The following is a 57,671-nucleotide window of genomic DNA, read 5'->3' as shown; positions in this document are numbered from 1 at the left end:
ATGACGTCCGAGAAGACCTTCGAATACGCCTTCTCTGCCGCCTCAGACTCATCTGGGGTCTCTGCTAAGGCCATCGCCTCAGCTGCCTCTTCCAACTCCGCTAGACGACGTTTCGAGGGGCCGAGGGCCTCATCGATAAGCATTTGCACCGTGGAGTCGAAAGGCGCTTCCAGCTCCTGAGAGCCGAGCACACGCGTGCCAATATGAGTCACCGTACCGCTCGTGGGCCGACGACGACCCGACAGCAGCCAAAGAAGAGTGGATTTTCCGGCTCCGTTGTCTCCGACCAATCCGAGGACATCGCCGTCGGAAAGCGTGAGCGAGACATCGCGCAGAACAGGCGTGGCCTCGTAGTCGAAGTTGACACCGTTGGCGACAAGCTGTGTGGCGTTGTTCGAAAGATCGGTGGTGGGGGAGGGACTCGTAGACATATGTCCATTTTAGTACTGGTAAACAGCAGATTTGGTATCCGACATATGCGGGAGTCAAGGCGAGTTCGGAAGAACCTGGGTAATAAAAACCACCCCGGTCGACATCCGAAGTGGATGCGGACCGGGGTGGTCTTATTTGAGCGCAGTAGAAAACCTACCGCGGAGTTTTACTGCTCGAGCTGGCGACGCTCTTCAGCGTTCTGAGCTTCGAGGTCACGGAACATCTGAGCCTGCTGCTCGTGGTTCTCGTGCTCGATACGAGCTGCCTCTTCGGCGATCTCCGGGGAGTCCGGGGAGAAGAAGCTACCGCGACCCGGGTTACCAGCGGCGCCCAGTTCGTTCATGGTCTTCGGGACGTAAGCACCCTGGTACTCGAGCGGAACGGCGTGGCCGTGCTCATCGACCGGACCCAGTGGCTGGTGGACCTCGATGAAGGAACCATCAGGCAGCTGGTTGATGATGCCCGTCTCAATGCCGTGCTCCAGGACAGCGCGGTCAGAGCGCTGCAGGCCGATGCAGATTCGGTAAGTGACGAAGTAAGCGATCGGAGGCAGGATAATCAGACCGATACGGCCAACCCAGGTCATCACGTTCAGCGAGATCTGGAAGTGGTATGCAATCAGGTCGTTACCACCGGACAGCGTCAGCAGGGTGTAGAAGACCAGAGCCATGGCACCCAGGCCGGAGCGAACCGGCACGTCGCGCGGACGCTGCAGCAGGTTGTGGTGGGCGTTGTCGCCGGTGATCTTCGCCTCGATGAACGGGTAAGCGAAGAGCAGGACAACCAAAATACCACAGAGCAGGGCGACCCAGAAGACTGCCGGGATCGTGTAGGAGCCCAGGTAGAGCTCCCACGGCGGCATGACACGGGCAGCACCGTCAGTCCACAGCATGTAGATATCCGGCTGGGAACCGGCGGAAACCTGCGCTGGGTTGTACGGTCCAAGGTTCCAAATTGCGTTGATCTGGAAGATACCAGCGAACAGCGCCAGGAAGCCGAAGGTAATCAGACCGAAGGAAACGGACTTGACCGCGAAGATCGGGAGGATACGAACGCCGACGACGTTGTTCTCGGTACGACCTGCGCCGGGGAACTGGGTGTGCTTCTGGTACCAGACCAGAGCCAGGTGAGCGGCAATCAGACCCAGCAGCAGAGCAGGGAGAATCAGCACGTGTGCAATGTACAGGCGTGGGATGATCATGTCACCCGGGAAGTCGCCGTTGAACATCATCCAGTGCAGCCAGGTGCCGATAATCGGCAGACCGATGATGATTGCGGACATAATACGCAGACCAACACCGGAAAGCAGGTCGTCCGGCAGGGAGTAGCCCATGAAGCCCTCTGCCACGGACAGCAGCAGGAGGATGGAACCGATGACCCAGTTAGCTTCACGCGGCTTGCGGAATGCGCCGGTGAAGAAGATGCGGAACATGTGCGCCATGATGGACACGGCGAACAGAAGAGCACCCCAGTGGTGGATCTGGCGAATGAACAGACCACCGCGAACCTCGAAGGAGATCTGCAGGGCGGTCTCGTAGGCGCGAGACATCTCGACACCGTTGAGTGGCGCGTAGGCACCGTCGTAAATGACCTTCGACATCGACGGGTCGAAGAACAGAGTCAGGTAAACACCCGAGAAGAGCAGGACTACGAAGGAGTAGAGTGCAATCTCACCCAGCAGGAAGGACCAGTGGGTAGGGAATACCTTATTGAGCTGCTTACGCATGCCGCCAGACAGGGTGTAGCGGTCATCCATATTTTTAGCAGCGGTTGCTAGTTTCGTTGGATTACTCATGATTGACGCTCCCAGAATGCCGGACCGACGGGCTCAACGAAGTTGCCCTCTGCGTACATGTAGCCTTCTTCATCAACGCTGATCGGCAGCTGCGGAAGAGCGCGAGCAGCTGGACCGAAGACCGGCTTGCCGTAGTGCAGTGCATCGAACTGCGACTGGTGGCATGGGCAGAGAATACGGTTCGTCTGCTGTTCGTACAGAGAAGTCGGGCAACCAATGTGTGTACAAATCTTCGAGTAGGCGAAGTAGTCGCCGTAGTGGAAGTCTTCCTGATCCTTGCGCAGGATTGCCTTTTCAGCGTCCTGGGAACGCAGACGAATCAGCATGACCGAGTTGCGGGAGCCGTGAATCGAGTGCATGTGTGCCTCGTAGACATCGGCATCCTTGGAGTACTTGTCGCCGTCGTTGACGTCCTCTTCCGGAAGCGGGAAGACAGTCTCCATAGAACCTGCGGACAGGTCCTCCGGGCGGAGGCGAACCAGACGGGAAACGCCCTTGGTGGTGTAGCCGTGTGCACCCTCTTCAGCGATAGCACCGGTGTCGCGACCCAGGTAAACCTTGTGGCCCTGCTCAACGAGAGTCCAACCGGTGGTCCACAGAGTTCCGTCACCAGTGACGTCAACGTCGTGGCGTGGCTTCCACGGGTTTTTAATCATGCCGCCAAGAGGAAGAATCATGCCGATACCAGCCAGGACGGCACCGGTACCGAGGAGGCCCTTGATAGCGGAGCGACGGCCCAGGGTGGAGGTCTGCCAAGAATCGTTCAGCAGGGCAACGATAGTCTTCTGGTCGACCTCTTCGGACGGACCATCGTGGCGGCGCTGAACCGAAATCTCTTCCGGGATGAAGCGCTTGGTGAATTTAACTGCACCAATACCCAGGGTGACGATGCAGCCACCGATGGTGATACCCAGCAGCGGGGTGTACATGGTGTACAGCCACAGCCCTTCTTCGCCGTGACCCTTGTAGTGCCACGGGTAGAACAGGTAGATGGCGATGAATGCCAGGCCAAGAATGACCGACAGAGCCAGCCAGATGGCGACGCCACGGGCCGCGCGCTTTTCAGCCGGGTCGTTGGCAATCGGGAAGCGTTCCTTGCGGTAAGCAATGGTCACGTCGTCGAGCTCAGCGCCCAGACGAGCGAGATCCGCATTGCTCATCTTCGACAGCTCTTCGGAGCTGTACTTCTTGTTTTCGTTATTACTCATCGGCGGGATCCAATCCAAAGAGCGGCCGCTACGAGAGCGACGATGCCTACAATCCACATGACAAGACCCTCAGCAACCGGGCCGATGCCACCAATACCCCAACCACCCTGGGTCGGAGTTTCCTTGGAGTTCTTGATGTAGGCGATGATGTCCTTCTTCTCGTCAGCAGACAGCTGGCGGTCAGAGAACTTCGGCATATTCTGCGGGCCGGTCAGCATGGCCTGGTAGATTTCCTGCTCATTTGCAGGATCCAGGACCGGTGCGTACTTACCGCTGGACAGTGCGCCGCCACGACCGGTGAAGTTGTGGCAGGATGCACAGTTCAGGCGGAACAGTTCGGAACCGCGAGCAACGTCAGCCTTGTCAAGCTCACCGTTCGGGCCGGCGTTCTTACCGCGCAGCGACTCCATAGCAATGGAGCCGTCTTCGTCGCGGACAATGCCTGCGCCGCCACCATTAGCCTGGACGTAGGCTGCGATAGCCAGCGTCTGCTCTTCGGAGTAACGCGGGGTCTTACGTGCTGCCTGAGCTTCATTGCGAAGCATCGGCATACGACCGGAGTGAACCTGGAAGTAAACCGAACCCTCGCCGACGCCAATCAGTGACTTACCGCGGTCCTTAACGCCCTGGAGGTTGGCGCCGTGGCAAGTAATACAAGCAACGTCATAAAGTTCCTTACCCTGCTTAATCATTGCGGCTTCATCCTGCTGAGCAGTAGCCGTCTGTGCATCAGGGGTCAGAGCATTAGCGAGGAAGCCCGCGCCGGTGAGGGCGAGAGCCATAGCCATAATGCCGGAGGCAGTACGGCGCATCTTGCGGCGGCCCTTTGACTTCGGAGCCGCAGCCAAGGACGTGGTGTCCTTGGTTTCGGAGGTAGTGTTTTCCATCTTTTTCCCTTTAAGACTGTTCGTGGAAAGTGGATGGGCTGTAGGCCGTACTAAACAAAGGACGGCCAATACGGCCTACTGGATGAAGTAGATGGTGATGAACAGGCCAATCCACACGACGTCGACGAAGTGCCAGTAGTACGAGACCACAATGGCAGCAGTGGCCTGTGCCGGGGTGAACTTCGCCTTGGAGGTACGGATAAGCACCACAACGAAAGCCAGCACACCCGCGAGAACGTGGGCTGCGTGGAATCCGGTTGTGATGAAGAAGACCGAACCGTAAATGGAGTTCTGAATGGTCAGACCGTGGCTAACCAGGGTGAAGTACTCGTAAGCCTGGCCAACGAGGAAGATTGCACCCAGGGCGGTAGACAGTGCGTACCACTTACGGAGTGCGAAAACGTCGCCACGCTCGGCCGCGAACACGCCCCACTGGGCAGTGAACGAAGACGACACTAGGATCACGGTGATCACTAGTGCGTACGGGACGTTGAGGTGGCCGGTACCCCAATCCCACGAATCGCCCTGGCCGTTCGCGCGTGACACGAAGTACATCGCGAACAGACCGGCGAAGAACATTAATTCCTGAGACAGGAACACAATCGTGCCGACACTGACCATATTCGGTCGGTTCAGTGTCGCAGCACGACGTGGTGCTGTCATACCTTGATTTTCAACTGCGCTCGTCACATCTAACAGTATGTACTGTTCTTAAGGAGTAGTCACGTTGCAACCCCCGTTTTTGTATAAAAATTCCTAAAATCCCAGGTCGTGAGGAAAGGTTTCTGAGAATTTCACTAATTTTCACCCTGTTGGGAACTTTCCGGTGTTTTTATCCGACGCGGGTGAATTCGAGGGTTTTGTTGTGCCGAGGTGCGCGGTGTCCATCCCCCTGGACTGTCAGGTTCACCTCCAGCGAACCTGAGTTGGCGATACTGCGGCATCAGCTGTCGGCTAGTTTATCGCAGGTTTGGCTCTGTTTAATATCGTATTTTTCCAGTTGCCCCAATGGGGGTGAGATTTTCGGTGAACGCAAAAGGCGGACCTGGTGATGCGCCGGATATATGGGGGAGGTATCTTGTCTTATTACGTACACCACGGTGGGATTTTCCAGAAGCCCGTGATGTGGTGCACCTGGTGGGCGGGGTAACTAGCAGTACCTAGGTGCAGTTGTATTAATAAAGTACGAGTACAGACTTGACTATCTAGTGGAAGGGAGTGGCGATGAGCGAGATCGGCGATAAGAGGGCGGTCGAAAACTGGCGCCACGTTCTCTCCACTATTGGTGCTGGCCGCGAGGTTTCCGGTGAGGGCATTCGATTCGCCATGAATCAGATAATGTCCGGTGCTTCTGGGGACGTGCAGACCGCAACGTTTGCGTTCGGTCTCCTCGCCAAGGGAATCACGGCTGCCGAGCTCGATGCTGCGGCTGAGGGCATGCTTTCATTTGCCCGCCCAGTTCATGACCCACAGCTCGCCGGTGTTATTGAGCGCGGAGCAGTCGATATCGTCGGCACCGGTGGTGATGGCGCAAATACCGTCAACATCTCCACGATGTCCATGATTGTTATCGCTGCCAGCGGTGTGCCTGTGCTCAAGCACGGTAACCGCGCGGCTTCTTCGAAGTCGGGTGGCGCTGACATGCTGGAGGCCTTCGGCGTCGACATTGAGGACGGTCTCGTTACTTCTCCGGAACATCCGGATTTCTACGTGCGCTTCCTCTTTGCCGCTCGCTTTCATCCGGCCATGCGCTTCGCTGGACCGGTGCGCAAGGAGCTAGCGGTTCCTACCGTCTTCAACCTGTTGGGGCCGCTGACGAATCCAGCACGCCCGCAGGCGAGCTTGATTGGCTGTGCCTTCGAAGATCAGATGGAGACGATGGCGAACACCTTCGCCCGCCGTGGTCAGCGCGCGCTGGTGGTTCGCGGAAGCGATGGTCTCGACGAGATTACCGTTACTGGCCCCACCAAGGCCTTTATTGTGGAAAACGGTGAGGTTGCCGAAGATGTCATCGATCCACATGACTATGGCATGGAGTACTCCGAAATTGACGCGCTGCGTGGCGGTGACCCTGCTTACAACGCTGATGTTGCACGTCGCATTTGGGCTGGCGAGCTCGAAGGTCCGATTCGCGATGCAGTCATCCTTAACTCCGCCGCTGCAATCGCCATTTCGCGTGGTCTGGGTGGCCGTCCACTAAAGGAAGCTATGGCCGACTCCATTGAAGAGGTCAAGGAAACACTCCAGTCGGGGCTGTGCTTGGACATCCTTACCGCGGCGATGAAGGGTTAAGGTTCGCGTCGCGCTTCACGACGTGCTTGCTGCGCGTCAATTGCCCACTGAAGGTATTTTCCTGCGCCCAGCCTAGGGTAGGAAAACTCGCCTCCGGTGGGCTTTATTCGTACCTCCGGGCGCTGCAGCCATTTCCAGATAATACTGAGTTCATCAATTGATGCTCCTTTATATAAGGAGTCATCTGGAGTGACTGTTTGGGCCGAACTCTCCATGAGGTCGATGATGTAGTTCATATCCGCGCCACGTGGTGCGGTGCTGGCGCCGGCCAACCTGCCATAGCGAATTTCCGCTAGATGCCAGCCGCCATTGCCGTTGGGGAAGGCGGCTTGCAGAGATGGGATGGCGGCAAGCATGCTCAGGCGCTGCTGCTTGTCCAAGCTGATAATGAACTCCGCAGTGCGGTCACGCTGCACTGCCGCGCGTTGGAAGCGGTGTGCTTCGGCAAGTGCTGATATCTCTGCAATCATGTCTGCGATCTCGTCGGCACCGGTGGTAGAGATCTGGGTGGTTGTTATCGCAAAGTCGTCGTTAAGCGCGGAGAACCTGTCGCGGATGGCAGTAGCGGTGTCGCGCGTGCGGAAAGGACCTAGGCTGCGGGCGTCGGTGACTGTCCGGCTAATCTTGGCAGGCCGACCGGGGCTAGCGGGGACGATGTACCAGCCGCGGGTTGGTTCGGTGCGTTGTCGGTTGTAGGGCGGACGGAGTGCAGAGATCAGGCGAGCCTCGCGGATTTCTGCAGCGAAGCCGTGCGGGCACTCGATGATCTCGACGCGTTCGGCTAGAGAGACCATTTCCGTAATCTTGCGACGAGAATCAGTGCCGTTGAAATACTGCAGAAGTCTACGTCGCAAATCGAGAGCTGTACCTATATATAAGGGGTCGTCATTTCTTGACCGAAAAACATAGACACCAGGGGTGTGCGGAGCTTCATCGGCAAGGTGCCGTTTAGCACGAACCTCTGGAGCGACGGTGGGCGAGTAGTGCACTAGCTCGGACGCTGTTTGTACTTCATCGCCAGCTAGTCTCTCCATGAGGTAGTGAAGAACGTCGACGGTTGCGATTGCGTCGTCAAGCGCCCGGTGGGTGGGGCGATTCGGAGAACCGACGTACCGTGCGAGCTGTGAGAGCTTGAAACTGCCAACTTGTGAGCGGTCGAGGACGCGACGCGCCAACGTGAGAGTGTCTACGACACTGGGGCTTGGCCAGTCTAGGCCCAGGTCGGTGCAAGCTTGGCGGAGGAATCCAATATCGAACTTGGCATTATGAGCAACCCACACGCTTCCCCGGGCAAATTCGAGGAACTGAGTAATAACTGTGCCGAGCTGTGGGGCAGTTTCAACATCGGCGGTAGTGATGCCGGTGAGAGATGTGATGTGGTCCGGGATTTCCATGCCGGGGTCGATGAAGCTGGAAAAGGTGCCAATTGTCTTACCGCCACGGGTTTTGATGGCCCCAATTTCAATGATGTGGTCGTTCTTGGCCTTCAACCCGGTCGTTTCTAGGTCTACGACGACAAAGGTGGTGTTGAAAAGAGAATCATCGACGGAGCCTTCGAGGTGGAAGTGCTGTTGTCCTGAATTCACGTCAATAATCCTATTCTGAGCGCTCCTAGTGGTGTTAAAACTGTGAAACTTGAGCAAATTGGGCTTCCGAAGACCGAAGTGTGATGCAAAACACATTCTGGGTTCGTGGTAAAAATGCGTCGACTTCGAAGTGGTAAGTGTAAAGTCTCCTGCGAACTTCAAAACACCAGGTAGTGATAGATTTATCAAACCGTTATCATTCTGTTGCGGGGGAAGTGTCTAGTTGTAACGGGTTGGTAACGGTTTAGTTCTATTGATGGTAACAACGCGCCCTAGGGCGGTTTTCTTGACGGATGGCTAGACAAAACTTGATGCCATTTCGTAACCTTATCGAGACATTGAAACGGGGCCACTGAGTTGGTGCCGGTCATTGATAAGAAAACACAGAGCCTTATCGAAGGTCCTGAGGGTCTAAGTAGTGAGAGCCTCAGGGGATTCGAGCCGGGGACCCACCTCGAACCATGGGGTGAATCCCAAAGGGAGATCCCGGAGGGTAGGAAGTCTTCCATTCTTCCGAACCCGTCAGCTAACCCGGTCGGCTAAACAGGAAGATTTTGGAGTTTCAAAACAATGGGCAAGCACCACCGCCGTTCTAACTTTGCACGCAACGCAGTTGCATTTGGCGCAACCGTCGCCGGCGTTACCGCTCTCGCAGTTCCGACCGCTAACGCTAACCCGCTGAACGACATCCAGGGCGCGCTGAACGGTTTCGATACCCCGCAGGTTGCAGGTCTGCAGGATGTTGTTGGCAAGTTCAACGATGTCGCAGGTGAGGTTACCTCCGGCAGCGTTGCAAACGTTGCAGCACCGTCCACTGGCTCGGCTATCGTCTCCGCTGCACGTTCCAAGATTGGTTCCCCGTACGTGTGGGGCGCTACCGGTCCGAACTCTTTCGACTGCTCCGGTCTGACCTCCTGGGCATACCAGCAGGTCGGTAAGTCGATCCCGCGTACTTCCCAGGCGCAGGCTTCCCAGGGCACCCCGGTCTCCAGCCCGGCACTGGGTGACATCGTTTCCTTCTACTCTGGCGCTACCCACGTTGGCATCTTCTCTGGCAATGGCAACGTGATTCACGCTCCGCAGTCCGGCGATGTCGTCAAGGAAGCTCCGATGAACTACATGCCGGTTCACAACTTCGTCCGCTTCTAATCTGTTTGAACGGATGACAACCTGCGGGGCCTAGGTGCCCTGTAGGGCCTTGGCTCTTTTTAGTGAGGGGCACTGAGGTGAGCGCCCGAGTGCTGACGCTATGCGCGTCGTAAAGCACTTTGGGGCGCTCGCCTCATTTTTGTTTTAGTACTGCGGTTACGCAATGCGTGAAGCCAGAGGGCTATCCTGGTTGCTCCCTTTGGATACCCCTTTATGCTGGCGGTTTGTCGGTGTGTTGTTCCGCGGCAAGGCTGCTACAATTTGCTCGAATGCGTCAAGTGGTTTGATGTTTTGTTTTTCGGGGAAGAAATTTGAATACACAACTTGAAAAGGGTTTGGATTTGTCGCGTCACCGTGCCTCTCGCCGTCGCCACAACTCTCGTCGCGGTGTAGTCGGGCTGACGGTCGTGACTGGGCTAACCTTTGGCTCCGTAGGTTTGGCGCCAATTGCGTCTGCGCAAGATGAACAGCCAGCCCCGGATCTGGCTACTGCAGACGGCATTATTGCAGAGCTGGAGAAGATTTCTCGGGATACCGAAGCGGTTTCTGAGGAAGTTACCGAGCTGGATTCCCAGGTTCAGGCTAAGGAAGAGGAACTCCGGCACGCCGAGGGGGAGCTGAAGCACTCTGAGGATCAGGTTCTCCGAGCACAGGATGACCTCAAGGCGCTCTCTGGTGAGATTTCGTACTTCGCGAAGAAGCGGATGCGTGGTGAAATCGTCGACCCGTTGTCGGCCGCCCTGGGATCTGCCAGTGCTCAGGACGCTATCGACCGTGCCGGTTACATCAATAAGATGTTCCGCGACAACGATGAAGTTGTCAGCCGTGCGGTGCAAGCTCGTAAGGATGCCGAGGATGGTAAGGCCAATGCGCTGCGTCTGCAGGGCGATATTCGCAAGCAGCTCGATGATTTGGCTAAGCGTCGCGATGATTTGGACAAGCGCAGCGCCGAATTTGATGAGCGCGCCGAGCATGTCAAGTCCATGGTTGATTCGCTGAGCCCAGAGCAGCGGGACATTTGGATTTCCAAGAACAATCCAATCACCGAAGGGCTGGACAAACTGCTCGGATCTTCCGCCGCAGTTGATGCCGCGATGTCGAAGCTGGGTTCCCCGTACTCGTGGGGAGCTGCTGGTCCCTCTGAGTTCGATTGCTCCGGTCTGATGTACTGGGCGTACCAGCAGATTGGTAAGTCCATTCCGCGTACTTCGCAGGCTCAGCTCGCCGGTGGTACCCCGGTAAGCCGTGACCAGCTGCAGCCAGGTGACATCATCGGTTACTACCCGGGCATTACCCACGTAGGCATGTACATTGGCAACGGCCAGATTGTCCATGCTTCCGACTACGGCATTCCAGTCCAGGTCGTTTCCATTGACCAGGGTGGCCCGTACCAAGGCGCTGTCCGCTTTTAACTAGCGGCAGGTGGCTTCGCGTCTTTTTTAGTCAAGGTAGATAAACTCGACCCCATGTCTGCGCGCGTACTGCTCATTACGAATGACTTCCCGCCTCGTGATGGTGGAATCGAGTCCTACCTGCGTGATTTCTGTGCTCGCTTGGATCCGGAGAACCTCGTAGTCCTCGCGTCCTCGCGAGCTCCTAAAGAAAAGCTCCGCGCCTACGATGAGTCGCTACCGTACCGTGTTTATCGCATGCGTGATTCCGTGCTGCTGCCACTGCCGCACGTAGCTCGTCGCGCCGCTCAGATTATTCGCACCGAACGCATTGACACCGTCTGGTTTGGTGCCGCCGCGCCACTTGGTTTGCTTGGCGACGCATGCCGTCGCGCAGGTGCCACCCGCATCGTCGCTACCACTCACGGACATGAAGTGGGCTGGTCGATGCTTCCATTGGCCCGCCAGATGCTGGGGCGCATTGGTAAGAGCTCCGATGTTGTGACCTATATTTCCCGCTACACCCGTGGTCGATTTGCGGCAGCCTTTGGCCCGCAAACAGCCTTTGAACGCCTGCCTTCCGGTGTCGATGTCGAGCGATTTTCCCCGGCCCCTGAGGCGGGACAGAAGATCCGGCAGTACCACGGAATCGATGAGTCCCAGCCGCTTATCGTCTGTATTTCTCGGCTAGTGCGCCGAAAAGGCCAAGATATGCTGATTCGCAGCATGCCTAAGGTTCTTGAGCAGCACCCGGGTGCCAGGTTGCTGATTGTGGGCGTTGGTCCGTTGAATCGAGAGTTGGAAAAGCTGGCAGCAAAGCTTGGGGTCTCCGAGCAGGTCATTTTTGCCGGCAAGGTCTCCTATGAGGATCTCCCCGCCTATTACAATGCGGCCAGCGTCTTCGCCATGCCCGCCCGAACCCGCGGACGTGGCCTCGATGTAGAAGGCCTCGGCATTGTCTACCTGGAAGCACAGGCCTGCGGTGTCCCTGTCTTAGCTGGCAAGTCTGGTGGCGCCCCGGAGACAGTTATCGATGGCGAAACGGGCATCGTTGTCGATGGGGCCTCGCAGCGCAGCGTCGCCACCGGGCTGGTTGAGATTTTGGATGATCCGGAGCGCGCGGCGGCGATGGGAGCCTGTGGTCGGGAGCATGTTGTGCAGTCGTGGACCTGGGAGGTCATGGCTGCTCGGGCTCGCCGAATTCTCCGAACCTGCGCAATCCCTTTATAATCAACTGTTATGTCCACCGATATTCCGATTCATCCGAGCTCAGACGAGTCCGCCGCCGCTGAACGCCCGGCTATCGGTTTTGATATTGGTGGAACAAACCTGCGCGCTGCAGTGGTCAGCGCTGATGGGCAGGTGTTGTATCGAGTTCAGACTAGTTCTGATGGCAGCGTGGATGCCATTGAACGTGGCATTGTCCAGACGTCCGAGCGCTTGGTTGAACGTTTTCCAGATGTCAGCGCCATCGGTTTAGCTGTAGCTGGTTTTTTGGATTCTGACCGCCAGACGGTTCGTTTCGCCCCGCATCTGCCATGGCGCGATGCGAACGTCGTCAAGCGTTTATCCTTGCTTCTCCCATGCCCTCTGCAGCTTGAGCACGATGCCAACTCGGCCGCCTGGGGCGAGTATCGCTTTGGTGCGGCCCGCGGTGCGGATAATTGGGTGCTGTTTGCGCTGGGTACGGGAATCGGTGGCGCGATGATGCAGGGTGGTGAGATTTACCGTGGCGCGTACGGCACGGCGCCGGAATTCGGCCACCTCACCGTTGTGCCGGATGGTCGTCCCTGCTCCTGCGGAAAGCGTGGATGCTTGGAGCGTTACTGCTCGGGTACGGCGTTGGTAACCACAGCTCAGGAACTCTCTCAATCCGGGCGCTACTTCTCGCGGCTTACCGACGGGCTCGTGGCCGGCTCGGTAACTGGTACCGATGTCGTCTCGGCCGCTCGGCAGGGGGATGAATTGGCTCTAGCTGCGATTGATGACTTCGCTACCTGGCTCGGGCGTGGCCTGTCGATGGTGGGCGATGTCTTTGATCCGGAATTGATTGTCATCGGTGGCGGTGTTGCCTCGGCATCTGATCTATACCTGGAAAAGGCCAAGGCCGAGTTTGCCCGCAATCTCACCGGTGCTGGCTATCGTCCGGTGGCGGATGTGCGGGTCGCTGAATTGGGTGCCGATGCCGGGTTGATTGGTGCGGCGGATATTGCGCGCAGCGTTGTGGCTGCCGAGGGTGCGGCATCGTCGTAAAGCGTCGATTGGGGGATTGTAGGGGAATTCGCCCGCGAAAAGGTGGGGGAATGGCTGCGGAGATGGATCGCCGGACCACGTGAACCTGTATAGTTTTAAACTGTGAATAATCGCTGGTACAAGTTCTTTAAGTACATCCTCATTGGCCCTTGGCTGCGAATCTATAATCGCCCGTACTACATCGGTGGTGAGAAGATTCCTCAGGAAGGTCCAGCGCTGATGGCGTCGAACCACCTTGCTGTGATGGATCACTTTTTCTTCCCACTGGTCTGCCGTCGTCAGTTGACGTTCCTGGCGAAGGCGGAGTACTTCACTACGCCCGGCTTTGTCGGCGGTATCCAGAAGTTCTTCTTCTCCTCGGTGGGGCAGGTGCCGATTGATCGTACCTCTGGTGATGCAGCTCGCGATGCGCTGAACGCCGGCTTGAAGGTGCTGTCACGCGGTGACCTGCTGGGCATTTCCCTGGAGGGCACCCGTAGTCCCGATGGTCGACTGTACCGCGGTAAAACCGGTGCGGCACGTGTAGCGCTGGAGGCCGGTGTGCCGGTGTTCCCAATGGCAATGATTGATACGGAAAAGGCCAACCCGATTGGTTCGTGGATTCCTCGTCCGGTGAAGGTCGGCACGATTATCGGCGATCCGATTGATCCGTCGGAGTACAAAGCCAAGTACAGCGATGAGTATGAAGCGGCCAGGGCACTGACGGATGACCTGATTAAGGAAATTCAGAAGCTTTCTGGTCAGGAATATGTCGATGCTTATGCGACTGATGTGAAGAAGTCCTTGGAGGCCGGCAACGGTTATCCAGCGGGAACCGAGCCGGGGGGAGAGCTGACCACTCCGGCTCCGGGGCCGAAGCCGACCCCTCGTCGCTGGTTCCGACGCGCTCGCTAGAATAATAAGGCGCAGATAGTTTTCGCGACAGTGGGGCTGCACACTTCCTAGGGCGATTCGGTGCATGGGGAAGATTTGCTCGGTAGGGCTCCACGGTCTTTTGGTCGCGAGGTAGCCGACGCGAGGCCGAGGCTGGAGAGGATTCCACACCGTGCGTTATTTTTATGACACCGAGTTTATTGAAGACGGCAAGACTATTGATCTTGTCTCCATCGGTGTCGTAGCTGAGGACGGCCGCGAGTACTACGCGGTGTCTACCGAGTTCAATGAGAGCAAGGCCGGGCCGTGGGTGCGGGCCAATGTGCTCAATCAGCTGCCCAACCCCTCATCTCCGCTGTGGAAGAACCGGGACACGATCCGCGAGGAACTGCTGGCATTTTTCACCGAACCCGGTACGGGCAGCCCAGAGCTGTGGGCCTGGGTAGGCGCCTACGACCACATTGCGTTGGTGCAGCTTTGGGGCGATATGACCAAGCTGCCGCAGTTCATGCCACGCTATACCCGCGAACTCAAGCAGTACTGGGAGATGGCGGGCAAGCCACGATTGCCAAAACAGACTGCAGGTAAGCACGACGCGTTGGCAGATGCCCAGCATAATCTGCTGAAGTTTCAAAAGATTGCACAGAAGTTGCCGCTTGATTAAGCAGCGGAACTCTCACATTTGGTGACCTGACTAACACCCTTCTGGCAGGGGCACTACAATGAACTTCTGTGAGTTGGACTATTGATCTCCCTGTAGATGACCTGCCCGATCTGCCACCGCTTCCCGGAGACATGGCTGAGCGCTTTGCTGATGTCGTATCCCGCCAAGCCCTACAGCAGCCAAGCTGGGATGCCCGCGCCGCTGCAAACGTGCGTCGCATTCTCGAATCGGTGCCGCCAATTGTGGTCGCGCCTGAGGTTCGTAAGCTTCGTCAGGAGCTTGCCGACGTCGCTAATGGTAAGGCCTTCCTCCTACAGGGCGGTGATTGTGCGGAAACCTTTGAATCCAATACCGAACCGCACATTCGCGCCAATGTGAAGACCTTGCTGCAGATGGCCGTTGTGCTGACCTACGGCGCATCCACCCCGGTCGTAAAGATGGCTCGTATCGCTGGTCAGTACGCCAAGCCGCGCTCGAAGGACATCGACGGCGACGGTTTGCTTAGCTACCGCGGCGACATGGTCAACGGCGTTGAGCCGACCGAAGAAGCTCGAGTTCACGACCCAGCTCGAATGGTGCGTGCTTACGCCAATGCCTCCGCGGCAATGAATCTGGTACGTGCACTGACCGGCTCGGGCACTGCTGACCTGCACCGTCTGCACGAGTGGAACCGTGAGTTCGTCGGCAACTCGCCGGCTGGCGCCCGCTACGAGGACCTGGCACGCGAGATTGATCACGCACTGCAGTTCATGGCTGCCTGTGGTGTTGCGGATTCCAACCTGCAGACCGCGCAGATTTACTGCTCGCATGAGGCGCTGGTCGTTGACTACGAGCGCGCTATGCTGCGCCTGTCCGAAAACGATGGCAACCAGGAGCTGTTCAATCTCTCGGCGCACCAGCTGTGGATTGGTGAGCGCACCCGTGGCATTGAGGACTTCCACATCAACCTGGCTGCAATGATTGGCAACCCCGTCGGTGTGAAGATTGGCCCGACCACCACGCCGGAGGAAGCCGTCGCTTACGCCGACAAGCTCGACCCGTTCTTCCAGCCTGGTCGCCTGACCCTGACTTCGCGTCTGGGCAATGACAAAGTTCGCTCCGTGCTGCCTCCCATCGTTGAGGCTGTGGAAGCTTCTGGTCACAAGGTCATTTGGCAGTGCGATCCGATGCACGGCAACACTTACTCGGCCTCCAATGGTTACAAGACCCGCCACTTCGACCGTATTGTCGACGAGGTTCAGGGCTTCTTCGAGGTGCACCGCTCAATCGGTTCGCACCCGGGCGGTATCCACGTGGAGCTGACCGGCGAAGATGTCACTGAGTGCCTCGGTGGTGCGCAGGACATTTCCGATGTCGACCTGCCAGGCCGTTACGCATCCGCCTGTGACCCGCGTTTGAACACTCAGCAGTCGCTGGAGCTGGCCTTCCTGGTTGCCGAGATGCTGCGCAACTAGTTGCATCCAGCTCAGCTAGATAAAACTAGCCCAGCTAGTGCAGCGCCGCACTCATTAGCGCGCCGTACTTTTTTACAGAGTGCTGACCGAAATGCTGTCACCCGCCGTGGCCTTGGCGCCCGGTCGGGGTGACTGCAATACGATGCGATCGTCCTCGTTCGCAGAGCCGTCAATGTCGAGCTGAAGATGCTGTTTCTCCGCTTCACGACGTGCCTGCGCAACAGTTTTACCCAGCAACTGCGGAACCTTCACTGCTCTGGATACGGTCAGCGTGACAGTCGCATCATTGGGGTTAACCAGACGACCTGCACTCGGTGAGACTGCGTCGACACGGCCGTAGTCGCGCGAGGAGGAGGACGCGTCCTTTACTTCGCTTACCTCAAGGCCTTCGCGCTGCAGAATTTGGCGAGCAGTATCCTCCGACTTGCCCACTACATTGGGCACTTCGATGCCGTTGTTAATGGTCAACGTCACAGAACTACCGCGTTCGAGGCCAGTGCCTTCCTCAGGGGACACGGAAAGAACCTCTTCCGGCTCAGCAGAGGAGGAGAACTCCGCCGATACTTCTCGGACTTCCAGACCGGCCTTCCTCAACAGCTCACGAGCTTCATCCTCTTGAAGCCCCACGATCTTTGGCACCTTCACCGGTGCTGGCCCCTTGGAGTAATGCACGGTCACAACTGAGCCAACTTCGACGGTCTGGCCTGGAGCAGGAACCGCAAAGACTAAGCCGCCGTTGGAGACATCATCGGAAAAGACGGGGTCTCCGACCTCTTCTTTCAACGTCCGCTTAGCTAGGGCAGCGCTGAACACTTCCTTTGAATGGTTTGCGGGATATGCGGGCACAGTCGGGCGGCCGAGGCTGACCAGTACGCGAACATCATCACCGCGGACAACCCGCGCTCCAGCCAGGGGGTCCGAGCCAATAATCTGCGACACTGCGACATCGTTGTCGTAGCGCTCATCAACCACCGGTTCAAAGCCCGCCTCACTGATTGCGGTCATCGCCTGTGGTTGCGATAGCCCAGTGATAGAGGGCACTTCGCCGTAACGGCCAGAGCCCAGCCACCATGCGCCAAGCCCCATGCCCAATGTGGCAACCAGGGCGATAATCAGCCACAATGCACATCCGCGGCGAGTCCGCTGTCGGGTAGCTCGACGGCTCTTCGGCGTCTGAGTCTGAGCAGATCGCGGCTGCGGATGCTGCGGGCCCTGAGTGTCCGGCGGCAGCGGATATTCCGGAGCATTCGGGTCGTCGAAATCATCGAAAATATTCGGGGGTCCCGGTGGTCGGGAAGAAACGGGGCTGCCGGGTGCGTCCGTCGAGAAGCCATAGCCGTCGTGACCGAAGCGCTCGGGTGCCGTCTCTGCGGTGCCGTGTCTGTCATCGAAATGGTCGTTGCCCGGTCGGCGGAAGTCCTCTGTGAGCCCCTCCATGGCGGCAGCGTTGGCGGCTGCTGAATTTACAGGAGATGGCACGCGGAATGGTGGCAGCGCGAGTTTGTCCGCTATGTCTTCGAGTGCGTCACCGAATTCCTCGGCAGTCTCAAACCGATCCTCCGGCCTGCGGGAACAAGCGCGGGCGACCAACTCGTCGAACTCCTCGGGAACGCCGTCGATGAGCTCCGAGGGTGGCGGGACATCTGCGTTCAATCGCTTCATGGCAACGCCCAGCGAAGAATCGGCGATGAATGGAGTGGTGCCGGTAAGCAGCTCAAAGAGCAGAATACCCGCCGCATATACATCGGAGGCAGGGGAGATGGATTCACCCGTGACCTGCTCCGGAGCTAGATAAGCGACGGTGCCGACGATGACCGAGTTAGAGGTCACCTTGGCATCAGCCGCCGCGCGCACTAGACCGAAGTCCGCCAGCTTCACTCGCCCGTCCGAAGCAATCAGCACATTTTCCGGCTTGATATCTCGGTGCACCATGCCGCGGGAATGCGCTACAGATAGGGCACGCAGAACCGATCGCATCACGACGGTAGCCGCATGCGGAGGCATCGGACCGCGCTGACGGAGCAGCTCACGGAGGGTCCCACCGTCGACGAATTCCATGATGAGGAACACATGCCCCGCCGGATCCGTGCCCTGGTCGTAGACGTTGACGAGCGACTCGTCATTGAGATGCGCGACCGCGCGGGCCTCACGTTCGAAGCGGATGCGGAAAGACTCGTCGTCGACAAAACGCGGATCCATGACCTTTGCGGCCACCCTGCGATCGAGCCGCAAATCGGTGGCGCAGTACACGGTGCTCATGCCACCGTGGGCGATGGTGGCTCCGATACGGTAGCGACCATCGAGAATCTGCCCCTCGACAAGCTGCGACATAAACCAGCCTTCCCTGTTCCAATCAGTTGCTTCTAATAAGTATATGGGGACGTACCTACTGCAAGGCCAACGCGCTAAAGTGACCAGTGTGAGAAAGATTCCAACTTGCCACGATGTCCTGAGCGCCGACGAACCCACTCTCGCGCTGCCCGATGCCGCTGACCTCATTGGCGTCACCGTCACCCGAATTCACGCGTTGCTGCAGGAGGGGCGCCTTATTGCAGTCCACCGCGACGGCATTGCACAAATTCCTGCCCGCTTCTTTGAAAATGACGAGGTCGCGCGTTTTGTACCTGGCGCACTCGCATTGCTTGCCGACGGCGGCTATACGCGAGAAGAAACGCTGGAGTGGCTATTCACCGAAGATGAATCCCTGCCTGGGCGTCCGGTGGACGCCCTGCACGGTCACCTCGCACGCGAAGTAATGCGCCGCGCACAGGCTATGGCGTTGTAAACCCGGACGGCGTCCTAGGCCTTCCGTCCTACGCCCTCGATAGCTCCTGTCGTAATCGCCCGGCCACTGCTGTGAAAAGCAGCGGGAGGGCGATTTTTGCTTTTCGAGCGCGCCCGACGTGAGCGCGCTGCGCAAAGACGTTGTAGTTCAAGTGCTCAATTTCGCCGAGAATATCAGAGTAGAGAATTTCCGCGGCACGGATAGCTTGACGCCCTGGCACCTCCAACATGTCCACGCCGCTGCTGGCTTCGGCATAGAGTGCGCGGTTGCGAGCGATGAAGTAGGCCAATGCCTGACGTACCGCCGGGGTCGTCTGTCCCGTGGTGGCACAGTAGCCGATCTCTTCGGTCCCCACTCCGAAGGCCTCCCACTCATTCAGTGGTAGGTAAATACGGCCACGGCGAAAATCCTCGGCGATGTCGCGGAGGAAATTTGTCACTTGAAAGGCTTTTCCAAGGAGCTCTGCGTAGGGGGCGGCTTCCTCACAGGAGACCCCTGCGCGGGTGCCTAGGATGGGCATCATCTCAAGGCCGATGACTGCTGCGGAGCCCCACATGTACGAGTCGAGCTGCTCCCATGTTTCAAAATGCGCAATATGGCAGGATGTGTCGGGCACGTCCATCAGCATGGAGTGAACAAAGTCTGCAGAGAGCTGTGGATCGATGTCGTAGTCGCGAAAAGTCTGTGCGGCAGCCGAGATGACGGCACGGTCGCGGTCGCGGTGGACGTCGTCAAGCGAACCGCTGGCGACAGCTGAGTGGAAAAGCTCGCTTAATCGTGTGACCGTGGCTTCGATGCGCGTGGGCGAGCGGTCGGCATCGGCGGGGCAGTCGACGTAGTCATCGACAATGCGCGCCCAGGCGTAGAGAGACCACACCGCACGCTGTTGGCGGGGTGCCAACAGTCGCGTGGCCAGGGAATACGTGCGACCGTGGGAGGCCATAATATCGCGGCAGAGCTCGTAGGACTGTGGCAGCGCGATGGTCGAGAGAGGCTGTGGGGCGGGCATGGACAACTATGCGACCTCGGTTGACCGCGGCAGGGGCGCCACCGTGGAATCCGGGTTTGCGCCGTTATCGTCGCGCCACGGGTACTTCCAGCTGAATTTTCCTGTGGTCAGCCAGCCGACGGCCAACCAGCCGAGAACGGTGATGATAACCATCCAGGGCACGTCGTAGAAGCGGTGATTGCCACCGCCGGCGAACGACAGCGACAGGATGAATGTGAACAACACGGTGCCTTGAATCACCCATCGTGGCGGGCGAATCGTTCCCATGGGAGTCAACAAGCTGGCGTAGTACCAGGGCAGTGCCACGGCATTAAAAACGCAGGCCACCACATAGGCGGCAATCATGCCAGCGACATTGTTACGAGGGGTGGCCCGGAAGTAGAACCAGGAAATCACGAGCCCCACCAGCATGATGACGGAGGAGACCACGCGTGTGTGGCTGACGATGACGTTGAAACCGATGTCGTCGTTGAACCACGCCATGACGCCGGAGATCACACCAGCGACCGCCGACGGTGCTGCCAGTGGGTTAATCACCTTGGTGTTGCCACTGATCTCGGAGATCCAGCCCCAGCTCGAGCCGGTCAGCCACGTCACCACTGCAAGCGTGCCGACGCAGACTGCGACCAACACGATGCCCACACCGGCAATCGCCGGAATCTTGCGCAGCATCTCATAAACCGTGGTGATGGGCTCGCGCCTGGTCAACACAATCCACACGACGAAGGGCAGCGCCAGGACAGCGGTGGCTTTCAGCGCGACGCCGATTCCGATGAGGACAGCAGCGACCAGGCCACCCCGCATGTGCTCCATGCGCAGTGCGGCGACTAGTGCCAGGCTGACCAACCCGACCATCAGTGCCTCGTTGTGCATACCCGCAATCAGGTGCAGTAGCACCAGTGGATTGAGCACACCGAGCCACTGTGCGAAAGCCGGATTTGCTCCAAGCGCCCGGGCGATTCGCGGGATCGACCAGACAATGGCGGCGAAGCCAAGCAGGCACACAATGCGGTAGAGAATCACGCCGACGGTGATATTGTCGCCGACAATCCGCGTGATGACCTCGCCAATTCCCAGATGCAGCGGGCCATACGGAGTGGTGGTATTCCGCCAATCTGCGGATACCTCCAGCAGCATCGGCCCAGGATTAGCTGCAGCTCCCTCGGTGTAGGGATCAAACCCATCGCGGACCATCGCGCCCTGCATGAGATACGAATACACATCGCGAGAGAACAGCGGTGCGGCCAGCGCGAGGGGAATTGCCCAGGCCAACAGGATTGAATTAAACCGACGCAACGTGGACTCATCGCCGCCAGCGTTCGCTGGCGCGAGAGCGTCTGCTGCGTCGCCAGAATCGGCAGAACCGGCCACGATGTCCCGGATAGTCCCCTTCGAGAACAGCAGTTCCCGCCCGATGCGCAGCCACGAGATCAACAGCAGGGCGATGCCTACCCAAATCACAATCTCACAGAAAATCTGACCGTGACCGTAGGTAATCCAGTCGAGTCCCAGAGCGTGGACAAGGCCGCCACGGTAGCGGTTCGCGCCGGAACCGTAGGAGCCCAGAGCAATGAGGATGCCACCGTAGACACCCAGCTGAGCACTCCGCGATAAATTCATGTCAACCTAAACAATCGATACATTGCTGATGCATTAATCCTAGTTGGTCAGTGACCACCGGCAGACATCCGGGAGACATTCAGGAGCTAAGGCGTTTCAAACCGCTGCGCTGCAAGTCGTCCTGAAATCATGACCGTCGGCACGCCAACCCCCGGCACCGTCGTCGATCCCGCCAGCGTCAGGTTCTTTGGCATCTTCGGAGAGAAGTTGCGGGGACGGAACGGCCCCGTCTGTCGGAACAGATGTGCCAGCCCAAACGGGGAGCCAACGCCCATGCCGCGTTCTTGCCAGTGCTGAGGGGTATCGATCCGGCCGACTCGCCACTTCGTAGAGATCCCGGTCAGTCCGCGCCGCTCCAGCTCAGCGGTTATTTTCGCAACGTAGTCCCCACTGATTCGCGACCAGATTAGATTGGCCGACTGCAAGTTGGGGCACGGCGCGAGCACACTGACGGGTTCCCACTGCACGCCGTTCGCATCTGTGACAATACGCTCCGGCGCACTCACCGCAGGCCGGGTGACCAGCAATGACGGGTCTGACATTAGCTTTCCACGGCGCGGCGACGAGATCTCTTCAAAGGTCTCATTCCACTTTTCGCCAAACGAAATCAGGTGATGCCGCTTCGGCCACGTCGCAGTCGCCGAAACCGGAATCAGTCCGTGCGCCACCACCGCCGATGGGGAAAATCGAACTGGGAACAGCCGTCGCGCTCCCGTCCGCTTTACGACGCTCCGAAGGCCTCGCCGCTTCGATGAGCTACTGGCGGCAGAGGTAGTCGCGTCGTGAAGCCAGCTCTGCACCACAGGTAAATCGGTAGTAGCGATGACGGCATCGGTGGGACGCTCGCCAGTTGCCGTGGTGATGGCGGAGACAAAGCCCGTCTCGTCGAGTTTCAGCCCAGTGACATCAACGCCGAAGTCGATGGTTCCGCCAGCTCGGCGGACGGCCTCGGCGAGCAACTCGCCGACGGCGCCTATACCCGAACCGAATGCGGGGGAGTGCGGATAGTAAACCCCCATCGAAGTATCCATGTGGGAAATGCAGCCGTAGACCGCACGGGCTTTAGCAGGAGGTACACCTGCGTAAAGCGCCTGGAAGCTGAAAACGCGAGCGAGATCATTATCTCCGAGGAAGGCACGAATTTTAGGTTCGAGGGCGCCGAAGGCACCGAGTCGGAGGAGCGTAGTGAGGTCGCGAAGCGCGCCGGGCCCGGTTAATAGGTCCGTAACGCGGTCAAAGCTGCGGGACATGAAGTTGTCGAAGCAGGCATTGAAGAGAGTTTGCAGCCACATGCGGAGTTTGCGGTAACCGGCGACGGTGGAGTCAGAGGCACCGAAGCGGGCGAGCTCATCGGCCATCATGTCTTCGTTGGAAAACACGTCGAGTCCGCCGCGAGTGGCAAATTCCGCACGGTAGGTGGGCGTGATTGGGGAGGCCGAAAAACCCGGGTCGATATCGCGCGCGTAGAGGCCGACGGCGGCGAGGGCATCGTCGACAAGCGAGGGCATGGTCCATACAGTTGCGCCAGTGTCGAAGACTGCGGTGAGCGATTGCCCGTCGATGTCGACTGGGACGGGTTCACTGGCGCAGCGTCCGCCGACGAAGCTTTTCCTCTCGACAACGGTGACATCGTAGCCATCAGCGATGGCGTAGAGTGCGGCGGTAAGTCCGGACAGGCCTGCGCCGATGATGGTCAGTCGTGGTTTGGCGCCCTTATGAGGGCGAGTGACCGCACGTCGCAGACGCGGGGAACTACTGGGAGCACGAGTGGGGGAAGCAGCAGACATGACTACGCAACACCTGGTCTAGTGCTGACGAGCGGTGGCGCGAACGCCCATAGCAATGAGGTTCTCGCGCGAGGTTGCAGGTAGGTCGGCATTCTCGATAGTGGAGAAAGCGCGGCTGGTCAGACGGTCAATTTCACGTTCGACGGCATCGGCAGCGCCGGAATCAGCGATGAGATTGCGTAGCTCATCAATATCTGCAGCAGACGAGACCGCTCCCAGGCGTTCATCGATAAAGCGGGCCTTTTCAGGTGCGGATTCTCGGTAGAGGCTCAAAGCCTGGCCGACCAGGACGGTTCGCTTGCCTTCGCGGAGGTCATCGCCGGCGGGCTTGCCCGTGACCTCGGGATCGCCGAAAACGCCCAGCTGATCGTCGCGGAGCTGGAATGCCGCACCGATGTCGCGGCCGAAGCTGCGGTAGGCCTCAACCAATTCCGCTGGGGCGCCGGCAATCGCGGCACCAATGTGGAGCGGCCGCTCGATGGTGTAGGCGGCGGTCTTGAACAGATTGATTTTCTCAGCGGTCTCGACGCGACTGTCCCGGCTGGCTTCGGCCGTGATATCGAGCAGCTGGCCGCCAAGTACTTCAGTGCGCATAGCCCGCCAGGGGACAAGTGCTCGGGTTAGTGCCTCCGAGCTGAGGCCTGAAGAGTGCATCATGTCATCAGCCCAGGTCAGGGCGACATCGCCAATGAGAATCGCGGCGGAAATACCGAAGCGGTCGGCGGCTCCATTCCAGCTATTGGCCTCGTGCTTGGCCTCGAATACCTTGTGGATAGTCGGTGCGCCACGGCGCGTATCAGCGTCATCGATGATGTCGTCATGAATGAGTGCGCAGGCTTGAATGAGTTCCAGGGCACTCACCGCGTTCATCACAGCCAGGGAATCCTCGGCTGGGGAGAAACGGCCTTCGAGGCCGCCTGCTCCCAACCACCCCTGCCAGGCGAAGGCTGGACGCACGCGCTTGCCCCCATTGAGGACGAAGGAGCGGAGCGAGTCTATGGCCTCGGTGTACACCGCATCGACCGACGCGACATCGTCGCCACGGCTCTTGAGGTAATTCTCCAGCGTTTTGGTAACAGCAGCTGGTACTTCGCGGGGCTGCATCGCGGCCAAATCCAGTTCTTCGCTCATGTGAGCCTCTCGTCGATGACGGGTAATGCTGACTCAAGAATAGGACACCGCTTAGTATGAGTGACTATGTCCTCATCAATGCCACTGTCGCCAGGCCGTCAAGTGTCAATCCGCCAGGCGCTTTCAATGCCGAGCGCGGGCAGTATTCCCTTCTCGGTCGAGTTCATGCCCCCGCGTGACGACGCGGCCGAGGAACGTCTTCTCCGAGCAGCTGAGGCTTTCCATGATCTTGGCGCCTCCTTCGCATCGGTGACCTACGGCGCCGGTGGTTCTAGCCGCGACCGCACCCTGCGAATCGCCCAGCGCGTTTCGAAGCAGCCGCTGACAACGCTTGTGCATCTGACATTGGTAGAGCACACCGTTGACGAGCTGCGGGAAATCCTGCGTTCTTACCTCATCGCGGGGCTGACAAATCTGCTTGTTCTGCGCGGTGATCCGCCGGGAGACCCGCTTGGCCCTTGGGTGGAGACCGAAGGGGGTCTGCACTACGCCAGCGAATTGATTGAGCTGATTAAGGCCGAGCCGGAGTTCGAAAAATTTGAAGTCGGCATTGCGTCGTTCCCGGAAGGACACTATCGTTCGCCGGATTTGGACCATGACACGCAGTACACGCTGGCCAAGCTGCGCGCGGGAGCTGAGTACTCGATTACGCAGATGTTCTTCGATATCGAGCACTACTTGCGCCTTCGAGACCGTCTGGTGGAAGCCGACCCAGTGCACGGCGCCAAGCCCATCATTCCGGGGCTGATGCCGATTACGTCGCTGCGCTCAGTGCGCAGGCAGGTTGAGCTCTCCGGGGCGCAGTTGCCATCCGATTTGGAGGAACGCCTGATTAAGGCAGCGGATGGTGACGAGCAGGCCAATAAGGATGAGATTCGCAAGATTGGTATCGAGTTTTCGACCAACATGGCAGAGCGTCTCATCGCCGAAGGCGTGCCGGGGCTGCACTTTATGACTATGAACTTCGCTCGCGCCTCCCAGGAGGTTTTGCACAACCTCGGAATGGCGCCCGCATGGGGCACCGGCCAAGATATGCTGCGCGGTGGTTTTTAATTGCTAAAAGTCCTGCATGTCGCGGATTCTTCGCGCCCACAGGACACCTAGCACTGAGGCCAGGACACCGGCGGCTGTGGTCACACCGGCAAATAGTAGGAATTGATTCCGCTTGGTGGATCCAGCCGGCGACGAAGCCCATACATTGTGGTTCTCGCCACTGGCGAGCTGCCATTCCACCTTGTTCGGTTCGGTCTGGCGGCCATTGGAGTCAGTAACCTGCTCCGGGAACGCGACGACGAAATCAACCTTCGCGCCGGGCAGGTGAGTCAAATCCATGTGGCCGTTCATCGAAATCTTGCCGCCACCGGTACGGTCTAGGTCGATGTCTATGCGATCGTCGGAAAGCTGTCGGAGCGTATCGGTGAGTTCAATGAAGTGCAGCTCGTTGAACGAGACTTCCATCTTTCCCGTGGAGGAGTCGATTTCTCCCTGTGAGACGCGGTCGGAGAGATCTTCCGGCACTTGCCACTGCTCAAATTGGGAACGGACTTCCTCCGTGGGCGTTACGTGAATTGTGCCCGAGACCCTGTCGTCGCCGGAAATGGTAATGCCAGCCTGTGCGTCAAAGCAGCCGCTGAGCGGCAAGATGGCGGCAATCCCTGCCATTGCTGTGGCAATGCGCAGAGGCGAAAGCCGTCGACGTGGTGTGGAAGGTTCACTCGGTGATGATGTCACGGGGAAGATCTACTCCTAGAACTGCAAAGGGACGGGAGTCCCCTGTGAAATAAAAGTTCCTTAAAACATCCTTGAAACCAAATTGGCGGTAGAGCTGCCATGCCCTATTGGCCTCATTCGGGTATTCCGGGGTTGACAACAGAACTCGCGTCTCTGGGCGGGAATCGACCAACTCGCGGAGCAGCCGTTTACCGAGTCCCCGCCCCTGAAAGCTGGGGTGTATGTGAATCTCAGACAGTTCGGCGTAGTTGCCCAAGAGCTTGACGACGTCCGGTAGCGAGCGCCCGTCCATGAGCAGTCCATCTCTTACCTGGCGATACCACCAGTGCGTGTCCAATCCTGTACGGCAGTAGCCGATGCCAACCAACCTGCAGCGCGGGTCGCGGAGAGCCTGGGCGGGGGAGAGCTCTTCGGGGTGAGCTATGGCTGCAGCAGCCATGAAACCGGGTTGAGTGGTTTGCTTCTGCCACTCATGGAGACGACCGGGCAAGATCGCGGGGTTGTACTGCATCGCGGTGATGTAGAGAGCCACTGCTTCTTGCAGGCGGAGATTGAAGTCTCCTGCTGTCATCGGAACCACGCTGTATTTCACAGTGACCAGATTAGCGACATAGACGAACTTAGTTGTGAGATTACTGCAATAACATCGAGTCGAACAGGTGTGCGAAAGTATGTCTGGCGTAGTCCGGGGTTGGGGATAGATTGCAGTCAATCCCGCTAAGGGGAAGCGGAAAATCTGTGCTCATGTGAATGCTGTGTGAAAGGAGAAGCAGGGCGGTGGCAAGGTCGAACGTGGTGGAGTTTAGGGCGATTTCGCAGTCGGGTTCGGTCGCCCCGGTCGGTGTCTCAAAGCAATCGCTGGAGCTGCTGGGGCGGGCAGAGGCTCTGCTAGTGAATGCTCGGAATGCCGGCTCTGATGAGATGCTGGAGCTTTCCTACTGTGCGGCACTGCGCTGCGCAGGCGCGCTGTTGAATCGCGACGATGCATCGGCGGCTGGGGGTTCTGGCTCGGGCTCTCGTTCGGGCTCGGCAGTTAAGCGTCGTCGTTCGGCAACACAGAGTGCCTGGTTGCGTTTAAAGAAAGAGCAGCCCGAATTTGATAGCTGGGTCACCAAATTCGAGCAGTTCACCGCGCTGCGTGAGGAAGTCCGGTTGGGTATTTCGCGTCGCATTGACTCGCGGCGGGCGCAGGAGTTGTGGGATTTAAGTTGTGCATTCTTGGGGGCTGTCCGGGCCGAGCTGGGTGTTCTGCCCGCGGCTGCGTAAGCCGGTGGGAGCGTGTTAGAGCGTTGCTTTCCTAAATAAATGGGGGATTGTTCGGATTCATGGAACAATAGAGGTGAGTCGCCCGTTGAAGGGGTAAGAATGAAGCTAACGGACGCCGCGTTAGCAGCAGGTGGCCTGTGATTAACTTTGTTGTATCGGCATTGTTAGTTGAAGGGTCGAGGCTCGCCAGTATCGCGGTGGGCAATGCTCAAGTAGGCGATGGAGGAATTGTGGGACTATCTGAGCACGAACAGCGGATGCTCGACGAAATCGAGTCTGCACTCTACGCTGAGGATCCTAAATTTAGTTCGACGATGGCCGGAAATGCGTTCAGCTTTCCGGAGGAAAACGGCGCACCCCGTGGGTTTTCGATTCAGGTTTTTGCGCTCATGCTCCTTGGTCTGCTGATGCTGATTGGCGGCGTCGCTCTTTTCTCTGTCAGCAATTGGTTCATTGCGTTGTCGGTAGCTGGCTTTGGTCTTATGTTCGGTTCCGGCGTTTGGGCTCTGACTGGCGCCGGTAAGCAGGAGAAGTCTAGTTCTGCTTCGGGGCTGAACTTTGGAAAGTCTAAGTCTGGAGCGGCAAAGAGTCGTCGAGGAGCCTCGGGTGGTCGTGGTTCCTCTGGTGATTCCACGTTGGAATCACGTTTCCGTGGCCGCTTCGAGGGGCGTTAGGGGATAGGCCTCAAAGATAAAAAGTGAGGGCAAGCCAGTGATGGCTTGCCCTCACTTTTTGTTTTTCTAGACGCGAATCGTCTCCACAAGATCTCACCCACTTTGCCCCACCGCGAGTCCCCACTTTCCCCCACTTAGCTATTGGGGTGGAGGAATTCTTATCTGCAGTCGTTGCTGGCATTCCTGAAAGTTTGGCTCCGGCGATACAAAGTTGCAGTTCAACGCGCTAAGTCTGGCGACCAGGTTGAATCTGGATAGTTTTTAGTAGGTAAGTGGTGTGTAGTGGGGTGCAGACCGCCTGTTGTTAACTGTGTGGTTGGTGTGACGTCGTTATCGGTGGGGTTGCGGGTGGGTGCCCCACTTTTTGTTCGCACTTTAATTGTCGAGGGGATTCGTTAAAAGCCCATGTCAAATGGGTTAAATCAGATGTCGCGGCGGTGGGGTTGCGCTGATATTGCGGCTATTTTTCTCCTTCTTGTGTTGATAGTGGCAGATAGTGGGGTAAAGTGGGGCGTGATGTTGATTGAGGTTGGTCAACATCGCAGAAGTGAATATCCGATTTGCGCTTAAAGTTTGGCGAGATTTTGGCACGGCGGGAAAAGCACAACCCTCCGGCTCTGCTTGAGGGCAACGCCTAAATCCCTGAATTCGGTAAGCGTTTGTGCGTTGACATTGAGGTTGACACGGGGATAGGAGGCCAGTGACGCATGTTTCTGGGCACCTATACTCCGAAGCTTGATGACAAAGGGCGCCTGACGTTGCCGGCGAAGTTCCGCGAGGATCTCGCAGGTGGCCTGATGGTCACTAAAGGGCAGGATCATTCTCTGGCGGTGTATCCGAAAGAGGAGTTCGTCAAACTAGCTCAGCGGGCCACTAAGGCCTCTCGTACGAATGCCAAGGCGCGAGCTTTCATCCGAAATCTTGCGGCGAGCACCGATGAGCAGCGCCCCGATGGTTCCGGACGAATCACGTTATCGATGGATCACCGTCGGTACGCGAATCTCTCCAAGGAGTGCGTGGTTATCGGTTCTATTGACTTTCTGGAGATCTGGGACAAAGAGTCCTGGGAGGCCTACCAGGCGGAGCATGAAGCTGATTTCTCCGACGGTGAGGATGACTCGCTGTTCGGCGTTTTATAAACCGCTTGAAATAACCGAAAAGAGGGAATGTCCGCATGGACTCTGCCTGATAGCCCCTGGTGTACTTCCCCGATACCAGGTTCTGTCAGGCGGGGCCCTGTGAACATCCCCGCTTTTTGTCTTAGTGCCGATAGCAGCATTCCCGGTAGTGCTCATGAGGTGCGGTCTGGTTGCTGGCGCGGCACTCGTCGTTAAGCAAACCGGGAATACACTCAATAGATTGTCTGACCAGTGCAAACATACCCGGTGAGGAGGGGAAATGAACGGATCGGCGCCTGCGGATGATCGCAAGTCCGGCGAGTTTGGTCATGTCCCCGTTTTGCTTCATCGAGTAACTGATTTGTTGCGCCCGGGCATCGAGGCGCTGGGTGACGACGCAGTTGTTGTCGACGGCACTCTTGGTGCCGGTGGGCACACGGAATATCTGTTGGAGCAGTTCCCGAAGCTCTGCGTTGTTGGACTCGATCGCGATGACAATGCATTGCGCGGGGCAGAAGAACGTCTCGCGCGTTTCGGTGATCGCTTTGTAGGGTTCCGTGTGCGTTTCGATTCGCTCGCCGAGGTGCTCAGTGGTGAGATTCCTGCAGCCGCTGGTGGAAGTGGCGCGGAGAACATTCTTGCCCGCGCCGCTGAGAAGGGCATCGCAGGTGCGCTTTTCGATCTCGGTGTTTCCTCGATGCAGCTTGACCAGGTCAATCGTGGGTTTGCCTACCGAGTCGACGCCCCGCTGGACATGCGCATGGATGCAAGCCAGGGGATTACCGCAGCGGATGTGCTCAATACCTATTCGCACGGTGATATCGCGCGCATCCTATCGACTTACGGCGACGAGCGCTTCGCTGGCAAGATCGCCTCGGCAATCCTGCGTGAGCGGGAAAAGGAACCGTTTACCACCTCCGGCCGTCTGGTTGAGCTGCTCTATGAAACCATTCCGGCGGCATCTCGCCGTAAGGGCGGACACCCGGCCAAGCGTACGTTCCAGGCTCTTCGTATCGAGGTAAATCGTGAGCTTGAAGCTCTAGAAAATGTGCTGCCGCAGGTCTGCGATGCACTCGCAGTCGATGGGCGTGCAGTGTTCATGAGCTACCAGAGTCTGGAAGACCGCATCGTTAAGAAGAACTTTGCGGAGCGTGTGAAGTCGACAACCCCACCGGGGCTCCCGATGGAGCTTCCGGGGCATGAACCGCACTTTGCTCTCATCACGAGAGGTGCGGAGAAGGCGTCGGCAAGCGAGATCGAAGACAATCCCCGAGCCGCACCGGTGAGAGTTCGCTGTATCGAGCGAATTCGAGCCGATTGACCCACCCTTTCCAACCGCACCAAACGCACCCTTCACAATCTAAGTACTGGGAGAACTTTCGAGCATGGCAACGACAATCACGGAGCACGCCCCCACCCGGCGCACCTCCCGCGGCGCGTCTGCAACCGTCGCCGGTGCCAAGACGAAGACTCGTCAGCGCGGTCGCAGCGCCCGCACGGAAAAGGATCTTTATCAGCGTCGGCGGTTTGGGCGCACAGGTTCTCAGCAGGTCATCTCGGTGCGGGGGCGTCGCGTTACGACATCCTCGAGGGATAGCCACAAGTTTGCCGGTGCGGCTCTAATGATTTTTCTCGTTGTCGCGGGCATCGTGATGGCGATGTTCCTGTCTGGTATTTCGACATCGACATCCTTGCAGCTGGATGCTGCGCAGACCAAGGAAAAGGAGCTGCGTAACCAGCTGGAGGTGCTCGAGCGGGATGTTGCTTACATGAAGTCAACCGGCGCTATCGCGCAGCGTGCTGTGGAAGAGGGCATGGTCAATCCGGAGCAGCCTGCCGTTTTGACGACTGATCCGGAAGGCAAGGTCGTGGAAGTGCGACCGGGCGATGAGAAGCAGCAGAAGATTATCGACCTCAACAGTGAGTCGCCGAATAATCCGCATGCGCCGTCGTCGAACCCGAAGGACACCGAGAATGTTCCGGGGATGCAGGCACCGGCTATTGAGGAAGCGCACCCACGTCCGAACGGGTTGCCGGCAACTGCTCCGTATGCGCCGCAGAACCATGCACCCGCACCCGCACCCGCACCAGCACCTGCGCCGGCTCCGGCACCCGCGCCTGAGGCTGAAGCGCCAGCGCCAGCTCCGGAAGCGCCCGAAGCGCCAGCCCCGGCGCCGGAAGCACCGGAAGCGCCGGCACCCGAGCCAGCGCCAGCACCGTAGGAACTTAGAAACTAAACACGGCCAGACTGGCCAACGGTCCGATATTCTGGCGGTTCCACTGTTTCTGGTCAGGCGACTGTAGACTAATTAATTCAGTACTCGCGATGGCAGGGGAATACCGCCTAACGTTATCGCGCGCGGGAGAATCGACTTAGTAGAAAGCACTAGCGCATGATTCGATCTGAAGACGACTACCCCAACCGTGGAGGGGGGTATGACTTCGGCGAACGTGCTTACCGAATTACATCCCGTGAGCGCAGAGACCAAAGTCGAGTTCGGGATGGTCAGCGCAGCCGGAGGCTCGATGCTAATACCAACCGAAGCGTGCCCCCGCGCGAAAAAATGCGCATTAGTAATAAGGACTTCATCCGGCGTCGCAACTGGCTGCAGTTTATAGGCGCTATCGCAGTCGTAGTGCTGGTCTCCCGTTTGGCTTGGGTGCAGCTCGTCGCAGGTCCTGACCTTTCTGCGGCGGCGCAGAATCAGCGCACGGTCGAAGTTGTTGATGCAGCTCGGCGCGGTGCGATTCTCGACCGTAATGGAGCTCAGCTTGCCTTTACGATGGAGGCACGCAGTATTACCGTGCACCCGAACACTTTGCGCAAGTGGATTGGGGACGCACATAAGCAGCGCCCGGATGATGTCGATACCTATGATGAACGCCTCGAGCAGATCGCCAAGGATTTGCCGAAGCTACTCGACGTGGCCGACATCGACGCGGAGAAGTCGGGAAGCAGTCGCCGTCGTCAAGCGGAACCCGAAACCGAGGAGAACTCGGTGATGAGCGCGCCGTCCCGGGTGAGCTCGAAGGACATTCTGGAGAAGCTGCGCAATGAGGACAGCACCTACGAGGTGCTCGTGCGTAATGTCGATCCGGATAAGGCCGCTGCCATCGTGGAAAAGTATCCGGAACTGGTGGCGGAGCGTCAGGATATTCGCCAGTACCCGAATGGGGCGACGGCGGCTAACGTCATCGGCAAGATTGGCATGGATGGTGTCGGTCAGTTTGGCTTTGAAGCCTCTCGTGATGCCACTTTGCAGGGTATTAACGGTGGCAAGACCATTGATATCGCCTCCAACGGTGTGGCAATCCCGGGATCCACGCGCGATGTTCACGCGGCTGTGGACGGTACGACATACGAGCTGACCCTGGACCTAGACATGCAGTACTTTGTCCAGCAGCAGGTCAACCAAGCGAAGGCTAACTCGGGAGCGAAAGATGCGTCGGCAGTTGTGCTCGACGCGAAGACCGGCGAAGTGCTAGCAATGGCGCAGGCGGACACGGCTAACCCGAATAAGGATATGGGGGCCGAGCTCGAAGAGGGGCGCACTATTGGTAACTCCGCTGTATCGAACCCATTTGAGCCGGGTTCTGTAGCAAAGATTATTACCGCCGCGGCCGCCATCGAAGACGGCAAAACCACACCGGATGAGGTTCTACAGGTCCCGGGCACTATTGATATGGCGGGTGTCACCGTGCGCGATGCATGGGACCACGGCACGGAAGCTTTCACGACGACCGGTGTATTCGGCAAGTCCTCCAACGTCGGCACCCTAATGCTGGCAGAGCGTTTGGGTCAGGACCGCTTCGCTGAGATGCTGCACCTCTTCGGGCTGGGGCAGTCCACGGGTATCGAGTTGCCCAGTGAATCGTCCGGCTTGGTGCCGCAGCGTCCGCAGTGGTCCGGCGGTACGTTTGCGAACCTGCCCATTGGTCAGGGTATGGCCATGACACTGCTGCAGATGACAGGAGTTTTCCAGGCAATTGCCAACGATGGCGAGCGCATCCCGCCGCGTATGATTCGCTCGACAATTTCCCCGGACGGCACGAAGACGGCAACGGAGCGCCCGGAAACAGTGCGTGTGGTTAGCCCGGAGACCGCACAAACCGTGCGCGCCATGTTTGAAGGCGTTATGCAGTCTGATCCCACGGGGCAGCAGTCGGGTACCGCTGCCGGCAATAGTATTGAGGGATACTCGCTCACAGGCAAGACAGGTACGGCGCAGAAGGTCGACCCCGACACCGGCGCGTACTCGAATTCCAAGTACCACATCACGTTTGCAGGCATCGCGCCTGCCGACGATCCCCGTTTCGTCATTGGCATCATGCTTGACGAACCCCAGCGTGGTGTCCATGGTGATGGCGGCCAGTCAGCGGCCCCGCTGTTTAAGGACATCGCCGCTTGGGCGCTTAACCGCTACAACGTACCGCCGTCGCCACCCCGCGAGGGCAAGTTGTTGCTGCAGCCGTAACGAGGTCACCATCACAATGAAGTTACAGCGACAGCACTAATACCCAGATTTTTATTACTTTGGTTTCTGCAAAGTGAATCTCTTGAATTTTTCCAACCTGTTGTACACCAACGACTGACTTGAAAGAGGGAACAGCCAATGACCGCCACCCTTGCGAAATTGTGTAACCTCGCGCATGGCCGACTTGACGGCATTACCGAATCCGCGGCGGCAGGAACGGATATCGCCGCAATCGAACTCAACGCTGCCGACGTACCTGAAGGCGGAATGTTTGCTGCCGTCCCAGGTACTCGCACGCACGGTGCGCGCTACGCGCAGCAGTCGGCTGCTACAGCGATTCTGACTGATGAGGAAGGTCTGAGAATCCTGCGGGAAGCAGGGGAGACTCGCCCAGTCCTGGTCGTCGACGATGTCCGGGCTGTCATGGGGCACGTTGCTGCAGAAATCTACGATCACCCCTCGGATTCACTGACCATCATTGGGGTTACCGGTACCTCTGGCAAGACCACCACGACCTACATGCTGGAGGGCGCGCTGCTGGCAGCTGGATGCTCGACAGGCATCATTGGTACTACCGGCACGCGCATCAATGGCCGTGCCGTTCCGTCGAGCCTGACTACCCCAGAGGCTCCGGCCCTCCAGCGCCTGTTCCACCAGATGCTCTCCGAAGGCGTGACGCACGTTGTCATGGAGGTTTCGTCACACGCACTGTCGCTGGGGCGTGTAGACGGAGTCAGTTTCAACGTCGGATGCTTCCTCAACCTCTCGCAGGATCACCTGGACTTCCACAAGACCTTGGAAGAGTATTTCCAAGCCAAGGCCAAGCTCTTTGATCCCGCAGGTCCGACACACGCACCGAAAGCTGTCGTGTGCATCGACGACGACTGGGGTGTCCGCATGGCGGATATCGCTGCCGGCGACCCGGATGTCCAAGTCACCACTGTCCACACTCAGCATCGCGTAACCGACAAGACACCAACTGCCGAGGTTTTTGCAGAATGGCACGCCGCTGCAGCGACCGTCACCACTAATGGTGTCCAGCATGTGGAGCTAACGCGAAATAACACTGACACAGTTGAGGTGGAAGTTCCTCTTCCTGGCGCCTTTAACGTTGCCAATGCCGCAGTTGCGTGGGCTGTGCTCGCTGCGATTGGGCATGCCAATGACGCGGCCAAGAGCGGCCTGGCACAGGTTCGTGTGCCGGGCCGGATGGAGCGCATCGATCGCGGACAGGACTTCCTGGCTGTGGTGGACTATGCCCACAAGCCAGCCGCAGTAGCTGAGGTGTTGGCCACATTGCGTGCACAGACCGAAGGTCGCGTGTTGGTTGTCGTCGGCGCCGGTGGCGACCGCGATAGCGCCAAGCGTCCAATTATGGGAGCTGAGGCTGCTTGCGGTGCCGATGTCGTCATCATCACCGATGACAATCCACGCTCTGAGGTGCCCTCTGAAATCCGTGCGGCCGTGGTCGCTGGTGCGAAGGAAGCCGTTGCCAGCGGCAAGACCAGTTCTGACACGGTTGTTGAGGAAATCGGCGATCGTGGCCAGGCAATTCGCCGTGTCGTCGAGCTCGCCCGCAGCGGCGACAGCATCGTGGTGGCAGGCAAGGGACACGAAACCGGCCAGGATATCGGTGGCGTGATTCACCCGTTCGATGACCGTGAACAGCTGGCCGAAGCACTCGCACAGCGACTGGACGGATTCGCTGATTGAGATTGCCGAAATCGCTGAGGAAGCACACCACCTGACATGCCTACCGCGAACCAGTCGCGGTAAGCGAATAAAATCAAGAAATCATCCTTTACTAGGCGCCTGGAACTCTAACCAACAAGGACTATAGACATCATGATTGCCCTGACCGTCGCGGAAATCGCTCACATCGTGGGAGGTGAACTCGTCCACGTCGATGATGACGCCACAGTGACTCAACCCGCAGAATTCGACTCCCGAAAGATCCGCGAAGGCTCGCTCTTCCTCGCCCTGCCGGGCGCGCGGGTCGACGGCCACGACTTCATCGATCAGGCTGTGGCAGCTGGAGCGACGATGGCACTGGCGGCACGAGATGTTGGGCAACCTGCGGTCGTCGTCAAGCCCCTTGGTAAGCAGGACTCCAATGCTGACGCATTTGCACACGATCCGGACGGGTCCGGGGCGGCGGTGCTGGAAGCGCTTGGTAAGTTGGCGCGTTACGTCGTCGACGAGCTGAAGAAGGATCAGCTGCATGTCGTCGGTGTGACGGGTTCGGCGGGAAAGACGTCGACGAAGGACATGATGGCGACGCTGCTGCGTACCGACGGTCCGACGGTGGCTCCGAAGGGGTCGTTTAACAACGAAATTGGGCATCCGTACACGGTGCTGCAGTGCGCTCCGGAGACGAAGTACCTAGTTGCGGAGATGAGCGCGCGCGGAATTGGGCATGTGGCCCACCTGGCGCGCATCGCACCACCGACGATCGGCGCGGTGCTCAATGTTGGTACGGCGCACCTTGGTGAGTTTGGCTCGCGCGAGGTAATCGCGCAGGCTAAAGGCGAGCTCGTGGAAGCGCTGCCGGCTGCGGAGCAGGGCGGTGTGGCTGTACTCAATGCCGACGATGACTACGTCACTGGCATGGCTCCACGTACCCAGGCGAAGGTGGTGTTCTTCTCTGCCGATGAGAACTCCGAACGCCACGCAACCGCGGATTACCGCGCCACGAATGTGCAGCTCGACGATTTTGCTCGTGCGTCCTTTGACCTGCATATACCGGATGGGCGTACATTCCCGATCCAACTGCAGGTCTATGGTGCGCACCAAGTGGCCAATGCCCTGGCGGCGATTGCGGTGGCAGTGGAGTCCGGTATTGATGCTGAGCAGGTCGCAAAGGCGATGGCCGCGCATGTGGCAGCGTCGGAGCGGCGCATGGATGTCCAGCAGCTCACTGGCAATATCGTCGTTATTAACGACTCCTACAATGCCAACCCTGATTCGATGCGTGCGGGGATTGATGCTCTGGCTCGAACAGCAGCTGGCCCAACGCACCAGGCCGCCTCATCGTGGGCGGTGCTGGGACAGATGGGTGAGCTTGGCGATTCCGCTGAGAATGAGCACTCGTCACTGGGCGAGTACCTTGTGGGCCGCGGTATCGATCGACTAATTGCAGTCGGAGAGAGTTCTAATGTGCATGCCCTGGCCGACAAAGCCGAAGAGTTGGGGTTAAATACTTCTAGGGTGCCGGATACATCCGCTGCCGCGGATTTGGTGGCGGCTGAGGTGCGTCCGAACGATGTTGTGTTAGTCAAGGCCTCCTACGCGGACGGTATGTGGCGGGTCGCGGACTCGCTAGCTGCCAAGGTTGGAACTGCGCCCGAAGGTGAAAGCGGAGAGGAAAAGTAAGTGATTCAACTTATTCTCAGTGGTGCGATTGCATTCCTGGTGAGTGTCTTTTTAACACCAGTGCTTATTCACAAATTCTCTGCTGAAGGTCTTGGCCAGGAGATTCGTGAAGAAGGGCCGAAGAGCCACCTGCGCAAGCGGGGAACTCCGACCATGGGCGGCATCGCCATCATCGCCGCAATCGTCGCTGGCTATTTCCTCTCTCACCTCGTCACTTATATCCAGACTGGCGTGGGGCCGTCCGCCTCCGGTCTGTTGGTCATGTTCCTGGTTCTGGCGATGGGTGCACTGGGTTTTGCCGATGACTTCATCAAACTCTACAAAGGCCGCAACCTGGGGTTGAACAAGACAGCGAAGCTAGTGGGGCAGCTGGCGGCAGCGTTGATTTTCGGCGTACTGTTGCTGCAGTTCCCGGATGCGTCAGGCTTGACGCCGGGTACGACGAACTTGTCGCTGATTCGAGATATTCCGTTCCTGAATCTGGCTCCGGGGCCGGTGTGGTTCGGCATGATTGTCTTCCTGGTATTTGTCTTCATCGTCATTGCCGCATGGACGAATGCCGTCAATCTCACTGATGGCCTGGACGGCCTGGCCGCTGGCGCCACCGCGCTGCTGCTGGCCACCTACACGCTGATTTCCTTCTGGCAGTTCCGTAACTCCTGCGAGGCTTCGCTGGGTAGCGGTTGCTACGACGTCCGCGATCCACTGGATATCGCCGTTATTTCCGTCGCGGGTCTGGGCGCCTGCTTGGGCTTCCTGTGGTGGAATGCAGCGCCGGCAAAGATCTTCATGGGAGATACCGGTTCGTTGGCTCTTGGCGGTTTGGTAGCGGGTCTGTCATTTGTCACCAAGACTGAGCTGCTGATGGTTATCATTGGCTTCATCTTCGTGATGGAAGTTGCTTCCGTGGCAATCCAGATCGCGGTTTTCCAGACGACTGGCAAGCGCGTATTCCGCATGGCTCCTCTCCATCACCACTTCGAAAACGGAGGTTGGGCGGAGACAACTGTTGTCGTTCGCTTCTGGCTACTCGCAGGCATTTTCAACATGATTGGTGCAGCCATCTTCTACAGTGACTGGCTCTCTCAGGTAGGCGTATTTCAATGATTAACTCACCAGACCCGACCAACCTCACCGATATCCGAAACCTCGACTTAGTCGCTACGGTGCGCTCTGGTCGAGTTCTGGTGGCAGGAGCCGGGGTTTCCGGTCGCGGTGCCATTGCGATGCTCAAGGACATCGGCTGTCCGGAAGTTGTCGTCGTGGACGACTCCACTCTCGGCGCACTGGTTGCCGCTGACTTTTCGGTTCGGCATGTCACGACCGCAGACGCTCGCGACGAGCTTGCCGACGCGGTTGCGATTGTGACCTCCCCGGGGTGGCGTCCGACCAGTCCGCTGTTCGACGCTGCCGCTGAGGCCGGTGTCCCGGTATTCGGCGATGTGGCGCTGGCTTTCGCTGGTGACTGTGCCCAGCTGTGGGGGCCGAAACGTACCTGGTTGGTAGTCACCGGCACTAACGGCAAGACCACAACTACTTCCATGCTGGCCGCCATGCTCGGGGAGCAGGGCGCAGCTGTGGGCAACATTGGTGTGGCTCTGTACGATGCACTGACTGCTGAGCCTCGTATCGAGGTGTTGGCCGCAGAGCTGTCCAGCTTCCAACTGCACTGGGCGCCGAATATTCGCCCAGATGCGGGAGTACTGCTGAACCTGGCGGAAGACCACATCGACTGGCACGGTTCTTACGAAAACTACGGTCTGGACAAGACCCGTGCGCTGCGTGGTGCTGTCGCAATCTACGGCGCGGATGACGCCGATGTCGTCGAGCACGTGGAAAAGATGCTGAAAAACGATGAGCTCGGCAACTCCGTCGTGGGCTTCACCGATGGTCCCCCGGAGGCACACCAGGTCGGAGTTCGCGATGGCATGATTGTCGACCGCGCTTTTGGCGGTGGCGATGCCGCAGATGACAACTCTGAGCCGGGCATTGCCATCGCACCGGTAGCGGGAATTTCTCCTCCCGGCCGGGCAGGTGTTCTCGATGCGGTGGCCGCCACCGCGATGGCGCGCAGTATCGGTACATCACCTGAGCAGATTGCAGCGGCACTGGAAGCTTTCGAAGTCCGCGCGCACCGCGGTCAGATCGTCCATAAGGCAAATGATGTCGTGTGGATTGATGACTCCAAGGCCACCAATCCCCACGCTGCCGACGCGGCACTGTCCGGCCATGAGCGTGTTGTTTGGATTGTCGGTGGCCAGCTCAAGGGCGCGGAAATCTCGCCGCTAGTGGCGAAGCATGCTCATCGCCTGCAGGCCGCCGTGGTTCTGGGCGTCGATAGGCAACTAGTCAGCGATGCGCTCTCCCGCATCGCACCTGCTGTGCCGGTCGTTGTCATCGATGACACCGACAAGGTCGATGCCATGGCGAAGGTCTGTATGGCAGCTAGTGAATATGCCAATCCGGGGGACGTGGTGCTGTTGGCACCAGCTGCCGCCAGCTTGGACATGTACTCCGGTATGGCTGAACGCGGCGACTTGTTCGCGCAATGGGCGCAGAAGGTGACATCAACTGATGGATAACTCCCGCAAGGCTCGTAATTTAAGCGCTAGCGCCGCGACAGCACAAAAGGGGACGAAGGCCACCAAGTCACAACAGCCCTCGTCGTCAAGCACTAGTACTCGAGAGCGGCCGGCGTGGGTGGAGCGTTTTAACGACTGGAAGTCGCGCCCGCTGTTCGACTACCACCTGCTGATGATTATCGTCGCGCTGCTGACGTCCATCGGCCTGGTGATGGTGCTGTCGGCATCCATGGCCAGTGCGGGTAACGACTCGGGCAGCGTGTGGTCGGTGTTTATCCGCCAGCTGGTCATGGTGGTGGCGGGTCTCATCTCCATGTGGATTGTGCTGCGAATACGGGTGGAGCTGATTCGCTCGCTATCGACGGCAGCGCTGATTTTGTCCTTTGTACTTCTGGTTTTGGTGATTATCCCCGGCATCGGCATTGGCCTAGAGGAAACCGGTGCGCGTTCGTGGCTGAGTATTGGTGGGATTACCATGCAGCCATCAGAAATCGCGAAGATTGCGCTGGCATTGTGGGGCTCGAAGCTACTGGCTGAGAAAGTCCGCACTGCTGTGTCCTACACCGATTTGTTTGGGCTGTTTGGCGCGGTCAGCTTCGTGATATTGGCACTGGTGATGCTACAGCGTGACCTCGGCATGGTTGCTTCCATGGCGTTCGTCGTGGTGGCGTTGGCGTGGTTTGCTGGCCTGCCGCGAGTCTTTATCACCGGGCTTCTTGCTGCAGCGGCTTTTGCCATGGTGATTTTCACCGTCACCGCGGGTTTCCGTTCGGCGCGAATCAGGGTCTACTTGGACTCGCTGCTCGGTAACTTCAACGACGTGCAGGGCGATGCCTACCAGTCCTACCAGGGCTTTCTTTCGCTTGCCGACGGATCTCTCACCGGTGTCGGTCTCGGTCAGTCGAGCGCGAAGTGGGGATACCTACCGGAGGCGAAGAATGACTTCATTTTCGCCATTATCGGTGAGGAGACTGGTTTCCTCGGCGCGCTGATGGTTATTTTGCTCTATGCAGCGCTCGGCTGGGTGGGACTTCGTATCGCCGGTCGCCAGAACGATCCGTTTCTCCGTTTGCTCGCGGGCACGATTACTGCTGCAACCGTGGTGCAGGCTTTCATCAACATCGGCTACGTCGTTGGTGCGTTGCCAGTGACTGGTCTGCAGCTGCCGCTGATTTCCGCCGGTGGTACATCGGCGATGGTGACGTTGTTCTCTATGGGGCTGCTGGCCACATGTGCCCGCCACGAATCGGAAGCAGTCTCTGCAATGCAGACTTCGGGCCGTCCGGCGCTGGATAGGTTCCTGGGTATTCCGGAGCCGATTCCGTATGACGAATCGCGTCGCCACGCGCCGAAGGTGCGTGCCCATCGCGATCCGCAACGCTTCGGCCCTCCCGTGGTGACCAGTGGAGCGCGTACTCCACGCGGCGAGGGGGCGCAGGTGCGGGAAACCTACAGCGGCCGAGCTGACCGATTCAATCGGGCCGGCCGTAGTGGAGGCAGCCGCAGTGGTCGAGGTGCAGCTCCGCAGCGTGGCTCCCGAACCTCCGGCAGCTCCGGAAACTCGGGCAGCGTTCGTGGCCGCGAAGTGGATTATTCCTCTCGTAGTGACAACGGACGGGCTTGGGGATTTACAGCGAGGTCGCCGCAGGCTGGACGGTCACAGGGCTCCTGGTCGTCGTCAAGCTCAGGTCGGGGCAGTAGGATTCGGGGCGAAGGCCGTGGCGGACAGTCGCGTTCGCGCCAGCGCCCGGGCCGAAACAATAGGAATGGCGGTTCAGCACCGCGGAGGAGGAATCGATAACACCATGGCAGACAAGAATCTGGGCGCAGCCGCTGGGGCGAAAGGCGCTTCGGAGTCTGAGCAGTTTCTCAAGGAAGATGGCTCTGCTCCGACCATCGTGGTGGCCGGCGGTGGTACGGCCGGCCATATCGAACCCGCACTGGCAGTGGCGGATGCGATTTTGAACCTGCAGCCGGAGGCCCGCGTCATTGCACTCGGTACGAATCGGGGGTTGGAGTCGACCCTCGTACCGGCGCGAGGCTATGACCTGGAGCTGATTCCGCCAGTGCCGGTGCCGCGCAAGCCGACTGCGGATTTGTTCAAGCTGCCTCTCAACGTCGCTCGTGCGGTGCGTGAGACCCGCAAGGTTTTCAAGCGTATTGACGCTGATGCGGTCATCGGTTTTGGCGGCTACGTATCGGCACCTGCCTACATGGCGTGTCGTGCGGGGAAGAAGATTCCGTTCCTGGTTCACGAGGCCAACGCCCGTGCGGGTCTGGCCAATAAGCTCGGTGTCGCACTCGGTGGCGTCGGCCTGGCCGCTGTGACCGGTTCGGGTCTGAAGGCCGAGGTCGTCGGCAATCCCGTGCGTGCCAGCCTCGCGGCGCTGGACCGCGACGCCAAGCGTGCCGAAGCCCGCGAGTTCTTCGGTTTACCGCAGGAGGGACCGGTGCTCTTTGTCACCGGTGGTTCGCAGGGGGCGCGTTCTATCAACGAAGCTGTCAGCGGTGCAGCCGCAGAGCTCGCCCAGGCCGGTGTATCCGTACTGCATGCCTACGGAAAGAAGAATCACGTCGAGGTCGAGTCCATCCGCGAGGATGCCCCCTATGTCGCTGTGCCGTACATCGACCGGATGGATCTGGCGTACTCCGCCGCTGACCTGATTTTGTGCCGTTCCGGTGCGATGACGGTAGCTGAAGTCTCAGCTGTCGGCCTGCCTGCGGTGTATGTACCGCTGCCACACGGAAATGGGGAACAGGCACTCAATGCCACCGATGTCATCGATGCTGGCGGCGGCATTCTCATCGCCGACGAGTCGCTGACTGCGGCATCAGTTTCGGATATCGTAATTCCGCTGGTCACGTCCCCTGAAAAGCTTGCCGACGGGCGCCGCGCCCTGGCCAACATCGGACATGGTAACGCTGCGGAGAACATCGCCCGTCGGGTGCTGTCTGCGGCTGTGAACTCTAAGAAGTAAAGCGAGCATAAACATGAACGTTAATTTCGATGGCTTTCAGCCGGTAACGGGAGAGCTGCCCGCAAGTGTCCACATGATTGGCATTGGCGGTGCCGGCATGTCCGGTATCGCTCGCATCCTGTTGGCGCGTGGCATTCGTGTTACCGGTTCCGATGTCAAGGAGTCCCGCGCGGTGGTGGGACTGCGTGCGATGGGAGCCACCATCGCCATTGGCCATGACCGTGCGAATCTCGAGCTGGCCGGTGAGGGAGAGCTGCCGGAGGCAGTGGTCATTTCCTTCGCAGCTATTCCGAAGACGAATCCGGAGCTGGCCGGTGCACATGAGCTGGACATTCCGGTGCTCAAGCGTTCCGATGTGCTAGCGCTGTTGATGCAGGACTCCAGGGCTCTTCTGATTGCCGGTACTCACGGCAAAACCTCTACTACGTCGATGACCGTCGCCGCTTTGCAGGCAGCCGGTTTGGATCCGTCTTTTGCTGTTGGTGGTCTAATGAGCAAGGCCGGCGTCAATGCTCACCAGGGCAGCGGTGACGTCTTTGTTGCTGAGGCCGATGAGTCGGATGCCTCGTTGTTGACTTACCAGCCGCAAGTGGCCGTAATTACCAACATCGAGCCCGATCACCTGGACTTTTTCGGGGACGACGAGACCTACTACGCCGTCTTTGACGCTTTTGCAGAGCGCATTAAGGATGGCGGTCATCTGGTCGTCTGTGCTGAGGATCCGCATGCGGCCGCATTGGGCGAGCGCGCGGTGGAACGCGGCATTAACGTGCTGGCTTATGGTGGGGAAGAAGCCTTGGCTGAACACCCGACGCTGCCGGTCGGTGCCGTTTTGCACGGCTGGACTCCCGTCGGTGGTGGCGCCCGCGTGGAGGCCACCGTTGGTTCGACATCGGTGAGGTTTGAACTGCATCAGCCCGGCCGTCACATGGCGCTCAACGCGCTGGCCGCAATGGTTGGTGGCGACTGCGTCGGGGCAGATTTGGGGCGTATGGCGCGCGGTCTTGGTGAATTTACCGGTGTCCGTCGTCGCTTCGACTACCACGGCACTATCGGCGAGGGGTCATTTGTTGGCGCTCGTATCTACGATGACTACGCGCATCACCCGACCGAGGTCTCCGCAGTTCTCGGTGCAGCTCGGGAATTGGTCACCGAGGCCGGTCGTGGCAAAGTCATCGCTGTTTTCCAGCCTCACTTGTACTCGCGTACTCGCAACTTTGCCGACGAGTTCGCCGCCGCCCTGTCGCTGGCGGACAAGGCCGTTTTGCTCGATGTCTTCGGTGCCCGCGAGGAGCCACTGCCGGGTGTCGACGGTGCGCTCATCGCCAACAAAATGACCATCCCTGTGACGTATGAGCCGCATTTCGCCAGCGTCCCGGCTCGCGTCCGCGAAATCGCCGAACCGCACGATGTCATCTTGACCATCGGCGCTGGCTCTGTGACGATGCTTGCCGACGAAATCGTGCGCGAGCTCAGCGGAGACAACGACGAACAGGTGGAGTCGTAGCACTGTGAAAACCAGCCGAAAGCAATCTCAGCAGACCGACGGTGCCGACCAGGGCACAGCCGTGTCGCGGCGACAGCGTTCAGCGCGCGCCCCGCGACGTGGCTGGCTCATCGGCGGTGGCCTGGTCGCGATTATCGCCATCGTTGCAGCGGTGGTGTGGTTTTCGCCGTGGCTGGTTGTGAAAAACATTGATGTTGAAGGCGTCGTCCACGGTGATAAAGACGCGATTGTCGAGGCCAGTGGTATCTCCGAGAATCAAAAGCTCATTCGCTTGGACACGGAGGCCTCAGCGCGCTCCGTGGCGGGGCAGCCGTGGGTCGACAGCGTGACTGTCAGTCGTTCGTGGCCACAGAGCGTGACTATTTCGGTGCGGGAATTTGCTCCTACGGTGTTTATCCGTGCCACTGACGGAGAGCACCTGTTTTCCGCAAATGGCCAGGAGTTCGTCACGGCAGCCCCACCGCCGGGTGTCATCGAGGTTGTCGATGCACCTCGCGTGGATGAGCCAACAGACGGCAAAGTTGACCCCGAACCGCGCGTTATCAAGGCGGTTTTGAACGTCGTCAAGGCGTTGCCGGAGCCCGTCGCACACCGTGTGGAGCGGATTAGCGCGCCTTCCGAGGCAGAAATCAAGCTATTTCTGACCGATGGATACGAGGTGTACTTCGGGTCCTCGGATAATGCGGCAGAAAAGGCCCGTGCGACGGAAATTGTGCTGAACCGTGGCGAGAAGATTTGGAATGTCTCCAACCCCCGACTACCCGCTGCTAAGGGAGAGTAGAGAATGGTGGTGTCTGGAGTGATTTCTGTGGCTAAACACTATCCCTCAAGTGCAGGTTTAAGGTAGCGACACGCGCTAAAAGGTCGCTGAATTATTTGCAGTTTTCGACCACAATGGGGTCAACAGCTTTTCGGCCATGATGCACTTCTTCCGTGCGGTGTCATGGAGAGCTGTACTGCCCGGCGGTGCCAATGCTGTCGTGCAGCCCATGTGCAACGTGGCTAGATGAAATTATTTAGGACCTATAGGAAAGGGCGAGAAACGCGCAATGACCTCCCCGAATAACTACCTCGCCGTTATCAAAGTCGTCGGTGTCGGCGGCGGTGGCGTCAATGCTGTCAACCGCATGATCGAGGAGGGGCTGAAGGGTGTCGAATTTATCGCAGTCAACACCGACTCGCAGGCCCTGATGTTCTCCGACGCTGATGTCAAGCTCGACATCGGGCGTGAGGCAACTCGTGGTCTGGGAGCTGGCGCTAACCCCGAGGTTGGCCGCACCTCTGCAGAAGACCACAAGGACGAGATTGAAGAGACCCTCAAGGGCGCGGATATGGTCTTCGTCACCGCTGGTGAGGGTGGCGGAACGGGTACCGGTGCAGCTCCGGTTGTTGCGAGCATCGCCAAGAAGTCCGGTGCCCTGACCGTTGGCGTGGTCACCAAGCCGTTCGACTTCGAGGGCAAGCGCCGTGCGCGCCAGGCCGCTGAGGGCATTGAAACCCTCAAGGAGGTCTGTGACACCCTTATCACCATTCCGAACCAGCGTCTGCTGCAGATTGGTGAGCAGGATCTGTCCATGATGGACGCATTCCGCTTTGCCGACGAGATTCTTTACAACGGTGTCCAGGGTATTACTGACCTGATTACCATTCCGGGCATGATTAACGTCGACTTCGCCGACGTCCGCTCGGTAATGGCGGAGGCTGGCTCGGCTCTGATGGGCGTTGGCTCTGCACGTGGTGATGACCGCGTGATGAACGCCGCTACTCAGGCCATTAACTCCCCGCTGCTGGAGTCCACCATGGATGGTGCACAGGGTGTGCTTATTTCCGTCGCCGGTGGCTCCGACCTCGGCCTGATGGAGGTCAACGCCGCCGCGTCCATCGTGGAGGAAAAGGCTGACCCGGATGCCAACATCATCTTCGGTACCATCATCGACGACAACCTCGGTGACGAAGTTCGTGTCACTGTGATTGCTACCGGTTTTGAGCAGGGTAACGGCAATCCGTTGGACAAGCCAGCCGCAGGTGGTGCTGCACGACCGGCTGCACAGGATGTCGAGGCGCGTCCGGCCGCTGAGCAGGCGCCGCGCCAGGGCAGCGCACTGCCGGGCGGTGACAACCTCGGCGCTCCGGCTCCGCGTGCGGAGGAAGAGCGTCCGGTCGCACAGCCTCGCGAGCGTGAGGATCGCGACCGCTTTGTCCCGCGCACCAATCCGAACAGTGGTGGTCTGTTCACCGACAACCCGACACCGCGTACGCAGGAAAACCGCAACTACCGTGGTGCTCACCGTGACGATGACCGCGATGATCGTCGTGGTGGCTACCAGGCCTCCAGTGACCTGCCGGAGTGGGGCTTCTAAGAAATCATGACTGAATCCCGCCGCAGCCGAAAAATTCTGACGAATCGGCGCGGCGGGTTTTCGCTGCCACCATATGATTCCTTCAATCTTGGAGATCACGTCGGCGATGACCCGTCCGCAGTCGAACGCAACCGCCAGCGCTTGGCCGATTCTCTGGGAATCGACCGCGCCCGCTTCGTCTATATGGAGCAGCTTCACACCAACACGGTCACCGTCGTCAACGAACCACAAACTGAGCCTGTCCCGGCTACTGACGCCATCGTCACGACCACGCCGGGTCTCGCGCTGGTAGTGCTCGTTGCCGATTGCGTTCCCGTCTTGCTTTCCGACGATCATGCGGGTGTCGCCGCTGCGGTACACGCGGGGCGGACCGGTGCCCGCAACGGAATCGTTCGTAAATCTGTCGAAAAGATGATTGAGCTCGGTGCCACGCCCGAGAATATCCATGCGCTTCTCGGTGCGGCGGCTTCTGGGCACAATTACGAGGTGCCTGAGTCGATGGCCGATGACGTCGATAAGCACTTGCCCGGAGCGAAGACGCGAACGAAGCAGGGGACTGCCGGTGTCGACGTGCGCGCCGGCCTGTTGCGTCAGCTCTATGACCTCGGAGTGCGGCATGTCAACGTCGAGCCCAGCTGCACTATTGACAATGAGCAGTACTTTTCCTACCGGCGGGAGGGAAAAACTGGCCGTCAGGCGGGCATCGTGATCTTGCCTGAGTAGGACTAAGTTTCAAAGTTGTAATTTTGGCTCGCCAAATTTGCGCGTGTCTATGCGATATTGCTGACCCAGCCGGTAGGTTGTGGGTAGCACAGACTTAAATTCGCACACTAAGAAGGATGTAGCAGAAGATGGCTGATTTCTTCCGTGGGGTTTCAAATTTCTTCGGTCTTACCCCGACTGATGACGCGGCTTACGACGAGCACTACGACGAGTTTGACCGCCGTGATGAGGAGCGTTTTGATGACTCCTATGCCGACTCGCGTCGTGCGGAGCGCCACCGCTACGAGCTGCGCGAAGAGGCTCCACGTGAGGCTGCAAGTGTGAATTCCCGCGAGGAGGACTACCGCTACGGCAACCTGCACTCCGTTGCTGAGACCAAGGAACCAGAGCAGGTCTTTATCAAGCCGGAAAGTGGTTTCCAGGACAAGTACTCCAAGGCTCCGGACATCGGTTCACACTTCCGCGACGGTGACATCGTCACCTTCGATCTGAGTGAGCTCGACCCATCTGAGGCTAAGCGCTACGTCGACTTCGTTGCTGGACTGGTTTTCGGTCTGCGCGGCCGGATTAAGGCTGACGGCTCCGTGTTTACCCTGTACCCGCACGGCTGCGATGTCAACGAGGGGCAGTTCGACCGGATGTCCGGCTAGTCAGCCGGCTCGCATGACTTGTTAGTGTTTCGTATTTCGATTAATTAGCTAGACTGTTTATTCGTGTCTTCACTACTGCTAGTTCTGCTAATCCTGCTGAAGCTTTTCACCTATCTGCTGTTGGCTCGCATCGTGATTGAAATGATTCAGTCATTTTCTCGCTCCTGGCGACCAGGCAGGGTGTTTTCGTCGGTTGGTGAAGTTATTTTTGTCATCACCGACCCGCCGGTGAAGCTGTTGCGCCGACTCATCCCGCCTATGCCAATGGGCAACGTGATGGTGGACATGTCTGTGCTTGTCCTGTTCTTCATCCTTATGATTCTGCGAATGGTGCTGCAGGTGGCTCTCGGCGCAGTGGCGTAAATACCGCTAACTGTTCGCTTGGGGTTCGCAATGTGGATTTCGGTGGAGCTGTGTTGTTTTGACTGTCCCGAATGTGATGTTCTCGGGCATTGAATTGCTGCCGGGGGTGTTAATCGGGGGCAATAATAGGAACCCGTTGGGGAATGCAATCCCCAACGGGTTTTTGTTGTGTCGGGGGTAAAGCTCTGTGGCTAAAGGTGCAGGGTAAGGGCGAGGTTTAACGTTTTACTAGAACTTTGCCACTGGTTAGAACGTGGGAGATAGAGTCCTGCCCAGAATAAATGGGGTGAGGACTGTGACTAGAGCAGGTAGGATTGGCCGGGTAAACAGTACTACTGGAAATAATTCTCTTAAGATTTCTTAAGAACTGTCCGCTCAAAGTGTTAGGGGAACTCACCATGCCGTTGACTCCGGCTGATGTGCATAATGTGGCTTTCAGCAAGCCTCCGATTGGCAAGCGTGGTTACAACGAGGATGAGGTCGACCAGTTCCTCGACCTCGTGGAGGACGCACTGGGTGAGCTCCAGGATGAAAACGCTGAGCTGCGCCAGCGCGTTGAGGACCTTGAAGGTCAGCTAGAGCAGGGTGGCAGCGCAGACTACGCCGCTTCCGGTGCTGCCGCGGTGACGCCGGCTGTCGATGAAGACAAGCTGCGCAAGGAAATTGAGCAGGAGCTGCGCGCTGAGTACAACGAGCGCCTGAACGCTCAGCAGCAGGAGATTGAGGCTCACTACCAGGATCGCCTGGATGCTCTTGAGAAGCGTGCTTCTGAGGCAGAGGCTTCGGCACAGCAGGCTTCCTCCGCATCTGCGGTGCAGCCGCAGGCAGTTGCAGCAAGCACCGGCACTGAGTCGCAGGAAGTTAGCCTCCGTGCTGCTCGTATCCTGCAGGCTGCTCAGGACACCGCCGATCGCGTCACCACTGACGCCGACGCTGAGGCCAACAAGCTTGTCACCGAGGCTCGTGAGAACGCTGACCGCACCGTGGCAGAGGCCAATGAAGAGGCCGAGCGCACTGTCACCAACGCTCGCAACGAGGCAGACGCAACTTTGGCTGATGCCAAGGAGCGCAGTGAGCAGCTGCTGGCTGATGCCCGCAACGAGTCTGAGTCGACCCTCACCGACGCTCGCCAGCGCAGCGAGCAGATGATCAGCGACGCAGACGCTCGCTCCAACGCCACCATCACCGCAGCGCAGCAGAAGGCAACCGCGCTGCAGGAGGATGCAGAGCGCAAGCACCACGAGATCATGACCACCGTCAAGGAGCAGCAGACCGCTCTGGAGGGTCGCATCGAGGAACTGCACATCTTCGAGCGCGAGTACCGCACCCGCCTGAAGACCTTCCTGGAGTCCCAGCTGGACGACCTGAACTCTCGCGAGTCGGCTGCCCCGGCCGACGGCTACAACAACTAATTTCGTAGCCAACACGTACAAAGCCACCGCGCTTGACCGTCCTAAGAAGGGGAAGGTCGAGCGCGGTGGTTTTTGTTGTCTTCGCCTGTGAAACTCTCGTTCTCAGTTCTGGTCAGGGTTGTAGCAGTTGCCTGAGACACTGCTATACTGACACCCATACGCGCAATGAGCCGGCCATCACCGAGGAGCGTTTCGGAAGAACAGTCCAGCAATAAATGGGCCCAGTAGAACCGAACGGTTTGGCACCGTTACAAAGCCTTATTAAATAAGCGGGCTATCGCGTGAAACCGCATGGTTCTTGTTCGCAAGAGCCGTCGTAAAGCGTGATGCCAAGCGGGGTGGTACCGCGCGAGACTCCTTTTCAGCGTCACCAGTAACAACGCTGACGGGGCTAGGCACGCGTCCCCGTGGTGAGTATTAATGATGTTCGACCACGGAAGTGACGTAAAAACGGTGTCTAATTCGAACGATGTAAATGCCTCTGCTGAGGCCACTCCGGCAGGCGGCGCGTATCCGCGCACTGCTGACTTTGGTAAGTACACGTCGAGCCCGAAGTTCCCGGAGCTGGAAGAAAAGGTCCTAGAGTACTGGGGTAAGGACAACACTTTCCAGGCATCTATTGACCAGCGCGATGGTGCTGACGAATACGTCTTTTATGATGGCCCGCCGTTTGCCAACGGTCTGCCGCACTACGGTCACTTGCTGACCGGTTACGTCAAGGACATCGTTCCGCGTTACAAGACCATGCGTGGCTACCAGGTTGGCCGTGTCTTTGGTTGGGACTGCCACGGTTTGCCAGCTGAGCTGGAGGCAGAGAAGCAGCTCGGTATTAAGGACAAGGGCCAGATTGAGGAAATGGGTCTGGCGAACTTCAACAAGTACTGCGCTGAGTCGGTGCTGCGGTACGCGGGCGAGTGGAAGGAATATGTCACTCGTCAAGCTCGTTGGGTTGATTTTGACGGCGGATACAAGACCATGGACATGAGTTACATGGAGTCCGTGATCTGGGCCTTCAAGGAGCTCTATAACAAGGGCCTGGTCTACCAGGGGTTCCGCGTGCTGCCGTACTCCTGGGCAGAGCACACCCCGCTGTCCAACCAGGAGACCCGCCTGGATGACTCCTACAAGATGCGGCAGGACCCGACCCTGACCGTGACCTTCCCGTTCACCGGCGCCAAGGCCGGCTCTGCAGCGGAGAAGACGCTAGCGGACAACCCGGTGCTCGCTGACACTGCAGCTATCGCTTGGACCACCACGCCGTGGACGCTGCCGTCCAACCTTGGTCTGGCCGTGAACCCGAAGGTCACCTACGCCGTAGTTAAGGTCGGCGAGGATTCCTCCGTGCAGGAGTTTGCAGGTAAGACCTTCCTGCTGGCAGAAGCACTGATTGGTGCCTACGCCAAGGAATTGGGCAAGGAACACGAGGTCGTGGCTACCTTCGCTGGTGCTGACCTGGAAGGTCTGACCTACCAGCCGATCTTCGACTACTTCGCAGATCACCCGAACGCTTTCCAGATCATGGTGGCCGACTATGTCACCACCGAGGACGGTACTGGTGTGGTCCACCAGGCACCGGCATTCGGTGAAGACGATATGAACACCTGTAATGAATACGGCATTGATGTCATCATTCCGGTGGACATGGACGGTAAGTTCACTTCCCAGGTGCCGGAGTACCAGGGCAAGTTGGTCTTCGACGCTAACAAGGACATTATCCGTGACCTGAAGGCCGCTGGCCGCGTCGTCCAGCACCGCACCATCGAGCACTCCTACCCGCACTCCTGGCGCTCTGGCGAGCCGCTAATCTACATGGCACTGCCAAGCTGGTTCGTGTCCGTTACCAAGATCCGCGAGCGCATGGTGGAGCTCAACCACGACCAGATTGAGTGGATGCCGGAGCACGTCCGCGACGGTCAGTTCGGCAAGTGGCTCGAGGGTGCACGTGACTGGAATATCTCCCGTACCCGCTACTGGGGTTCACCGATTCCGGTGTGGGTTTCTGACAACGACGAGTACCCGCGTGTCGACGTCTACGGATCCCTCGACGAGCTGGAGGCGGACTTCGGCGTTCGCCCGACCACGCTGCACCGCCCGGAGATTGACGAGCTCGTTCGCCCGAACCCGGATGATCCGACCGGCAAGTCCATGATGCGCCGCGTCCCGGATGTCTTGGATGTCTGGTTCGACTCCGGTTCCATGCCGTTTGCGCAGTTCCACTACCCGTTTGAGAACAAGGAGTGGTTCGAGTCCCACGCACCGGCCGACTTCATTGTGGAGTACATCGGCCAGTCCCGCGGCTGGTTCTACCTGCTTCACGTCCTGTCGGTGGCACTGTTTGACCGCCCGGCGTTCAAGAAGGTCGTCGCCCACGGCATCGTGCTGGGTGATGACGGCAACAAGATGAGTAAGTCCAAGCGCAACTACCCGGATGTCAACGAGGTCTTCGACCGCGACGGCTCCGACGCCATGCGCTGGTTCCTCATGTCCAGCCCGATTCTGCGCGGTGGCAATCTGATTGTCACCGAGCGGGGTATTCGCGAGGGCGTGCGCCAGGCGCTGCTGCCAATGTGGAACGCATACTCGTTCCTGCAGCTCTACGCCTCCAAGCCGGCCGAGTGGTCGGTGGACTCCGACAACATCCTGGACAAGTACATCCTGGCCAAGCTTGCAGCAACTGTCCGTGCTGTCACTGAGTGCCTGGACAACACCGACATTGCTGCTGCCACCGATGAGGTCCGTCAGTTCTGTGACGCACTGACCAACTGGTACGTGCGCCGCTCCCGCGACCGCTTCTGGGCCGGCGATGTCAAGCACCCAGAGGCGTTCAACACCCTGTACACGGTGCTGGAGGTTCTCACCCGCGTGGCTGCTCCGCTGCTGCCGATGGCCACCGAGGTCATCTGGCGCTCGCTCACTGGCGGCCGCTCGGTGCACCTGGAGGATTGGCCGGACGTCGACAAGCTGCCGACCGATGACGAACTCGTTGAGTCCATGGACATTGTCCGCAATGTCTGCTCGGCAACATCGCGCATCCGCAAGGCCAACCAGCTGCGTAACCGCCTGCCGCTGAAGAAGCTAACCCTGGCATTCCCGGATGCCGAACGTCTGCGTGATTACACCGACATCGTCTCCTCCGAGGTCAACGTCGACAAGGTGGAGTTCACCTCCGACGTGGACTCGGTGGGACGTTTCGAGGTCTCCGTCAACGCTCGCGTTGCCGGTCCGCGCCTGGGTAAGGACGTCCAGAAGGTCATTAAGGCTGTGAAGTCCGGCAACTACGAGGTTGTCGACGGCGCCGTTGTCGCCGATGGTATTCCGCTGCAGGAGGGCGAGTACACCCGCAACCTGGTCGCGATCTCGCCGGATTCCACCGCTGAGGTCGACGGCGTCAATGGCCTGGTCGTACTTGACACCGAACTCGACGAGGACCTGGAGTCCCGTGGCTGGGCTGCTGACCGTATCCGCGGTCTCCAGGACGCCCGCAAGAACGCTGGCCTCGAGGTCACCGACCGTATCTCGGTGAAGCTGCAGGTCCCGTCCGAGCGTGAAGAGTGGGCAAACCGCCACGCTGACCTCATCGCCCGGGAAGTTCTTGCCACCGCTTTCGAGGTCGTCGCTGGCGGAGAGTCGCTGAGCTACGACGTGGCGGACGGCTGCTCGGCGGATATTGCCAAGCAGTAGGGGAGAGTAATCTCAATGCCGACTTCCGGGCGGTGGGTTCTGCACATCGACATGGACGCGTTTTTCGCGTCCGTCGAGCAGCTCACCCGCCCGACTCTGCGCGGGCGACCAGTTCTCGTCGGCGGACTGGGCGGTCGAGGTGTGGTCGCCGGTGCCTCCTATGAGGCCCGCGCGTACGGTGCGCACTCGGCTATGCCGATGGCTCGCGCGCGTCGGCTCATGCCACCGAACGCAGTGACGGTCAGCGGACGCAAGGGTATCTACGGGCCTGTGTCGCGCCGAGTGTTCTCTGTAATTCGCGAGCGCGTGCCCGTGGTGGAGCAGCTCAGCGTCGATGAGGCCTTCATGGAGCCCGAGGAACTGCAAGGTGCCTCGATAGAGAAGGTAATTGCCTGGGCGGAGCAACTGCGGGCAGATATTCGGCGGGAGACCGGCTTGGCCTCGTCGATAGGCGCGGGCGCGGGCAAGCAGTTCGCGAAAATTGCTTCCGGCCTGGCGAAACCCGATGGCGTGTACGTGCTGGACCCCGCACGCAATCACGAGCTACTACACCCATTGCCGGTAGAGAAGCTCTGGGGCATTGGCCCTGTCACCGCTGCAAAACTGCATACGCTGGGCGTGGAGACGATTGGTGATTTTGCCGCCATGTCCCAGCGCGATGTCGAGGTTTCGCTGACATCCAAAACCGGTGTGATGCTGTGGCAGCTGGCGCAGGGGACAGATGACCGGCCGGTTAAGGAACGCGATGTCGCCAAGTCTGTATCGGCCGAGTACACCTATCCCGAGGATTTGGGGTCGCAGGCCCAGCTCCACGCCGCCATCGATCGCGCAGGCGAGTCCGCTTTTCGACGGCTCAAAAAAGATGGCCGTGGTGCCCGCACCATCACTTGCAAGGTGCGTCTGTCCGACCTGAGCATCCATACCCGATCTGAGACGCTCGCCTACGCCACACAGGACTTCGACACCCTCATGGCTGTCGCTCACCGAATCGCGTTCACACCCGCGGAGGTTGGCCCAGTGCGACTGGTGGGCGTCGGTTTCTCCGGGCTGGATTCGCACATGCAAGAAGTTTTGTTTCCCGAGCTCGACCGCACTATCACCGTTGAAGATCGAGTGCCGGCACCTACGCTTTCCGACGCTCCTGCTGGCCTGGTAGAGCTATCTGGAACCGGTGCGTTGCCGACTGTTCGGCTTTCCGACTCCAAGTGGGCACCTACCTCGGATGTGCACCACAGCGAGCATGGCCATGGTTGGGTACAGGGGTCGGGGCACGGGATTGTGACTGTCCGCTTTGAAAGCCGCACCAGTGGCCCCGGGCGCATGATCACGCTGAAGGAGGACGACCCGGAGCTGCGCCCGTGCTCTGCGGTGTGCAGTTTGGACTGGCCGGAGTGGCTGGCATCCGACGAAGCAGCAGCTCTTGATTTGCCGCAACCTGAGCGTGAAAGTGAAGACGAGGTTGGCCCCGATGCGGATGCTTGATGCGGTTACCTGACGTGGCCGTTATCCTCGGTGTCGTTTGCGGCGCTCTGTTTATGCGCTGACCGTAAACTGGGGCACTATGACTACCGAATCCCGCATTGCAGAGCTCGAGGCAGCTCGCCGCGCCTCGTTGCGCAACACTGATCGAGATCCGAATCCGACGACCACACTTCCCGACGACGGTCTGGATAACCGCCAGCGCATGCTGAACGGTCAGTGGTATATCGCCGACCATCCGGAATCGCAGGCTCTGAACGCGCGAATTGGCCAGGTGGCCGCGGAATTTGAGGTCGCATTCCGCGAAGACCAGCAGGCAGCACAGCAAGTGCTAGCACCGGTACTGGGGTCTTTCGGAGAGGACAGCACCGTCCGCCCGCCGATCTACCTGGACTACGGCGATAACCTCCACATCGGCGACAACGTTTTCATCAACTTTGGGCTCACCGCACTTGACGTGGTGAAGGTGACAATCTGCGACTACGCGCAGCTGGGGCCCAATGTGCAGCTGCTTCCACCAGTACACCCACTGGGAGCTGAGGCCCGCGCCGCTTATCTAGAGTCTGGAGATGAAATCATCATCGGGCGCAATGCCTGGATCGGTGGTGGAGCCATCATCCTGGGCGGTGTACACGTCGGCGACAATTCTGTGGTCGCCGCGGGGGCCGTGGTGACAAAGGACGTTCCCGCGGGCGTAGTCGTGGCTGGAAATCCGGCGAAAATCATCCGCATCATCGAGGCGTGAATTAAAACAGCGTCTGCGGATGCACATTCGCAGCCAGCGCGGCAGCGAGAATGATGCGCGCCTGCGGTGCATGCACGCAACCAGCGCTAATCACACCGTGCCGAGCCAGCGTCGCACCGCCACCGGCACCACCGTAGGCGGCGTGGACATCACCACGCGGGACGCGCGTCGCCATCACGACGGTCACATCAGCGGCAATGGCCCGGTCAATGGCGGCGGCAAACTCATCGGAGACATTGCCCGACCCCAGGCCTTCTACGACAATGCCGCGTGCACCGGCGGCGACGGCCGAATCCAGCTGTGATCCATCTGCACCTAAGTAGGCGGGGATAATCTCTACCTTCGAGCCCGCCAAGGCGGCCAGAGGCAGCGGATCTGGACGAACCGGCTCCTCCGGGGCATTAGTGGCAAAAGCCAAAGGATCGGTCGTGTGCCACTTTGTCGCACCTCGCACCGGCAAGACTGCGTGGCCAAAGACAATAAGAGCGCCAATTCCCTGCGCAGAGGCATCGGAAGCAATGGTCACGGCCTCAAAGAGATTCCCCGGTCCGTCGGTTTCCGGATGATCATAGGGAAGCTGTGCACCAGTAAAGACAACCGGACGCGAGTCCGCATGGAAAATATCGGCAGCCATGGCCGTTTCTTCCATCGTGTCCGTGCCATGAGTTACGACGACACCGTCCACGGAGTCGTCGTCAAGCACTTCGTGAATAGCGGCGAGAATACGGTCAACATCGGTGAACGCGAGATTCGACGAGTCCAACATGCCGAGCTCACGAACTTCCAGCTCTAACATGCCCTCTGGATAACGCTGCGCGACCGCCGCGACGAGCTCCGCGCCCGAGATGGTCGGGGTTAGCGCACCGCTGCGATCCGTGGTGCAGGCGATGGTGCCGCCGGTGGTGATGACAATGATTCGGCGAGGGGAGACTGTGCTAGACGAGGCCGAGCTAGAAGAAGCCGAGCTAGCCGGGGAATGATCCTGAGTCGACATGTCCACCATCTTACCCAGGCGATGTTTTGGCCTTGTGTAGGATTATGGAAGGCGTGAAGCCAGCGAATCTTCATGCAGATTTTATTGGAGTAGTGCACATATGAAAGTCCCCTGCAACCAGCGTGTTAGCGGAATACGTTGGCGCACAGCGCGTGGTGTGACAGTAGCGGCGATGGCCTCGGTCAGCGCACTTGGGCTCGCTGCCTGCGGTGGTGGCAATACTGCAGCGCCGACGACTGAATCGAAGACATCCAGCTCGGCGGAACCCGTCATCATGCTGCCGACGCGCGCAGAGCTTAACGACGTCCTCGCACGCCTCATCAACCCCGATCTACCTATCGAGGAAAAGGCGCTGACCATCGAGGACGGCGATACTGCCGGCGATTTCTTCGACATTGTCACCCACAGTGCCAATGAGCAGGAAATCAGCTTTGATGTCATTGACCCGGTCACGCCTGGATTCACCACCAAGCAGGCCGTAGCCGGTGTCAATATCCTCCGTCCGGAGGAAGATCCGATGCTCGTGGAGCAGGTGGATTTTATCCATCGGGATGGCCGTTGGATGCTGAGCAAGGAATGGGCCTGCAACCTGGCATCGACACTTGATCCGGAGCACAAGCCTGGGTTCTGCCTCGCGCCGGGCGAGACGCCTCCGCCGCCACCTGAGCCGGAAGAGGAAGAAACCCCGGTTGAGGAGGCTCCGGTTGAGGAGGCCCCAGCACCGGCTCCAGAGCCCGAAGCACCGGAGCCCGAAGCGCCGGTCGAGGAAGTGCCGCCTCCGCCGCCTCCCGCGCCTGAACCACCGGTTGAAGAGGCACCGCCACCGCCGCCACCGCCGCCGGCTGAGGATGCACCGCCTCCGCCACCACCGGCTTAGGTGCCGTCGGACCAGGCGTTACGGCCCAGTCTGGTCGGGGGCACTGGGCAGACAAAAGAAAGTGTCTAGGTTTATGACAGTTCCGCCCATTTTTTGGGCAGGTAGGTTCATGCGGTGAATGCATCACCACTTTCGACCAGGAGAAGTAGTGAAGCAAACCCGCCGATCGAAATACAGTGCCATCAAACCCATTGCGCTTGAACACATCGCCAACGGGGCATCAGCAAGCGCGGTTGGACGCGATTTAGCGATACCCCAACCAACAGTCAGCCGGTGGGCGCGACAAGCCGGATTGAAGATCCAGCACCAGTCGCACTGCCCGAAGTTGTCGATGATGGATAAGCATCGCGTGATCTACGAGATGCTTA

47 protein-coding genes, 1 pseudogene and 1 riboswitch (1 of these 49 cut by a window edge) are annotated in these 57,671 nt (G+C 58.9%); of the genes and pseudogenes, 34 read left to right on the top strand and 14 right to left on the bottom strand.

All coding sequences use genetic code 11. From position 1 onward, the window contains the following. The 5 genes from HMPREF2708_RS08945 to HMPREF2708_RS08925 form a co-directional block, all read right to left on the bottom strand. A protein-coding gene (locus tag HMPREF2708_RS08945) for an ABC-F family ATP-binding cassette domain-containing protein (RefSeq protein WP_070833974.1) crosses the window boundary here: on the bottom strand, positions 1-431 show its 5' end (the start). 1,297 nt of this gene lie to the left of the window's left edge; the window shows 431 of its 1,728 coding nt (coding positions 1-431); it begins with the start codon at positions 429-431; the stop codon falls past the left edge of the window. Positions 432-598: 167 nt separating this feature from the next. Further along, entirely contained in the window at positions 599-2,227 is a 1,629-nt protein-coding gene (locus HMPREF2708_RS08940) for a cytochrome bc1 complex cytochrome b subunit (protein WP_070833973.1), read from the bottom strand. Then, positions 2,224-3,435: a cytochrome bc1 complex Rieske iron-sulfur subunit gene (locus HMPREF2708_RS08935; protein ID WP_038625865.1), complete on the bottom strand. Its 1,212-nt coding sequence runs from the start codon at positions 3,433-3,435 to the stop codon at positions 2,224-2,226. The genes HMPREF2708_RS08940 and HMPREF2708_RS08935 overlap by 4 nt, the downstream gene beginning before the upstream one ends. Beyond that, the gene (locus HMPREF2708_RS08930; RefSeq protein ID WP_070833972.1) at positions 3,432-4,322 is read right to left on the bottom strand and encodes a cytochrome bc1 complex diheme cytochrome c subunit; all 891 of its coding nucleotides are present in this window, start codon (positions 4,320-4,322) and stop codon (positions 3,432-3,434) included. The genes HMPREF2708_RS08935 and HMPREF2708_RS08930 overlap by 4 nt, the downstream gene beginning before the upstream one ends. Before the next feature lie 75 nt (positions 4,323-4,397). Next, positions 4,398-5,012 carry an aa3-type cytochrome oxidase subunit III gene (locus HMPREF2708_RS08925; RefSeq protein ID WP_141737489.1) on the bottom strand — a complete coding sequence of 205 codons (615 nt, stop codon included), beginning with the start codon at positions 5,010-5,012 and terminating at the stop codon, positions 4,398-4,400. A gap of 534 nt (positions 5,013-5,546) precedes the next feature. Here HMPREF2708_RS08925 and trpD point away from each other — a divergent pair. Beyond that, entirely contained in the window at positions 5,547-6,614 is a 1,068-nt protein-coding gene (gene trpD, locus HMPREF2708_RS08920; RefSeq protein ID WP_070833971.1) for an anthranilate phosphoribosyltransferase, read from the top strand. On the opposite strand, the gene HMPREF2708_RS08915 is transcribed toward trpD, so the two are convergent. Then, positions 6,611-8,200, bottom strand: coding sequence for a DEDD exonuclease domain-containing protein (locus tag HMPREF2708_RS08915; protein ID WP_070833970.1), 1,590 nt, complete (start codon positions 8,198-8,200; stop codon positions 6,611-6,613). The two genes, trpD and HMPREF2708_RS08915, sit on opposite strands and share 4 nt — an antisense overlap. Positions 8,201-8,613: 413 nt before the next feature. Then, positions 8,614-8,756: riboswitch (cyclic di-AMP (ydaO/yuaA leader) on the top strand. A gap of 14 nt (positions 8,757-8,770) precedes the next feature. Between HMPREF2708_RS08915 and HMPREF2708_RS08910 the strand changes: the two genes are divergently transcribed. From HMPREF2708_RS08910 to HMPREF2708_RS08880, 7 genes are all read left to right on the top strand, one after another. Beyond that, a complete protein-coding gene (locus HMPREF2708_RS08910; protein ID WP_070833969.1) occupies positions 8,771-9,349 on the top strand; it encodes a C40 family peptidase in 579 nt (192 codons plus the stop codon). 341 nt (positions 9,350-9,690) lie between these two features. Next, complete coding sequence (locus HMPREF2708_RS08905; protein WP_371326303.1) at positions 9,691-10,761, top strand: NlpC/P60 family protein; 1,071 nt, start codon at positions 9,691-9,693, stop codon at positions 10,759-10,761. A 54-nt stretch (positions 10,762-10,815) separates the two neighbouring features. After that, entirely contained in the window at positions 10,816-11,970 is a 1,155-nt protein-coding gene (locus HMPREF2708_RS08900) for a glycosyltransferase family 4 protein (RefSeq protein ID WP_070833967.1), read from the top strand. 9 nt (positions 11,971-11,979) lie between these two features. Next, entirely contained in the window at positions 11,980-12,993 is a 1,014-nt protein-coding gene (locus HMPREF2708_RS08895; protein ID WP_070833966.1) for an ROK family glucokinase, read from the top strand. A 102-nt stretch (positions 12,994-13,095) separates the two neighbouring features. Continuing rightward, positions 13,096-13,887 carry a lysophospholipid acyltransferase family protein gene (locus HMPREF2708_RS08890; protein ID WP_070833965.1) on the top strand — a complete coding sequence of 264 codons (792 nt, stop codon included), beginning with the start codon at positions 13,096-13,098 and terminating at the stop codon, positions 13,885-13,887. A 151-nt stretch (positions 13,888-14,038) separates the two neighbouring features. Next, a complete protein-coding gene (locus HMPREF2708_RS08885; protein WP_016423018.1) occupies positions 14,039-14,530 on the top strand; it encodes a polyadenylate-specific 3'-exoribonuclease AS in 492 nt (163 codons plus the stop codon). 68 nt (positions 14,531-14,598) lie between these two features. Continuing rightward, entirely contained in the window at positions 14,599-15,984 is a 1,386-nt protein-coding gene (locus HMPREF2708_RS08880; RefSeq protein ID WP_070833964.1) for a class II 3-deoxy-7-phosphoheptulonate synthase, read from the top strand. Between the two features lie 72 nt (positions 15,985-16,056). Here the strand turns inward: HMPREF2708_RS08880 and pknB are convergent, their stop codons facing one another. Next, positions 16,057-18,315 carry a Stk1 family PASTA domain-containing Ser/Thr kinase gene (gene pknB, locus HMPREF2708_RS08875; RefSeq protein WP_070833963.1) on the bottom strand — a complete coding sequence of 753 codons (2,259 nt, stop codon included), beginning with the start codon at positions 18,313-18,315 and terminating at the stop codon, positions 16,057-16,059. 79 nt (positions 18,316-18,394) lie between these two features. On the opposite strand from pknB, the gene HMPREF2708_RS08870 reads away from it, so the two are divergent. Further along, on the top strand, positions 18,395-18,769 hold the full coding sequence (locus HMPREF2708_RS08870) for an Rv2175c family DNA-binding protein (RefSeq protein ID WP_070833962.1): 375 nt from the start codon (positions 18,395-18,397) through the stop codon (positions 18,767-18,769). 28 nt (positions 18,770-18,797) lie between these two features. On the opposite strand, the gene HMPREF2708_RS08865 is transcribed toward HMPREF2708_RS08870, so the two are convergent. The 4 genes from HMPREF2708_RS08865 to HMPREF2708_RS08850 all read right to left on the bottom strand — a co-directional run bounded on the left by HMPREF2708_RS08865 (position 18,798) and on the right by HMPREF2708_RS08850 (position 24,316). After that, positions 18,798-19,778, bottom strand: a complete 981-nt coding sequence (locus tag HMPREF2708_RS08865) for a phytoene/squalene synthase family protein (protein WP_070834230.1) — start codon at positions 19,776-19,778, stop codon at positions 18,798-18,800. 6 nt (positions 19,779-19,784) lie between these two features. After that, positions 19,785-21,398 (bottom strand): alpha-(1->6)-mannopyranosyltransferase A, encoded by a 1,614-nt coding sequence (locus HMPREF2708_RS08860; protein WP_070833961.1) that lies wholly within the window; start codon positions 21,396-21,398, stop codon positions 19,785-19,787. Between the two features lie 86 nt (positions 21,399-21,484). Then, positions 21,485-23,185, bottom strand: a complete 1,701-nt coding sequence (crtI, locus tag HMPREF2708_RS08855; RefSeq protein ID WP_083321915.1) for a phytoene desaturase family protein — start codon at positions 23,183-23,185, stop codon at positions 21,485-21,487. Between the two features lie 18 nt (positions 23,186-23,203). Further along, on the bottom strand, positions 23,204-24,316 hold the full coding sequence (locus HMPREF2708_RS08850) for a polyprenyl synthetase family protein (protein WP_070833960.1): 1,113 nt from the start codon (positions 24,314-24,316) through the stop codon (positions 23,204-23,206). A gap of 66 nt (positions 24,317-24,382) precedes the next feature. Here HMPREF2708_RS08850 and metF point away from each other — a divergent pair, with 66 nt between their 5' ends. Then, on the top strand, positions 24,383-25,369 hold the full coding sequence (gene metF / locus HMPREF2708_RS08845; protein ID WP_070833959.1) for a methylenetetrahydrofolate reductase [NAD(P)H]: 987 nt from the start codon (positions 24,383-24,385) through the stop codon (positions 25,367-25,369). A gap of 3 nt (positions 25,370-25,372) precedes the next feature. On the opposite strand, the gene HMPREF2708_RS08840 is transcribed toward metF, so the two are convergent. Beyond that, the gene (locus HMPREF2708_RS08840; RefSeq protein ID WP_049182148.1) at positions 25,373-26,047 is read right to left on the bottom strand and encodes an LppM family (lipo)protein; all 675 of its coding nucleotides are present in this window, start codon (positions 26,045-26,047) and stop codon (positions 25,373-25,375) included. Next, positions 26,028-26,618 carry a GNAT family N-acetyltransferase gene (locus HMPREF2708_RS08835; RefSeq protein WP_049182147.1) on the bottom strand — a complete coding sequence of 197 codons (591 nt, stop codon included), beginning with the start codon at positions 26,616-26,618 and terminating at the stop codon, positions 26,028-26,030. Before HMPREF2708_RS08835 ends, HMPREF2708_RS08840 begins: the two co-directional genes overlap by 20 nt. A 206-nt stretch (positions 26,619-26,824) precedes the next feature. Here HMPREF2708_RS08835 and HMPREF2708_RS08830 point away from each other — a divergent pair, with 206 nt between their 5' ends. The 22 genes from HMPREF2708_RS08830 to HMPREF2708_RS08725 all read left to right on the top strand — a co-directional run bounded on the left by HMPREF2708_RS08830 (position 26,825) and on the right by HMPREF2708_RS08725 (position 55,432). Then, positions 26,825-27,313, top strand: a complete 489-nt coding sequence (locus HMPREF2708_RS08830; RefSeq protein ID WP_070833958.1) for an SAV_6107 family HEPN domain-containing protein — start codon at positions 26,825-26,827, stop codon at positions 27,311-27,313. A 230-nt stretch (positions 27,314-27,543) separates the two neighbouring features. Further along, a complete protein-coding gene (locus tag HMPREF2708_RS08825; RefSeq protein ID WP_070834228.1) occupies positions 27,544-27,987 on the top strand; it encodes a DUF3040 domain-containing protein in 444 nt (147 codons plus the stop codon). Positions 27,988-28,694: 707 nt separating this feature from the next. Continuing rightward, positions 28,695-29,126 carry a division/cell wall cluster transcriptional repressor MraZ gene (mraZ, locus tag HMPREF2708_RS08820; protein ID WP_070833957.1) on the top strand — a complete coding sequence of 144 codons (432 nt, stop codon included), beginning with the start codon at positions 28,695-28,697 and terminating at the stop codon, positions 29,124-29,126. A 259-nt stretch (positions 29,127-29,385) separates the two neighbouring features. Beyond that, positions 29,386-30,426 carry a 16S rRNA (cytosine(1402)-N(4))-methyltransferase RsmH gene (gene rsmH, locus HMPREF2708_RS08815; protein ID WP_070833956.1) on the top strand — a complete coding sequence of 347 codons (1,041 nt, stop codon included), beginning with the start codon at positions 29,386-29,388 and terminating at the stop codon, positions 30,424-30,426. A gap of 64 nt (positions 30,427-30,490) precedes the next feature. Further along, positions 30,491-31,327 carry a cell division protein FtsL gene (locus HMPREF2708_RS08810; RefSeq protein WP_070833955.1) on the top strand — a complete coding sequence of 279 codons (837 nt, stop codon included), beginning with the start codon at positions 30,491-30,493 and terminating at the stop codon, positions 31,325-31,327. Between the two features lie 171 nt (positions 31,328-31,498). Beyond that, on the top strand, positions 31,499-33,580 hold the full coding sequence (locus tag HMPREF2708_RS08805; protein ID WP_083321914.1) for a peptidoglycan D,D-transpeptidase FtsI family protein: 2,082 nt from the start codon (positions 31,499-31,501) through the stop codon (positions 33,578-33,580). Positions 33,581-33,718: 138 nt separating this feature from the next. Beyond that, a complete protein-coding gene (locus tag HMPREF2708_RS08800; RefSeq protein WP_070833953.1) occupies positions 33,719-35,293 on the top strand; it encodes a UDP-N-acetylmuramoyl-L-alanyl-D-glutamate--2,6-diaminopimelate ligase in 1,575 nt (524 codons plus the stop codon). Between the two features lie 132 nt (positions 35,294-35,425). Further along, positions 35,426-36,952, top strand: a complete 1,527-nt coding sequence (murF, locus tag HMPREF2708_RS08795; RefSeq protein WP_070833952.1) for a UDP-N-acetylmuramoyl-tripeptide--D-alanyl-D-alanine ligase — start codon at positions 35,426-35,428, stop codon at positions 36,950-36,952. Then, the gene (mraY, locus tag HMPREF2708_RS08790; protein ID WP_070833951.1) at positions 36,953-38,059 is read left to right on the top strand and encodes a phospho-N-acetylmuramoyl-pentapeptide-transferase; all 1,107 of its coding nucleotides are present in this window, start codon (positions 36,953-36,955) and stop codon (positions 38,057-38,059) included. Then, positions 38,056-39,534: a UDP-N-acetylmuramoyl-L-alanine--D-glutamate ligase gene (gene murD / locus HMPREF2708_RS08785; protein WP_070833950.1), complete on the top strand. Its 1,479-nt coding sequence runs from the start codon at positions 38,056-38,058 to the stop codon at positions 39,532-39,534. Before mraY ends, murD begins: the two co-directional genes overlap by 4 nt. Next, complete coding sequence (locus HMPREF2708_RS08780) at positions 39,527-41,335, top strand: FtsW/RodA/SpoVE family cell cycle protein (protein WP_070833949.1); 1,809 nt, start codon at positions 39,527-39,529, stop codon at positions 41,333-41,335. Before murD ends, HMPREF2708_RS08780 begins: the two co-directional genes overlap by 8 nt. A gap of 4 nt (positions 41,336-41,339) precedes the next feature. After that, positions 41,340-42,512, top strand: coding sequence for an undecaprenyldiphospho-muramoylpentapeptide beta-N-acetylglucosaminyltransferase (gene murG, locus HMPREF2708_RS08775; protein WP_049182132.1), 1,173 nt, complete (start codon positions 41,340-41,342; stop codon positions 42,510-42,512). A gap of 13 nt (positions 42,513-42,525) precedes the next feature. Continuing rightward, entirely contained in the window at positions 42,526-44,019 is a 1,494-nt protein-coding gene (murC, locus tag HMPREF2708_RS08770; RefSeq protein ID WP_070833948.1) for a UDP-N-acetylmuramate--L-alanine ligase, read from the top strand. A 4-nt stretch (positions 44,020-44,023) separates the two neighbouring features. After that, positions 44,024-44,800 carry a cell division protein FtsQ/DivIB gene (locus tag HMPREF2708_RS08765; protein ID WP_070833947.1) on the top strand — a complete coding sequence of 259 codons (777 nt, stop codon included), beginning with the start codon at positions 44,024-44,026 and terminating at the stop codon, positions 44,798-44,800. 268 nt (positions 44,801-45,068) lie between these two features. Next, complete coding sequence (ftsZ, locus tag HMPREF2708_RS08760) at positions 45,069-46,379, top strand: cell division protein FtsZ (protein WP_070833946.1); 1,311 nt, start codon at positions 45,069-45,071, stop codon at positions 46,377-46,379. Between the two features lie 6 nt (positions 46,380-46,385). Then, a complete protein-coding gene (gene pgeF, locus HMPREF2708_RS08755) occupies positions 46,386-47,102 on the top strand; it encodes a peptidoglycan editing factor PgeF (RefSeq protein ID WP_070833945.1) in 717 nt (238 codons plus the stop codon). A 128-nt stretch (positions 47,103-47,230) separates the two neighbouring features. Then, entirely contained in the window at positions 47,231-47,752 is a 522-nt protein-coding gene (gene sepF / locus HMPREF2708_RS08750) for a cell division protein SepF (protein WP_070833944.1), read from the top strand. Positions 47,753-47,815: 63 nt separating this feature from the next. Beyond that, positions 47,816-48,115, top strand: a complete 300-nt coding sequence (locus tag HMPREF2708_RS08745; RefSeq protein WP_048758934.1) for a YggT family protein — start codon at positions 47,816-47,818, stop codon at positions 48,113-48,115. Positions 48,116-48,513: 398 nt separating this feature from the next. Beyond that, positions 48,514-49,527 carry a DivIVA domain-containing protein gene (locus HMPREF2708_RS08740; protein WP_070833943.1) on the top strand — a complete coding sequence of 338 codons (1,014 nt, stop codon included), beginning with the start codon at positions 48,514-48,516 and terminating at the stop codon, positions 49,525-49,527. Between the two features lie 420 nt (positions 49,528-49,947). After that, positions 49,948-53,208, top strand: coding sequence for an isoleucine--tRNA ligase (gene ileS / locus HMPREF2708_RS08735; protein ID WP_141762938.1), 3,261 nt, complete (start codon positions 49,948-49,950; stop codon positions 53,206-53,208). 15 nt (positions 53,209-53,223) lie between these two features. After that, complete coding sequence (locus HMPREF2708_RS08730; protein WP_070833941.1) at positions 53,224-54,690, top strand: DNA polymerase IV; 1,467 nt, start codon at positions 53,224-53,226, stop codon at positions 54,688-54,690. Positions 54,691-54,769: 79 nt separating this feature from the next. Then, positions 54,770-55,432, top strand: coding sequence for a sugar O-acetyltransferase (locus HMPREF2708_RS08725; protein ID WP_083321913.1), 663 nt, complete (start codon positions 54,770-54,772; stop codon positions 55,430-55,432). Between the two features lies 1 nt (position 55,433). On the opposite strand, the gene HMPREF2708_RS08720 is transcribed toward HMPREF2708_RS08725, so the two are convergent. Further along, positions 55,434-56,435 carry an asparaginase gene (locus tag HMPREF2708_RS08720; RefSeq protein WP_070833940.1) on the bottom strand — a complete coding sequence of 334 codons (1,002 nt, stop codon included), beginning with the start codon at positions 56,433-56,435 and terminating at the stop codon, positions 55,434-55,436. A gap of 163 nt (positions 56,436-56,598) precedes the next feature. Between HMPREF2708_RS08720 and HMPREF2708_RS08715 the strand changes: the two genes are divergently transcribed. Then, positions 56,599-57,303, top strand: coding sequence for a WKL family lipoprotein (locus HMPREF2708_RS08715; protein WP_246840400.1), 705 nt, complete (start codon positions 56,599-56,601; stop codon positions 57,301-57,303). 148 nt (positions 57,304-57,451) lie between these two features. Continuing rightward, positions 57,452-57,671, top strand: a pseudogene (locus HMPREF2708_RS11185) (IS30 family transposase); the annotation flags it as partial.

It is taken from the genome of Corynebacterium sp. HMSC073H12 (genome assembly GCF_001837775.1).
Lineage (GTDB): Bacteria > Actinomycetota > Actinomycetes > Mycobacteriales > Mycobacteriaceae > Corynebacterium > Corynebacterium amycolatum.
This window is presented reverse-complemented; position numbering and strand designations above follow the sequence as displayed.

Coding starts and splice junctions, on each gene's coding strand:
- HMPREF2708_RS08940 (WP_070833973.1), bottom strand. CDS start 2,227: ATGAGTAATCCAACGAAACTAGCAACCGCTGCTAAAAATATGGATGAC.
- HMPREF2708_RS08935 (WP_038625865.1), bottom strand. CDS start 3,435: ATGAGTAATAACGAAAACAAGAAGTACAGCTCCGAAGAGCTGTCGAAG.
- HMPREF2708_RS08930 (WP_070833972.1), bottom strand. CDS start 4,322: ATGGAAAACACTACCTCCGAAACCAAGGACACCACGTCCTTGGCTGCG.
- trpD (WP_070833971.1), top strand. CDS start 5,547: ATGAGCGAGATCGGCGATAAGAGGGCGGTCGAAAACTGGCGCCACGTT.
- HMPREF2708_RS08910 (WP_070833969.1), top strand. CDS start 8,771: ATGGGCAAGCACCACCGCCGTTCTAACTTTGCACGCAACGCAGTTGCA.
- HMPREF2708_RS08900 (WP_070833967.1), top strand. CDS start 10,816: ATGTCTGCGCGCGTACTGCTCATTACGAATGACTTCCCGCCTCGTGAT.
- HMPREF2708_RS08895 (WP_070833966.1), top strand. CDS start 11,980: ATGTCCACCGATATTCCGATTCATCCGAGCTCAGACGAGTCCGCCGCC.
- pknB (WP_070833963.1), bottom strand. CDS start 18,315: ATGTCGCAGCTTGTCGAGGGGCAGATTCTCGATGGTCGCTACCGTATC.
- HMPREF2708_RS08865 (WP_070834230.1), bottom strand. CDS start 19,778: ATGCCCGCCCCACAGCCTCTCTCGACCATCGCGCTGCCACAGTCCTAC.
- HMPREF2708_RS08860 (WP_070833961.1), bottom strand. CDS start 21,398: ATGAATTTATCGCGGAGTGCTCAGCTGGGTGTCTACGGTGGCATCCTC.
- crtI (WP_083321915.1), bottom strand. CDS start 23,185: ATGTCTGCTGCTTCCCCCACTCGTGCTCCCAGTAGTTCCCCGCGTCTG.
- HMPREF2708_RS08850 (WP_070833960.1), bottom strand. CDS start 24,316: ATGAGCGAAGAACTGGATTTGGCCGCGATGCAGCCCCGCGAAGTACCA.
- metF (WP_070833959.1), top strand. CDS start 24,383: ATGTCCTCATCAATGCCACTGTCGCCAGGCCGTCAAGTGTCAATCCGC.
- HMPREF2708_RS08835 (WP_049182147.1), bottom strand. CDS start 26,618: ATGACAGCAGGAGACTTCAATCTCCGCCTGCAAGAAGCAGTGGCTCTC.
- mraZ (WP_070833957.1), top strand. CDS start 28,695: ATGTTTCTGGGCACCTATACTCCGAAGCTTGATGACAAAGGGCGCCTG.
- rsmH (WP_070833956.1), top strand. CDS start 29,386: ATGAACGGATCGGCGCCTGCGGATGATCGCAAGTCCGGCGAGTTTGGT.
- HMPREF2708_RS08810 (WP_070833955.1), top strand. CDS start 30,491: ATGGCAACGACAATCACGGAGCACGCCCCCACCCGGCGCACCTCCCGC.
- HMPREF2708_RS08805 (WP_083321914.1), top strand. CDS start 31,499: ATGATTCGATCTGAAGACGACTACCCCAACCGTGGAGGGGGGTATGAC.
- HMPREF2708_RS08800 (WP_070833953.1), top strand. CDS start 33,719: ATGACCGCCACCCTTGCGAAATTGTGTAACCTCGCGCATGGCCGACTT.
- murF (WP_070833952.1), top strand. CDS start 35,426: ATGATTGCCCTGACCGTCGCGGAAATCGCTCACATCGTGGGAGGTGAA.
- murD (WP_070833950.1), top strand. CDS start 38,056: ATGATTAACTCACCAGACCCGACCAACCTCACCGATATCCGAAACCTC.
- HMPREF2708_RS08780 (WP_070833949.1), top strand. CDS start 39,527: ATGGATAACTCCCGCAAGGCTCGTAATTTAAGCGCTAGCGCCGCGACA.
- murG (WP_049182132.1), top strand. CDS start 41,340: ATGGCAGACAAGAATCTGGGCGCAGCCGCTGGGGCGAAAGGCGCTTCG.
- murC (WP_070833948.1), top strand. CDS start 42,526: ATGAACGTTAATTTCGATGGCTTTCAGCCGGTAACGGGAGAGCTGCCC.
- ftsZ (WP_070833946.1), top strand. CDS start 45,069: ATGACCTCCCCGAATAACTACCTCGCCGTTATCAAAGTCGTCGGTGTC.
- pgeF (WP_070833945.1), top strand. CDS start 46,386: ATGACTGAATCCCGCCGCAGCCGAAAAATTCTGACGAATCGGCGCGGC.
- sepF (WP_070833944.1), top strand. CDS start 47,231: ATGGCTGATTTCTTCCGTGGGGTTTCAAATTTCTTCGGTCTTACCCCG.
- HMPREF2708_RS08740 (WP_070833943.1), top strand. CDS start 48,514: ATGCCGTTGACTCCGGCTGATGTGCATAATGTGGCTTTCAGCAAGCCT.
- ileS (WP_141762938.1), top strand. CDS start 49,948: ATGATGTTCGACCACGGAAGTGACGTAAAAACGGTGTCTAATTCGAAC.
- HMPREF2708_RS08730 (WP_070833941.1), top strand. CDS start 53,224: ATGCCGACTTCCGGGCGGTGGGTTCTGCACATCGACATGGACGCGTTT.
- HMPREF2708_RS08725 (WP_083321913.1), top strand. CDS start 54,770: ATGACTACCGAATCCCGCATTGCAGAGCTCGAGGCAGCTCGCCGCGCC.
- HMPREF2708_RS08720 (WP_070833940.1), bottom strand. CDS start 56,435: ATGGTGGACATGTCGACTCAGGATCATTCCCCGGCTAGCTCGGCTTCT.
- HMPREF2708_RS08715 (WP_246840400.1), top strand. CDS start 56,599: ATGGCCTCGGTCAGCGCACTTGGGCTCGCTGCCTGCGGTGGTGGCAAT.